The 54,584-nt window shown below is 67.1% G+C and carries 52 protein-coding genes (2 of these 52 cut by a window edge); 30 read left to right on the top strand and 22 right to left on the bottom strand.

Going from position 1 to position 54,584, the window contains the following annotated elements; translation table 11 throughout:
- Together sufB and AC5P9W_RS04345 are read right to left on the bottom strand one after the other, a co-directional pair.
- On the bottom strand, window positions 1–1,145 hold the 5' portion of the coding sequence (gene sufB, locus AC5P9W_RS04340; protein WP_019659402.1) for a Fe-S cluster assembly protein SufB. It extends 331 nt beyond the left edge of the window; only the first 1,145 of its 1,476 coding nucleotides appear in the window; it begins with the start codon at window positions 1,143–1,145; its stop codon lies beyond the left edge, outside the window.
- A gap of 18 nt (window positions 1,146–1,163) precedes the next feature.
- Window positions 1,164–1,619, bottom strand: a complete 456-nt coding sequence (locus AC5P9W_RS04345; protein ID WP_005408436.1) for an SUF system Fe-S cluster assembly regulator — start codon at window positions 1,617–1,619, stop codon at window positions 1,164–1,166.
- A gap of 206 nt (window positions 1,620–1,825) precedes the next feature.
- Here AC5P9W_RS04345 and AC5P9W_RS04350 point away from each other — a divergent pair, with 206 nt between their 5' ends.
- Together AC5P9W_RS04350 and AC5P9W_RS04355 are read left to right on the top strand one after the other, a co-directional pair.
- Window positions 1,826–2,293: an SET domain-containing protein gene (locus AC5P9W_RS04350; RefSeq protein ID WP_026346957.1), complete on the top strand. Its 468-nt coding sequence runs from the start codon at window positions 1,826–1,828 to the stop codon at window positions 2,291–2,293.
- 161 nt (window positions 2,294–2,454) lie between these two features.
- A complete protein-coding gene (locus AC5P9W_RS04355; RefSeq protein WP_329867054.1) occupies window positions 2,455–2,997 on the top strand; it encodes a type 1 glutamine amidotransferase domain-containing protein in 543 nt (180 codons plus the stop codon).
- 72 nt (window positions 2,998–3,069) lie between these two features.
- Here the strand turns inward: AC5P9W_RS04355 and AC5P9W_RS04360 are convergent, their stop codons facing one another.
- The 4 genes from AC5P9W_RS04360 to AC5P9W_RS04375 all read right to left on the bottom strand — a co-directional run bounded on the left by AC5P9W_RS04360 (window position 3,070) and on the right by AC5P9W_RS04375 (window position 5,353).
- Window positions 3,070–3,666 (bottom strand): YceB family lipoprotein, encoded by a 597-nt coding sequence (locus AC5P9W_RS04360; RefSeq protein WP_019659399.1) that lies wholly within the window; start codon window positions 3,664–3,666, stop codon window positions 3,070–3,072.
- Window positions 3,667–3,748: 82 nt separating this feature from the next.
- The gene (locus AC5P9W_RS04365) at window positions 3,749–4,297 is read right to left on the bottom strand and encodes a hypothetical protein (RefSeq protein ID WP_021203134.1); all 549 of its coding nucleotides are present in this window, start codon (window positions 4,295–4,297) and stop codon (window positions 3,749–3,751) included.
- 55 nt (window positions 4,298–4,352) lie between these two features.
- Window positions 4,353–4,661 carry a DUF3861 family protein gene (locus AC5P9W_RS04370; RefSeq protein ID WP_019659397.1) on the bottom strand — a complete coding sequence of 103 codons (309 nt, stop codon included), beginning with the start codon at window positions 4,659–4,661 and terminating at the stop codon, window positions 4,353–4,355.
- Window positions 4,662–4,954: 293 nt separating this feature from the next.
- On the bottom strand, window positions 4,955–5,353 hold the full coding sequence (locus tag AC5P9W_RS04375; RefSeq protein ID WP_005408442.1) for an HU family DNA-binding protein: 399 nt from the start codon (window positions 5,351–5,353) through the stop codon (window positions 4,955–4,957).
- A 372-nt stretch (window positions 5,354–5,725) separates the two neighbouring features.
- On the opposite strand from AC5P9W_RS04375, the gene AC5P9W_RS04380 reads away from it, so the two are divergent.
- A complete protein-coding gene (locus AC5P9W_RS04380) occupies window positions 5,726–6,157 on the top strand; it encodes an OsmC family protein (protein WP_019659396.1) in 432 nt (143 codons plus the stop codon).
- A 99-nt stretch (window positions 6,158–6,256) separates the two neighbouring features.
- On the opposite strand, the gene AC5P9W_RS04385 is transcribed toward AC5P9W_RS04380, so the two are convergent.
- The gene (locus AC5P9W_RS04385; protein ID WP_111101865.1) at window positions 6,257–7,135 is read right to left on the bottom strand and encodes a PhzF family phenazine biosynthesis protein; all 879 of its coding nucleotides are present in this window, start codon (window positions 7,133–7,135) and stop codon (window positions 6,257–6,259) included.
- A gap of 113 nt (window positions 7,136–7,248) precedes the next feature.
- Window positions 7,249–8,124, bottom strand: a complete 876-nt coding sequence (locus AC5P9W_RS04390) for a PhzF family phenazine biosynthesis protein (RefSeq protein ID WP_021203040.1) — start codon at window positions 8,122–8,124, stop codon at window positions 7,249–7,251.
- A 75-nt stretch (window positions 8,125–8,199) separates the two neighbouring features.
- On the opposite strand from AC5P9W_RS04390, the gene AC5P9W_RS04395 reads away from it, so the two are divergent.
- The 4 genes from AC5P9W_RS04395 (at window position 8,200) to AC5P9W_RS04410 (ending at window position 14,242) form a co-directional block, all read left to right on the top strand.
- The gene (locus tag AC5P9W_RS04395) at window positions 8,200–10,794 is read left to right on the top strand and encodes a bifunctional aspartate kinase/diaminopimelate decarboxylase (RefSeq protein WP_206621309.1); all 2,595 of its coding nucleotides are present in this window, start codon (window positions 8,200–8,202) and stop codon (window positions 10,792–10,794) included.
- A 76-nt stretch (window positions 10,795–10,870) separates the two neighbouring features.
- Window positions 10,871–12,223 carry a UDP-N-acetyl-alpha-D-muramoyl-L-alanyl-L-glutamate epimerase gene (gene murL, locus AC5P9W_RS04400; protein WP_111101863.1) on the top strand — a complete coding sequence of 451 codons (1,353 nt, stop codon included), beginning with the start codon at window positions 10,871–10,873 and terminating at the stop codon, window positions 12,221–12,223.
- Window positions 12,204–13,613 (top strand): UDP-N-acetylmuramoyl-L-alanine--D-glutamate ligase, encoded by a 1,410-nt coding sequence (gene murD / locus AC5P9W_RS04405; protein WP_111098232.1) that lies wholly within the window; start codon window positions 12,204–12,206, stop codon window positions 13,611–13,613. The genes murL and murD overlap by 20 nt, the downstream gene beginning before the upstream one ends.
- Before the next feature lie 95 nt (window positions 13,614–13,708).
- Entirely contained in the window at window positions 13,709–14,242 is a 534-nt protein-coding gene (locus AC5P9W_RS04410) for a hypothetical protein (protein WP_111101861.1), read from the top strand.
- A gap of 60 nt (window positions 14,243–14,302) precedes the next feature.
- On the opposite strand, the gene AC5P9W_RS04415 is transcribed toward AC5P9W_RS04410, so the two are convergent.
- The gene (locus AC5P9W_RS04415) at window positions 14,303–14,896 is read right to left on the bottom strand and encodes an SMI1/KNR4 family protein (protein WP_111101860.1); all 594 of its coding nucleotides are present in this window, start codon (window positions 14,894–14,896) and stop codon (window positions 14,303–14,305) included.
- Between the two features lie 132 nt (window positions 14,897–15,028).
- On the opposite strand from AC5P9W_RS04415, the gene AC5P9W_RS04420 reads away from it, so the two are divergent.
- On the top strand, window positions 15,029–15,820 hold the full coding sequence (locus tag AC5P9W_RS04420) for a dienelactone hydrolase family protein (RefSeq protein ID WP_021203046.1): 792 nt from the start codon (window positions 15,029–15,031) through the stop codon (window positions 15,818–15,820).
- 288 nt (window positions 15,821–16,108) lie between these two features.
- Here AC5P9W_RS04420 and AC5P9W_RS04425 read toward each other — a convergent pair whose 3' ends face one another.
- Window positions 16,109–17,107, bottom strand: a complete 999-nt coding sequence (locus AC5P9W_RS04425; RefSeq protein ID WP_111101859.1) for a polyprenyl synthetase family protein — start codon at window positions 17,105–17,107, stop codon at window positions 16,109–16,111.
- 214 nt (window positions 17,108–17,321) lie between these two features.
- Here AC5P9W_RS04425 and AC5P9W_RS04430 point away from each other — a divergent pair, with 214 nt between their 5' ends.
- Complete coding sequence (locus AC5P9W_RS04430) at window positions 17,322–18,935, top strand: alpha-glucosidase family protein (protein WP_111101858.1); 1,614 nt, start codon at window positions 17,322–17,324, stop codon at window positions 18,933–18,935.
- A 281-nt stretch (window positions 18,936–19,216) separates the two neighbouring features.
- Here AC5P9W_RS04430 and AC5P9W_RS04435 read toward each other — a convergent pair whose 3' ends face one another.
- Together AC5P9W_RS04435 and AC5P9W_RS04440 are read right to left on the bottom strand one after the other, a co-directional pair.
- The gene (locus AC5P9W_RS04435) at window positions 19,217–21,973 is read right to left on the bottom strand and encodes a TonB-dependent receptor (RefSeq protein ID WP_031270010.1); all 2,757 of its coding nucleotides are present in this window, start codon (window positions 21,971–21,973) and stop codon (window positions 19,217–19,219) included.
- Between the two features lie 275 nt (window positions 21,974–22,248).
- A complete protein-coding gene (locus AC5P9W_RS04440) occupies window positions 22,249–24,303 on the bottom strand; it encodes a glycoside hydrolase family 97 protein (protein WP_111101857.1) in 2,055 nt (684 codons plus the stop codon).
- Window positions 24,304–24,540: 237 nt separating this feature from the next.
- Between AC5P9W_RS04440 and AC5P9W_RS04445 the strand changes: the two genes are divergently transcribed.
- From AC5P9W_RS04445 to AC5P9W_RS04465, 5 genes are all read left to right on the top strand, one after another.
- Complete coding sequence (locus AC5P9W_RS04445; RefSeq protein ID WP_111101856.1) at window positions 24,541–26,733, top strand: glucosidase family protein; 2,193 nt, start codon at window positions 24,541–24,543, stop codon at window positions 26,731–26,733.
- The gene (locus AC5P9W_RS04450) at window positions 26,730–28,217 is read left to right on the top strand and encodes an MFS transporter (RefSeq protein WP_021203052.1); all 1,488 of its coding nucleotides are present in this window, start codon (window positions 26,730–26,732) and stop codon (window positions 28,215–28,217) included. Before AC5P9W_RS04445 ends, AC5P9W_RS04450 begins: the two co-directional genes overlap by 4 nt.
- Window positions 28,217–29,932 carry an alpha-amylase family glycosyl hydrolase gene (locus AC5P9W_RS04455; protein WP_111098237.1) on the top strand — a complete coding sequence of 572 codons (1,716 nt, stop codon included), beginning with the start codon at window positions 28,217–28,219 and terminating at the stop codon, window positions 29,930–29,932. The genes AC5P9W_RS04450 and AC5P9W_RS04455 overlap by 1 nt, the downstream gene beginning before the upstream one ends.
- Window positions 29,933–30,058: 126 nt before the next feature.
- A complete protein-coding gene (locus AC5P9W_RS04460) occupies window positions 30,059–30,445 on the top strand; it encodes an SseB family protein (protein ID WP_021203054.1) in 387 nt (128 codons plus the stop codon).
- 141 nt (window positions 30,446–30,586) lie between these two features.
- Window positions 30,587–30,904, top strand: coding sequence for a hypothetical protein (locus AC5P9W_RS04465; RefSeq protein WP_111201188.1), 318 nt, complete (start codon window positions 30,587–30,589; stop codon window positions 30,902–30,904).
- A 163-nt stretch (window positions 30,905–31,067) separates the two neighbouring features.
- Here AC5P9W_RS04465 and AC5P9W_RS04470 read toward each other — a convergent pair whose 3' ends face one another.
- Window positions 31,068–32,099 (bottom strand): LacI family DNA-binding transcriptional regulator, encoded by a 1,032-nt coding sequence (locus tag AC5P9W_RS04470; RefSeq protein ID WP_021203058.1) that lies wholly within the window; start codon window positions 32,097–32,099, stop codon window positions 31,068–31,070.
- A gap of 139 nt (window positions 32,100–32,238) precedes the next feature.
- Here AC5P9W_RS04470 and AC5P9W_RS04475 point away from each other — a divergent pair, with 139 nt between their 5' ends.
- The 6 genes from AC5P9W_RS04475 (at window position 32,239) to AC5P9W_RS04500 (ending at window position 37,514) form a co-directional block, all read left to right on the top strand.
- A complete protein-coding gene (locus AC5P9W_RS04475) occupies window positions 32,239–32,634 on the top strand; it encodes a hypothetical protein (RefSeq protein ID WP_058980790.1) in 396 nt (131 codons plus the stop codon).
- A 171-nt stretch (window positions 32,635–32,805) separates the two neighbouring features.
- Complete coding sequence (locus tag AC5P9W_RS04480) at window positions 32,806–33,369, top strand: single-stranded DNA-binding protein (protein ID WP_111098242.1); 564 nt, start codon at window positions 32,806–32,808, stop codon at window positions 33,367–33,369.
- Between the two features lie 202 nt (window positions 33,370–33,571).
- Entirely contained in the window at window positions 33,572–34,468 is an 897-nt protein-coding gene (locus AC5P9W_RS04485) for a hydroxypyruvate isomerase family protein (RefSeq protein WP_021203061.1), read from the top strand.
- Window positions 34,469–34,495: 27 nt separating this feature from the next.
- Entirely contained in the window at window positions 34,496–36,181 is a 1,686-nt protein-coding gene (locus tag AC5P9W_RS04490) for a GMC oxidoreductase (RefSeq protein WP_206621307.1), read from the top strand.
- Window positions 36,181–36,756, top strand: coding sequence for a gluconate 2-dehydrogenase subunit 3 family protein (locus tag AC5P9W_RS04495; RefSeq protein WP_021203063.1), 576 nt, complete (start codon window positions 36,181–36,183; stop codon window positions 36,754–36,756). Before AC5P9W_RS04490 ends, AC5P9W_RS04495 begins: the two co-directional genes overlap by 1 nt.
- Window positions 36,741–37,514, top strand: coding sequence for a 3-keto-disaccharide hydrolase (locus AC5P9W_RS04500; protein ID WP_346714663.1), 774 nt, complete (start codon window positions 36,741–36,743; stop codon window positions 37,512–37,514). The genes AC5P9W_RS04495 and AC5P9W_RS04500 overlap by 16 nt, the downstream gene beginning before the upstream one ends.
- Window positions 37,515–37,544: 30 nt before the next feature.
- Here AC5P9W_RS04500 and AC5P9W_RS04505 read toward each other — a convergent pair whose 3' ends face one another.
- Genes AC5P9W_RS04505 through AC5P9W_RS04525 form a run of 5 tightly spaced genes read right to left on the bottom strand, consistent with a single transcriptional unit; the run spans window position 37,545 to window position 42,174 of the window.
- Complete coding sequence (locus AC5P9W_RS04505; RefSeq protein ID WP_065198060.1) at window positions 37,545–37,841, bottom strand: c-type cytochrome; 297 nt, start codon at window positions 37,839–37,841, stop codon at window positions 37,545–37,547.
- A gap of 18 nt (window positions 37,842–37,859) precedes the next feature.
- The gene (locus tag AC5P9W_RS04510) at window positions 37,860–38,720 is read right to left on the bottom strand and encodes a sugar phosphate isomerase/epimerase family protein (protein ID WP_206621306.1); all 861 of its coding nucleotides are present in this window, start codon (window positions 38,718–38,720) and stop codon (window positions 37,860–37,862) included.
- Between the two features lie 19 nt (window positions 38,721–38,739).
- Entirely contained in the window at window positions 38,740–39,864 is a 1,125-nt protein-coding gene (locus AC5P9W_RS04515) for a Gfo/Idh/MocA family protein (protein WP_058980803.1), read from the bottom strand.
- A 12-nt stretch (window positions 39,865–39,876) separates the two neighbouring features.
- On the bottom strand, window positions 39,877–41,094 hold the full coding sequence (locus AC5P9W_RS04520; protein WP_111098244.1) for a nucleoside permease: 1,218 nt from the start codon (window positions 41,092–41,094) through the stop codon (window positions 39,877–39,879).
- Window positions 41,095–41,121: 27 nt separating this feature from the next.
- The gene (locus AC5P9W_RS04525) at window positions 41,122–42,174 is read right to left on the bottom strand and encodes a sugar phosphate isomerase/epimerase family protein (RefSeq protein WP_206621305.1); all 1,053 of its coding nucleotides are present in this window, start codon (window positions 42,172–42,174) and stop codon (window positions 41,122–41,124) included.
- Between the two features lie 95 nt (window positions 42,175–42,269).
- On the opposite strand from AC5P9W_RS04525, the gene AC5P9W_RS04530 reads away from it, so the two are divergent.
- The 3 genes from AC5P9W_RS04530 to AC5P9W_RS04540 all read left to right on the top strand — a co-directional run bounded on the left by AC5P9W_RS04530 (window position 42,270) and on the right by AC5P9W_RS04540 (window position 45,586).
- Entirely contained in the window at window positions 42,270–43,277 is a 1,008-nt protein-coding gene (locus AC5P9W_RS04530; RefSeq protein WP_021203069.1) for a LacI family DNA-binding transcriptional regulator, read from the top strand.
- Between the two features lie 114 nt (window positions 43,278–43,391).
- Window positions 43,392–44,444 carry a sensor domain-containing diguanylate cyclase gene (locus tag AC5P9W_RS04535; RefSeq protein ID WP_019659361.1) on the top strand — a complete coding sequence of 351 codons (1,053 nt, stop codon included), beginning with the start codon at window positions 43,392–43,394 and terminating at the stop codon, window positions 44,442–44,444.
- 116 nt (window positions 44,445–44,560) lie between these two features.
- On the top strand, window positions 44,561–45,586 hold the full coding sequence (locus tag AC5P9W_RS04540) for an AI-2E family transporter (protein ID WP_021203071.1): 1,026 nt from the start codon (window positions 44,561–44,563) through the stop codon (window positions 45,584–45,586).
- A gap of 74 nt (window positions 45,587–45,660) precedes the next feature.
- Here the strand turns inward: AC5P9W_RS04540 and AC5P9W_RS04545 are convergent, their stop codons facing one another.
- The gene (locus tag AC5P9W_RS04545; protein ID WP_227851995.1) at window positions 45,661–45,840 is read right to left on the bottom strand and encodes a hypothetical protein; all 180 of its coding nucleotides are present in this window, start codon (window positions 45,838–45,840) and stop codon (window positions 45,661–45,663) included.
- Here AC5P9W_RS04545 and AC5P9W_RS04550 point away from each other — a divergent pair.
- From AC5P9W_RS04550 to AC5P9W_RS04580, 7 genes are all read left to right on the top strand, one after another.
- Window positions 45,833–47,491, top strand: a complete 1,659-nt coding sequence (locus AC5P9W_RS04550) for a GGDEF domain-containing protein (RefSeq protein ID WP_495218909.1) — start codon at window positions 45,833–45,835, stop codon at window positions 47,489–47,491. The two genes, AC5P9W_RS04545 and AC5P9W_RS04550, sit on opposite strands and share 8 nt — an antisense overlap.
- Window positions 47,492–47,720: 229 nt before the next feature.
- Window positions 47,721–48,152 carry a pyridoxamine 5'-phosphate oxidase family protein gene (locus tag AC5P9W_RS04555; protein ID WP_026346954.1) on the top strand — a complete coding sequence of 144 codons (432 nt, stop codon included), beginning with the start codon at window positions 47,721–47,723 and terminating at the stop codon, window positions 48,150–48,152.
- A 94-nt stretch (window positions 48,153–48,246) separates the two neighbouring features.
- Window positions 48,247–48,831: an NMCC_0638 family (lipo)protein gene (locus AC5P9W_RS04560; RefSeq protein WP_329867039.1), complete on the top strand. Its 585-nt coding sequence runs from the start codon at window positions 48,247–48,249 to the stop codon at window positions 48,829–48,831.
- Window positions 48,832–49,015: 184 nt separating this feature from the next.
- On the top strand, window positions 49,016–49,483 hold the full coding sequence (locus AC5P9W_RS04565; protein WP_031270018.1) for a DUF2975 domain-containing protein: 468 nt from the start codon (window positions 49,016–49,018) through the stop codon (window positions 49,481–49,483).
- Complete coding sequence (locus AC5P9W_RS04570) at window positions 49,483–49,707, top strand: helix-turn-helix domain-containing protein (protein ID WP_005408494.1); 225 nt, start codon at window positions 49,483–49,485, stop codon at window positions 49,705–49,707. Before AC5P9W_RS04565 ends, AC5P9W_RS04570 begins: the two co-directional genes overlap by 1 nt.
- Before the next feature lie 43 nt (window positions 49,708–49,750).
- Window positions 49,751–51,292: a TerC family protein gene (locus tag AC5P9W_RS04575; protein ID WP_206621304.1), complete on the top strand. Its 1,542-nt coding sequence runs from the start codon at window positions 49,751–49,753 to the stop codon at window positions 51,290–51,292.
- Window positions 51,293–51,414: 122 nt separating this feature from the next.
- Window positions 51,415–52,551, top strand: a complete 1,137-nt coding sequence (locus tag AC5P9W_RS04580; protein WP_021203077.1) for a metallophosphoesterase — start codon at window positions 51,415–51,417, stop codon at window positions 52,549–52,551.
- Between the two features lie 135 nt (window positions 52,552–52,686).
- Here AC5P9W_RS04580 and AC5P9W_RS04585 read toward each other — a convergent pair whose 3' ends face one another.
- The 3 genes in view from AC5P9W_RS04585 to AC5P9W_RS04595 are tightly spaced (at most 14 nt apart) and all read right to left on the bottom strand, a layout consistent with a single transcriptional unit that may run on beyond the window.
- Window positions 52,687–53,325, bottom strand: coding sequence for a ferric reductase-like transmembrane domain-containing protein (locus AC5P9W_RS04585; RefSeq protein ID WP_111098249.1), 639 nt, complete (start codon window positions 53,323–53,325; stop codon window positions 52,687–52,689).
- A 14-nt stretch (window positions 53,326–53,339) separates the two neighbouring features.
- Window positions 53,340–54,110, bottom strand: a complete 771-nt coding sequence (locus AC5P9W_RS04590) for an HvfC family RiPP maturation protein (protein WP_111101836.1) — start codon at window positions 54,108–54,110, stop codon at window positions 53,340–53,342.
- Window positions 54,103–54,584: the 3' portion of an HvfB family MNIO-type RiPP peptide maturase gene (locus tag AC5P9W_RS04595; protein WP_206621303.1), read on the bottom strand. It continues 364 nt past the right edge of the window; the window shows 482 of its 846 coding nt (coding positions 365–846); its start codon lies beyond the right edge, outside the window; the stop codon is at window positions 54,103–54,105. The genes AC5P9W_RS04590 and AC5P9W_RS04595 overlap by 8 nt, the downstream gene beginning before the upstream one ends.

The raw sequence follows: 54,584 nt of genomic DNA on the forward strand, positions 1-54,584 counted from the left end.
TAGGTGTTCTGGCCGCGGCCGGCGCTGATGCCCTTGCTGACGATCTTGCTCTTGGTGCGCTTGCCGACGTGGATCATCTTGGTGCCGGTGTCGGCCTGCTGGCGGTGATGGGTCAGCGCCACGGAGTGGAACTCACCCACCGAGTCGTCGCCCAGCAGCACGCAGGACGGGTACTTCCAGGTGATCGCCGAGCCGGTCTCGACCTGGGTCCAGGTGACCTTGCTGCGCGCGCCACGGCATTCGGCACGCTTGGTGACGAAGTTGTAGATGCCGCCGACGCCGTTCTCGTCGCCCGGGTACCAGTTCTGCACGGTGGAGTACTTGATCTCCGCGTCTTCCAGCGCGACCAGCTCGACCACGGCGGCGTGCAGCTGGTTCTCGTCGCGCATCGGCGCGGTGCAGCCTTCCAGGTAGGACACGTAGGCCTTGTCCTCACACACGATCAGGGTGCGCTCGAACTGGCCGGTGTGGCCGGCGTTGATGCGGAAGTAGGTGCTCAGTTCCATCGGGCAGCGTACGCCCTTGGGGATGAACACGAAGCTGCCATCGGAGAACACCGCCGAGTTGAGCGCGGCGAAGTAGTTGTCGCCGACCGGCACCACGGTGCCCAGGTACTGGCGCACCAGCTCCGGGTGCTCCTTGATGGCCTCGGACATCGAGCAGAAGATGATGCCCTTCTCGGCGAGTTCCTTGCGGAAGGTGGTACCGACCGACACCGAGTCGAACACCGCATCCACCGCCACGCCGGCCAGCTTGGCGCGCTCGTGCAGCGGCACGCCCAGCTTGTCGTAGGTGTCCAGAAGCTCCTTGGGCACGTCATCCAGCGAGGCGTACTTCGGGCCCTTGGGCGCGGAGTAGTAGCTGAGCGCCTGCAGGTCGATCGGGGCGATCTCCAGCTTGGCCCAGTCCGGCATCGGCAGGGTCAGGAAGTGGCGGTAGGCGTCCAGGCGCCACTGCGTCATCCACTCCGGCTCGTCCTTCTTGGCCGACAGGGCACGGATGGTGTCCTCGTCCAGGCCCGGCGGCAGGGAGTCCGACTCGATCTCGGTGATGAAGCCGGCCGAATACTTGCGGCCGAGCTGCTCGTGGATCTCGCGGTTGGGGGTGTCGTCGTGGGCGACGTTTTCGATGGTTTCGGTGGCCATGGGGGGGCTGCCTGTGGATCAGGAGACGACGTCGACAGCGATGGTGCGGCGCTGTTCGTCATCGGCAAGGGGAAGAGGGGGCAGGATCTGGGCGAGGGTGACATCGCGCAGGGCCTCGGAGACCACGTCGTTGATCAGCCGCCAACTGCTGCGCGCGCCGCACTTGGGCGCCATGCCGCACTGGTGGTGGTCGTGGCTGCATTCGGTCAGGGCCAGCGGCCCTTCCATCGCTTCGACCACTTCGAACAGCGAGATCTCGATGGCCGGGCGGGTCAGGCGGTAGCCGCCACGGACACCGCGCAGGCCTTCGACCAGGCCGGCCTGGGCCAGTGGCTTGAGCACCTTGCTGACGGTGGGCGGCTCCAGGCCGGTGAATTCGGCCAGCTCGGTGGCACTGAGCACCTCGCCCGGACGGGCGGCAAGCACGGTCAGTACCACGGTGGCGTAATCGGTGAGCTTGGTGACACGCAACATGGGGATGCGAGTGGTTCTTAAAGCGGACTGAAATTGTACGCTTTTATTCGCCGCCATCCAACCCGGGCATTCAGCCGGCGCTGGGCCGGGCGGGAGGACGCGCCGGGCCGTTGCCGGGGCGCCATGCTGCGCTACCGGGGTGATTTTCGCAATCACCCGGAATGGGCGAGAATCCAGGTTCCATCCGCTGCAAACAGCCCGTGCCGATGCCGAAGAAGATCCAAGCCCGCAAGTCCGCCATCCATGGCAACGGCGTGTTCGCCGTGGCCCCGATCAAGCAGGGCGAGCGCGTGATCCAGTACAAGGGCCTGCTGCGCAGCCACGGCGATGTTGATGCCGATGACAGCGGCGACGTCGAAAGCGGCCACACCTTCCTGTTCACCCTGAACGACGACTGGGTGATCGATGCCAACTACAAAGGCAATGACGCGCGCTGGATCAACCACAGCTGCGAGCCGAACTGCGAGGCCGTGATCGAGGAAGACGAGGACGGCGACAGCCGCGGTGACAAGGTGTTCATCGAGGCGCTGCGTGACATCACGCCCGGCGAGGAACTGACCTACAACTACGGCATCACTCTGGCCGAGCGTCACACTGCCAAGCTGAAGAAGATCTGGGAGTGCCGCTGCGGCTCGCCCAAGTGCACCGGCACCATGCTGCAGCCCAAGCGCTGACCGGTACCGGGTAGGGCCGGCCGCTGGCCGGCATGGCGCGATGCAGGTGTCGGCCAGCGGCCGGCACCACCTGGAGCTCTCCACCTGCCGTGCACGGCAGGGTCACTGCCCTGCAAGGGCCGTTCTTCCATTCTGTCGGCACCCCCAACCGGAGTGCACCCATGGCAGAACGATTGAAGGGCAAGCAGATTGCCATCCTTGCCACCCACGGCTTTGAACAGTCCGAACTGACCGAACCCAAGCGGCTGCTGGAAGCCGAAGGCGCGCGCGTCAGCGTCGTGTCGCCTGCAAAGGAGGCGACGATCAAGGGCTGGAAAGAGAAGAACTGGGGCGACGCCGTTGCAGTGGATATTCCGCTGGATGAGGCCGATCCGGCCAGCTTCGATGCCCTGGTGCTGCCGGGAGGGGTCATCAATCCGGACACGCTGCGTACCGACGAGGCTGTACTCGGCTTTGTCCGCGCAGTAGACGAAGCAGGCAAGCCTGTGGCGGCGATCTGCCATGGCCCGTGGCTGCTGGTCAACAGTGGCCTCGCCGATGGCCGCGCGCTGACGTCCTGGCCGTCCCTGCAGCAGGATCTGACCAATGCGGGGGCGAACTGGCGCGATGCCGAGGTGGTGGTCGACGGTAACGTGATCACCAGCCGCAAGCCGGATGACATTCCGGCCTTCAGCGAGGCGGTGGTAAAAGCACTTGCCGCGTGATGCCTTGCCGGTAGTGCCGGCCCCTGGCCGGCACGCAAGTGAGACGCGTGCCGGCCAGCGGCCGGCACTACCTTATTTGCCCAGCAGGCCCGCTGGCACCAGGTTGCCCAGGTTCTGGTTGAAGGTGACCACCAGCTTGCCGTTCTTCACCTGTGCCGACTGCACCTGCAGGGCGCCGAGCATGCCGGCCACGGCCGGGTCCAGCTTGTAGATCGGCTCCCGCTGGGCGTAGTCGCTCAGCCAGGCGTTGAGCAGGCCGCGGGTACGGGAGTCGAGACGACCGCCCTGGTTGGCCGGGGTGAAGTCATCCACGCTCGGCTGCTGCAGGTGGAACCCCTGGGTCTGCGCGTCGTAGCGCAGGCCGCTGCTCAGCTTCACCGTACCAAGTTTGGCCGGGCTACCACCGGCGGTGGCCAGCGCCACATCCATGCCCAGGTTCAAGCGCTCGCCGGCCGGAAGGCTCAGCTGCGGGTGGCTCATCGTCAGGGCGATCAGGCCGCCGAGCGCGTCCTGCGTGCGCGGGAAGCTGCCATCAAGGTACTGCTGTACGTCGCTGGCACCGACCGACAGTTCCCGGCCGGAAATGGAAGGCGCAGCCTGGGCGCCGATTGCAGCGGCGATCAGCACGGTGGAGGCCGCGAGGCGGGTCATCAGGGAACGCAGGCGCATGGCAGAGACCGATGGATGCGGAATGGATGGTTCAAAGAGTAGCCTTGCCGGCTGAATCGCGCGTGCATGCCGCCGCAACGGTTCAGTCCAGCGATGGCCGCAGTTGTGCCGACTGGATCTGCCAGGCGCTGCCGTCGGCGCTGGGTTGCACCCGGTACCAGCCGCCGAAGCGGAAGGTGCCCTCAGGAGTCACCGCGCGGATCCGCACCGGAACCTCCAGCAGCTGCGGCGGCTGGTGGCCGTCGCGCGCGATCGGCAGCTCGCTGGTCAGGCGCAGGCTGCGTACGTCCGTCAGCTGGCGCAATGCGGCATCGTCAGCGCGCCGGGCATCGCTGGGCGGGAAAGTCCACGCGGCATCGGCGGCCTTGCGATCGCGATTGAGCAGGGCCATGACATACGCGTTGAGCATGGCCGCGGGCAGCTCGGCGTCGGCCGCGACGGCGGCAAACAGGGGATCGACATCGATGGCCCGCGCAGCCGCTGCATCGCTTGCTGCGGCGGTCTGCGGCTTCGTGCTGGCAGTCGTGCTGGCCGCTACCGGCGGTGCGGCATCCGCTGCGTCGGATTGCGATGGCGGCCTGGAGCAGGCCAGCAGCACCAGTGGTGCGATCAGTATCAGGAACCTGCGCATGCCAGCCTCCTCCCCGAGGCGAACGGAAGGAGGCAGTGTATCGGCTGTGCGGCGATCAGCGGGAGGAGGGCAGCTGTTCCAGTGCATCCAGCGCCGGCAGCACCTGCGCGGCGATGGCGGCCAGGGCATGGCCTTCTGTTTCGGCGTGGCGCTGCACGATGTCGCGCAGCAGCTGGGTGGCGATCACCAGGGTCGCGCGCTCGTCGCCGCTGACGCCAGCGGTGCGCGGCGCCGCTTCCAGCAGGCGCATGAGGTCTCGGCTGGCGCGATGTTCCAGTTCGATGGTGCAGCGCCCGGTGCACTGCAACCCGTCCTTTTCGATGGGGGTCACCGAGATCCGGTAGCGGGTGGAGGGGCTGGCCATGGGGGTGCTCGCCGTAGCTGTGGAGGATGTGCCCACCATAGGCAAGGCCACGGCCGGCGGCGACGGCCACCGCTGCACGCAGTGTTCCACCCGGTACGTGCCAGCGCCTGCCGGGCGGCGCCCGGCCAATGGCGACGGGCTTGAACGGGGATCGCCCAGCGTGCGGCAACGCTGTGTTGCGGATTGCTCCGGGGCGACGTCCCGCGCATGGCGCGGATCCCCGCAGGGCGCGCGCAAAAAAAAAAACGGGACGGCCAGAGCCGTCCCGTTGCAATCCGCGTTGGGGCGCGCGCTTACAGCGCGGCGTCCTTCAGCTTCTTCAGCGGACGCACCTTCAGCTTGGTGGTGGCCGGCTTGGCAGCGAACCACTGCTCTTCCTTGGTGAACGGGTTGATGCCCTTGCGCTTCGGCTTGGCCGGCACATTGACGGTGGTGATCTTCAGCAGGCCCGGCAGGGTGAACGAGCCAGCGCCCTTCTTGTGCACCGAGGAGGCGACGGCGCTTTCCAGCGAGGCCAGCACAGCGCGGACGTCCTTGGCGACGACGCCGGAGGCTTCAGCGATGTGTGCAACCAGGCCGGACTTGGTCAGCACTTCCTTGATCGGCTTCGGAGCGGCCGGCTTGGCGGCTGCCTTCGTCGCGACTTTCTTCACTGCCTTCTTCGGGGCAGCCTTCTTAGCGGTCTTTGCCATGGTTTCCTGTTCCGTGAACGGTTGGTTGTTTGGTCGGCGCCGAACCCCGTCGGCAAGCGCAATGTAGGGCAACTCTTGGGCGCCGCCAATAGCCCGAAGCGCGGAAAGTGCATGTTTTTTCATATCCAGGCCGATTCAGTACATGGCCGGCGGTGGGGGCTGGGGGCGTGTCAGCGTGCTCGAAGCCCGCCGCCTGCCCATTGGTGCACTGCGCGAAACCACTGAAAACAAGAGGAAAATGCGTTGCGCGCTGGCGAGGAAGTGTCCATCTTCCGGGGGCGGGGGCGACGTGGGGCGTGCGGCGGAGCGACGCAGGGCTAACGCGTGGCATGCGAGGGTGGCCGTTCATCACCGCCACGCAGGAGCAGCACAATGGGAATCTCGCGACACGCCACCGCGCACTGGGAAGGCGATCTGAAGTCGGGCAAGGGGCAGCTGAGCACGCCGCAGAGTGGACTGCTGGACAAGACCCGCTACGGCTTCAACAGCCGCTTCGGCGACGAAAAGGGCACCAATCCGGAAGAGCTGATTGCCGCCGCACATGCCGGCTGTTTCACCATGGCGCTGTCGGCCAAGCTCGGCGAGGCTGGCTTTACCCCGACCTCGCTGGACACCGAAGCCAAGGTCGACCTGTCGATGGAAGGCGGCCCGCAGCTGTCGCAGATCCGGCTGAAGGTAAAGGCGGTGGTGCCTGGCATCGACGCGACGCAGTTCCGCGCCATTGCCGATGACGCCAAGCAGAACTGCCCGGTGTCCAAGGCGCTCAGTGCGGTGCCGATCAGCCTGGAAGCCGAACTGGGCTGAGCCGACGCATCTGTAGAGCCGAGCCCATGCTCGGCTTCTGCAGCTCCCGTGATCTGGCCGGAGAGCAACCGAGCGCGGGCTCGGCTCTACAGTGTCCCTTTACCAATCGATGGTGCCGGTGATGACGGTCTGCACCTGGCCGCCCGACCAGACCTCGCCGTCCTCGTCGACCCGCAGGGTCAGGCGCGCATCGTGGCCGACTTCGCGGCCCTGGCTGACTTCGAACGGCGCACGGCCACGTGGCAGCGCGTCGCGCAGGTCCAGCCACGCGGCCAGCACTGCATTGGCGGCCCCCGAGGCGGCGTCCTCGAAGCGCCGACCATTGCCGACGAAAGCGCGCGCGGCCAGATCGAATCCCTCACTGCCATCGCTGAAGGCATAGGCGAACACGCCCATGCTGTCGGTGGACTCGGCCAGCGCAGCCACCGCGTCCCAGTCAGGGCGCAGCGCGCGTAGTGCTGCTTCATCGGCCACCTGCACCACCCACCAGCTGCGTCCGCCCTGCATGCGCGCCGGCGGCAGCGAGCCCAGTGGCCAGTCCTTCAGTGCTGCCCGCAGGCGTGGATCGGTGGCTTCAGCGGTCTCCGCCAACTGCGCGCGCGGGGTGCGGATGGCGATGCGCTGCTGCGCGCCCTCACCGCTGACGCGCAGCGGCAGCGCGCCGGCAATGCCGTCCTGCACCAGCACGCCATCGATCGGTGTGGCCAGGCCTGCCTGCAGTACCGCATGCGCCGTGCCGACGCTGGGGTGGCCGGCGAACGGCACTTCCTTCTGCGGGCTGAACATGCGCAGCCGGTAGCTGGCACCGGCGGCCTGGGGCGGGAACACGAAGGTGGTCTCGGGCAGCCGCGTCCAGCGTGCGATGGCCTGCATGCTGGCGTCGTCCAGGCCTTCGGCATCGAGTACCACGGCCAGCGGGTTGCCAGCGCCGGCGCGCGGGGAGAACACATCCAGCTGCAGGAAACGGCGGGTGGTCATCGGGGCGAAACTCCAGAATCGGTTGGCGCGCAGCTTAACGCGCGGTTGTAGAGCCGAGCCCATGCTCGGCTGTGTCGGGGTGTGAGAAGAAGCAGCCGAGCGTGGGCTCGGCTCTACAGCCAACGGATCTGGCCGTCGATGACCGGCTGCACCTGACCGCCGATCCACACCGTGCCCTGCGCGTCGACCTGCACCTGCACGCGGCCATCGCGGCCCACTTCGCGGCCCTGGCTGGCCACGTAGCGGCCCTCGCGGCCGGGCAGAGCATTCCGCTGCCGCAGCCAGGCGCCTATCAGCGCATTGGCACTGCCGGTCACTGGATCCTCGGGCACGGCGGGCGCATCAGCGGGGCAGAAGGCACGCACCACGCGGGTGTGGCCGGTGCCGGCTTCATCGGCGAAGACGGCCAGGCCTGTAGCGTCGGTGGCGAGGCTCCAGTCGGCCAGCGCGGCCATGTCCGGTGCCAGCCCGCGTACGGCGGCGGCGTCGCGTAGCGGCAACAGCCACCAGCGCGCGCCGTTGTCCCAGAGTTCGGGCACGTGCCCGTTGGCGGCGAGGGCCAGCAGTGTTTCGGGTGCTCCGTCCGCGGCCGTGTCCAGTTGCCGTGCCGGCGGGCTGGCCAGCTGGATCTGCAGTGCCTCGACCGGGCCGCTCACCCGTACCGGCAGCAACCCCGCCGCGCATTGCTGCAGCAGGGCACCGTCGCGCGGTTGCGCCAGGCCGCAGCTCACCGCCGCCCAGGCGGCACCGACGCTGGGGTGGCCGGCGAAGGCCAGCTCGCGGGTCGGGGTGAAGATGCGGATGTGGTAATCGGCGCCGGGCGCGGTGGGGCGCAGGAAGAACACCGTCTCGGAGAGGTTCAGCCAGGTAGCCAGGGCCTGCATCTGGCGGCTGGAGAGCCCGTCGGCGTCCAGGATGGCGCCCAGCGGGTTGCCGGTGCCGGGGCGGGCGGGGAAGACATCGAGCTGCAGGTAACGGAGGACGGCCATCTACGGGGATATTGCGCTTAGAATCAAAGGTTCCGCCCCCGAGGGCGGCTTCCCCACATTCTACATAGCCAATCCATGTCAGCTTCCCCCCTTGTCGATCGTTGGATCGTACTGAAGTTCGGCGGCACTTCGGTGTCGCGTCGTCACCGCTGGGACACGATCGGGAAGCTGGCGAAAAAACGCGCGGAAGAGACCGGCTCGCGCGTGCTGGTGGTGGTATCGGCGCTGTCCGGGGTCACCAACGAACTGACCGCGATTGCCGACGGCGCGCCCGATAGCCGGGACCGCGTGGCAGCGCTGGTCGAACGCCATGAAGGCTTCCTGGCCGAACTCGGCCTGGGTCGCGAGGTGCTGGCCGAACGGCTGGCCGCGCTGCAGGGCCTGCTCGACGATGCGCGTGCAGCCACCCGTCCGCTCGACTGGCAGGCCGAAGTGCTGGGCCAGGGCGAGCTGCTGTCCTCCACCCTGGGCGCGGCCTACCTGCGCGCCTCGGGCCTGGACATGGGCTGGATGGATGCCCGCCAGTGGCTGGACGCGATGCCGCCGCAGCCGAACCAGAGCGACTGGTCGCAGCGGCTGTCGGTGAACTGCCAGTGGCGCGCAGACGCGGAGTGGATGCAGCGCTTCCGCGCGCAGCCGACCCGCCTGCTGATCACCCAGGGCTTCATTTCGCGGCATGCCGATGGCGGTACCGCCATCCTTGGCCGTGGTGGCTCGGATACCTCGGCGGCGTACTTCGGTGCGCTGCTCGGCGCCAGCCGGGTGGAGATCTGGACCGATGTGCCGGGCATGTTCAGCGCCAATCCGAAGGACGTGCCGGACGCGCGTCTGCTGACCCGCCTGGACTATTACGAGGCGCAGGAAATCGCCACCACCGGCGCCAAGGTGCTGCACCCGCGCTCGATCAAGCCGTGCCGCGATGCCGGCGTGCCGATGGCCATCCTCGATACCGAGCGCCCGGAACTGCCGGGCACCAGCATCGATGGCAGCGCCGCACCGGTGCCGGGGGTGAAGGCGATCAGCCGCCGCAATGGCATCGTGCTGGTGTCGATGGAAGGCATCGGCATGTGGCAGCAGGTCGGCTTCCTGGCCGATGTGTTCAACCTGTTCAAGAAGCACGGCCTGTCGGTGGACCTGATCGGTTCGGCCGAGACCAACGTCACCGTGTCGCTGGACCCGTCCGAGAACCTGGTCAACACCGATGTGCTGGCCGCGCTGTCGGCCGACCTGTCGCAGATCTGCAAGGTGAAGGTGATCGTGCCGTGCGCGGCGATCACCCTGGTGGGCCGCGGCATGCGCTCGCTGCTGCACAAGCTGTCGGACGTGTGGGCCACCTTCGGCCGCGAGCGCGTGCACATGATCTCGCAGTCGTCCAACGACCTGAACCTGACCTTCGTCATCGACGAGGCCGATGCCGATGGCCTGCTGCCGATCCTGCACGCCGAGCTGATCGACAGCGGCGCGATGCCGGTGGAGGAGACCGAAGTGTTCGGCCCGCGCTGGCGCGAGATTGCCGGCACCGTGCGCCCGCGCGGCACGCCGTGGTGGCGCGGCCAGCGTGCGCACCTGCTGCAGCTGGCCGATGCCGGTACGCCGCGCTACGTCTATCACCTGCCGACGGTGCGCGCCCGCGCCCGTGCACTGGCCGCAATCAAGCCGATCGACCAGCGCTACTACGCGATCAAGGCCAACAGCCACCCGGCCATCCTGCAGCTGCTGGAAGCCGAAGGCTTCGGCCTGGAGTGCGTGTCGCACGGCGAGCTGAAGCATGTGTTCCAGCACCTGCCGGAACTGTCGCCCAGGCGCGTGCTGTTCACCCCCAGCTTCTGCCCGCGCAGCGAGTACGAGGCGGCGTTCGCGCTGGGCGTGACCGTGACCGTCGACAACGTGGAAGCGCTGCAGCGCTGGCCGGACCTGTTCCGCAACCGCGAGCTGTGGCTGCGCGTCGATCTGGGCCGGGGCGAGGGCCACCACGCCAAGGTCCGTACCGGTGGCAAGGAGTCCAAGTTCGGCCTGCCGATCGCCCGCGTCGACGAGTTCGTGCGCGCGGCCACCGAACTGGGCAGCCGCGTGGTGGGCCTGCATGCGCACCTGGGCAGCGGCGTGGAAACCGCGCAGCACTGGCGCCTGATGTGCGATGAGCTGGCCGGTTTCGCCCGCCGCATCGGCAGCGTGCAGACCATCGATATCGGTGGCGGCCTGCCAATTCCGTACAGCGACGAAGACGAACCCTTCGACCTGGACGCCTGGGCCGAGGGCCTGACCGAGGTCAAGGCGCTGCACCCGGCATTCCGCCTGGCGATCGAGCCGGGCCGCTACCTGGTGGCCGAATCGGGCGTGCTGCTGACCCATGCCACCCAGGTGGTGGAAAAGGACGGCGTGCGCCGTGTCGGCCTGGACGCCGGCATGAACGCACTGATGCGCCCGGCGCTGTACGACGCTTGGCATGACATCGAGAACCTCAGCCGCCAGGGCGGTTATGCCGAAGCGGCGTTCGATGTGGTCGGCCCGATCTGCGAATCCAGCGATGTGTTCGGCAAGCGCCGCAAGCTGCCGGTGTCCACCGCGCCGGACGACGTGATGCTGATCGCAGATGCCGGTGCCTACGGCTATGTGATGGCCAACACCTACAACCAGCGGATGTTGCCGCGCGAAGACGTGATCGAATGATCACCATGCTCGCCCTGCACCCGCCCACCGACACGCCCCGCGCCCTCGCGCGGGCCCGTGCCTGACCGGATACACCATGACTGCTTTCGACAAACACCAGGTTTCCCGCTTCCGCTTCGTCCGCTGCGACTTCGCAGCGGATACGGGCGTGGCCCGGCTGGTCTACGCCTTCGACGACGGCCCGGAGATGGTGGAAACCATCACCGTGCCCGGTGCCCCGTTCGCGCTGGACGAGGCGCGCGCCGCCGCCGTGCAGCGTGCGCTGCAGCTGCTGCACCTGATTGCCGGCGTCAGCTACTACAAGGCCGGCGTACCGGATACGGTCAGCATCGACAGTTACAGCATCGATGCCGATACCGCCGCACTGGTGGAGACCATTTACCTCAATGGCCTGGGCGAATTCGCCTACCGCAACGGCCTGAACCTGCGCGGCCGCTTCCGGTTGCCGGTGCAGGGCGAGGCCGTGCAGGCGCCGGCGCTGGGTCTGCGGCCGCACGCGCTGGTGGCCATCGGCGGCGGCAAGGATTCGCTGGTGAGCATCGAAGCGCTGCGCCGTGCCGGCGTGGACGAGACCGTGACCTGGATCGGTGGCTCGCAGCTGATCCGTGCGTGCGCCGAGCGCACCGGCCTGCCGACATTGAACCTGGGCCGCACGCTGGCGCCGGAACTGTTCGAGTTGAACCGCCAGGGCGCTTGGAACGGCCATATCCCGGTGACGGTGGTGAACTCGGCAATCATGGTGCTGGCCGCGTTGCTGCACGGCGTGGACCAGGTCGTGTTCTCCAACGAGCGTTCGGCCAGCTATGGCAGCCAGATTCCGGGCACCGGCGAAGTGAATCACCAGTGGTCCAAGGGCTGGGCCTGCGAGCAGGCGTTCGGCAGCCATGTGCGCAAGTACGTGGCGGCGGACCTGCAGTACTACTCGCTGCTGCGCCCGATGTCCGAGCTGGCGGTGGCCCGCCAGTTCGCCAAGACCGATTTCTACGACGCGCACTTCTCCAGCTGCAACCGCAATTTCCACATCCTCGGCGAGCGCCCGGTGAACCGCTGGTGCGGCGTCTGCCCGAAGTGCCATTTCGTCTTCCTGGCGCTGGCCCCGTTCATGCCCAAGACGCGCCTGGTGCGCATCTTTGGCCGCAACCTGCTGGACGATGCCGAACAGGCCGGTGGCTTCGACGCGCTGCTGGAATTCCAGGACCACAAGCCGTTCGAGTGCGTGGGCGAAGGCCGCGAATCGCGTGCGGCGATGGCGACCTTGGCGCAGCGCCCGGAATGGAAGGAAGACCTGTTGGTGAAGCGCTTCTGCAACGAGATCCAGCCGCAGCTGGATGCCGCCGAACTGGAACTGGTACCTCTGCTGCAGTTGCAGGGCGAGCACCGCGTTCCGGCTGCGCTGTGGGAACGGGTGCGTGAAGATTTCGAAGCTTGAAGGAAAGCGCGTCGCGCTGTGGGGCTGGGGCCGTGAGGGCCGCGCCGCGTTTGCGGTGCTGCGTGAGCGCCTGCCAACGCTTGGCCTGAGCCTGTTCTGCCCGGCCGCTGAAGCCGAAGCCGCGCGTGCGGAAACGCAGGGCGCGCTGCAGGTACTTGGCGAACCCTCGGCCGAAGCGCTGGCCGCGTTCGATGTGGTGATCAAGTCGCCCGGCATCAGCCCTTACCAGCCGATCGCGCTGGCGGCGGCAGAGCAGGGCACCACCTTCATCGGCGGCACCGCGCTGTGGTTTGCGGAGCACGCGGCTGACGATGGCATCGTGCACGACACCGTGTGCGTGACCGGCACCAAGGGCAAGAGCACCACCACCGCGCTGGTCGCGCACCTGCTGCGGGCCGCCGGGCATCGCACCGGACTGGTCGGCAACATCGGCCTGCCGCTGCTTGAAGTGCTGGATCCGCAGCCCGCGCCCGAGTACTGGGCGGTGGAACTGTCCAGTTACCAGACCGGTGAAGTGGCGCGCAGTGGCGCTCATCCGCAGGTGGCGGTGGTACTGAACCTGTTCCCGGAACACCTGGACTGGCACGGCAGCGAACAGCGTTACATCGAGGACAAGCTGCGGCTGGTGACTGAAGCTGCGCCGCGCATCGCCGTGCTCAATGCCGCAGATCCGCACCTGGCGGCACTGTCGCTGCCCGAGAGTGAGGTGGTCTGGTTCAACCAGCCGCAGGGCTGGCACATGCGGGGCGACATCGTGCATCGCGGTGAGCAGGCCGTGTTCGATACCCGTATCACGCCGCTGCCGGGCCGTCACAATCGCGGCAACCTGTGCGCGGTGCTGGCCGCGCTGGAAGCACTGGGCCTGGACGCGGTGGCGCTGGCACCGGCGGTGCAGGATTTCCGCCCGCTGCCGAACCGCCTGCAGCGCATCGGCGTGGCCGATGGCCTGACCTACGTCAACGATTCGATCAGCACCACGCCGCACGCCAGCCTGGCCGCGCTGGAGTGCTTCGCCGGGCAGCGCATCGCGCTGCTGGTGGGCGGGCACGACCGTGGCCTGGACTGGACCGATTTCATGCAGCACATGGCCCACGACGTGCCACCGGTGGAGATCGTGACCATGGGCAGCAACGGCCCGCGCATCCATGCCATGCTGCAGCCGCTGGCCGATGCCGGCCGCTTCGGTCTGCACGCGGCGTCGGATCTGCCCGAGGCGATGGCCTTGGCGCGCGCCGCGCTGGGGGCGCAGGGCGGTGTGGTTCTGCTGTCGCCGGGCGCGCCAAGCTTTGGTGCCTACCGCGATTACGTGGCGCGTGGCCGCCATTTCGCCGAGCTGGCCGGGTTCGATCCGGACAGCATCAGCGCGATTCCGGGGTTGGGCATCGCCTGATCCGCCGGATCGGGGTCGGATCCCTTTCCTCAGGAAAGGGCTCTGACCCCGGCGAGTTACCATGGGCGTATCCCCGGACGGACCCGGATAGCCGCATGTGCACCTTCGTCACCCTGTTCCTGCCCACCTCGTGTGCGAACGTGAAAGCCGCCACGATCATGGAGCGGAGCGGCCGGCGCCTGTTCGTACAGGATTCGCCCAGCCTGCAGGCCGCGGTCGGGCCCGGCTGGCAGCCGTGGCTGAGCGCCGCGCACTGCGATTGCGGTACTGCGCTGGCCTCGTCGCGGGCCGAGCGGGAGTGGAAGGGCGATGCCGAGCGCTGGCGGAAGAAGGGCTGGAGCGAAGCCAAGATCGCCCGCGCGCTGGCCGAGCAGCGAGCGCGCCATGAACAGGATCAGCAGGTACGTCGCGATGAAGCTCTGGGGGATGCCGGCCAGTGGTTGCAGCGCATCGATGCCCTGCTGGCCGCAGGCGCGGCACGCGTCGGACTGCTGGTACGCGACTACGACGGTTCGGTCGGTGCCCGGCAGCCGAAGCCGCCGGAACGTCACTGGCCGCGGGGCCAGCTGGCCGCAGCGGATCTGCTGGCGTTCGAGCCGGGCACATTGAATTGGATCGAAGGCGGGTGAGGCCGTTATCCACGCATGGCGTGGATCTACTGTAGAGCCGAGCCCATGCTCGGCTGGATTTCAGTCCTCGTGCCGGATGAACGCGTAATCGCGATCAATCAGCTGCTGCAGGTACGCATCGAAGCTGGGTGCGATGATTATGTAGCTGTCCGGATCGTGCAGATAGCGCACCACCTGGCCGACGGTGCCGCCCGGTGCCGGATCGAAATCCAGATACAGCATCGAGGTGCCACCGTTGTTCATGCAGTGCGAGAAACACAGCCGGCGGCTCATCGGCAGATCCGCATCGATGCCCTCGCCGAGAATCTCCGGCTCGTCATCCAGCCACTCTTCGTAGATGGAACGGATGCTGTCGTCCCACCGCTGCTGGTCCTCGAAGATCTGCGCGACCGATCGCAGGTAGTACGGATAGCCGCCGTCCTCGACATCCGAGCCGAGCATCAGCACGCAGACCTTGCCCGCGGGGTACTCCCGGTAGTGGGTGCCATCCACGCGCGACAGCAGCTCCACCAGGCTGCCCGGCACCTGCGGCCACTGCACACGCAGGCGCTGCAGGTCTTCGGCGCTGGCGCCCTGGACATGTACCCACTGCGGGGCATCCTCGGCAGGCAAACGCGGGATCAGGCCAGACAGAAAGCGATCAACAAGATTCATGCGAAAAAAGGGACGGAGGGGATTAAGTCGTATCCAACCACACCTGCGTCACGCCGCCAATGCAGAATGCGACGCGGGAGGGGCGATTACGGCTTAATCCCCTCCGTCCCCTTTTTCTTGCGGAGCAGGCGCATGAATCGTTGGCGATGTGGTGTGGCGGTGATCCTGGGGCTGGCGGCGATGCCGGCGTGGGCGGCGATGAAGACGCAGCCGGTGGAGTGGAAGCATCAGGGCACGACCTTCAGTGGCGTGCTGGTCTATGACGACGGCGAGCATGACAAGCGCCCTGGCCTGGTGATGGTGCCGAACTGGAAGGGCGTGAACGAATCGGCCATCGAGAAGGCCAAGCAGCTGGCCGGTGACGACTACGTGGTGCTGGTGGCCGATGTCTACGGAAAGGGCGTGCGGCCGAAGACCGATGCCGAGGCCGGGCCGGTGGCGACCAAGCTGCGCAACGACAGGCCGCTGCTGCGCGCGCGTGCACTGGAAGCGGTGAACGTGCTCAAGGCGCAGGCCGGCAAGGTACCGCTGGATGCCAGCCGGATCGGTGCGGTCGGTTTCTGTTTCGGTGGCACCACGGTGCTGGAGCTGGCTCGCGCCGGTGCGCCGCTGGCCGCTGTGGTCAGCCTGCACGGCGGGCTGGGTTCACCGCTGCCGGCGCAGGCCGGTGGCAGCCATCCGTCCGTGCTGGTGCTCAATGGGGCCGATGACAAGAGCGTGACCGCCGAGGACATCGCCGCTTTCCAGAAGGAAATGGACGCGGCCAAGGTCGATTGGGAGTTCACCAACTACAGCGGTGCCGTGCACTGCTTCGCCGAGCGCGACGCCAACAGCCCGCCGGGGTGCCAGTACAACGAGCGGGCGGCCAAGCGCGCGTGGAAGGCGCTGGATGAGTTCTTCGAGGAGCGCTTCGAGAAACGTTGATTCGTGCAGCGGTAGTGCCGGCCGCTGGCCGGCAACCTCATGATGCTGCGGATGTCATCGGGAATGCCGGCCAGCGGCCGGCACTACCGATGCTTCAGTGCCGACCAACGGTCGGCACCTACCGATGCTTCAATGCCGGCCAGCGGCCGGCACCTACCGAGGCTTCAATGCCGGCCAGCGGCCGGCACTACCAGATGCGGTCAATGCGACCGTTTCAGTGCCGACCAACGGTCGGCACCCACCGGAATGCCGGTTTGGTACGTGCCGACCGTTGGTCGGCACTACCGGTCAATGCGAGCGCTGCACCGCGTAGCGGGCCAGGCCACGCAGGGCGGCCACGGCATCGTTGTCGCCCAGGCCATCGAGCGCGCGCTCGGCGGCTTCGGCATATTCCTCGGCACGCGCGCGGCTGTACTCCAGGCCGCCGGTGGCACGGATCGCGGCCAGTACTTCCGGCATCGCCGAGGCGTCGCCGTCCTGCACGATGGTGCGCAGGCGTTCGCGGGTAGCGTCGTCGGAGTGGGCCATCGCGTGGATCAGCGGCAGCGTGGCCTTGCCCTCGGCGAGGTCGTCGCCCAGGTTCTTGCCCAGCTCCTCGGCGTTGGCCGAGTAGTCCAGCACGTCGTCGGCAATCTGGAACGCGTAGCCCAGGTGCATGCCGTAGTCGAACAGGGCCTGTTGCTTGGCTTCGTCTACGCCACTGGCCAGCGCGCCCAGGCGGGTGCCGGCGGCGAACAGCACCGCGGTCTTGCGCTCGATCACGCGCAGGTAGGCGGCTTCATCGGTGTCCGGGTTGTGCACATGCAGCAGCTGCAGCACTTCACCCTCGGCGATGCGGTTGGTGGCATCGGCCAGGATCTGCATCACCGGCATGCGCTCCAGCTCGACCATCAGCTGGAAGCTGCGCGAGTACAGGAAGTCGCCTACCAGCACGCTGGGCGCGTTGCCCCACAGTGCGTTGGCGGTGCTGCGGCCACGGCGCAGGCTGGATTCGTCCACCACGTCGTCGTGCAGCAGGGTGGAGGTGTGGATGAACTCGATGATCGCCGCCAGCTGGTGGTGCTCCGGGCCGGCCTGGCCGACCGCGTGGCCGGCCAGCATCACCAGCATCGGGCGCAGGCGCTTGCCGCCGGCGGAAATGATGTGGTCGGCGATCTGGTTGATCAGCACGACGTCCGAAGACAGCCGGCGCCGGATCAGGGCGTCGACGGCGGCCATGTCGGCCGCGGCAAGCGACTGGATCTGGGGCAGGCCCAGGGCGGGACGGGTGTCTTCGGTGATGGTCATGCGATCAGGCTTTCAGGCTCACCATCGATTATAGGCGCTGGCCGTGAATTCGGGCGCAAACCGGTCCGAGCGGCAATTCCAGCCCGGCCTGCGCGGCCCTTCGCGTGAATACGTATGCAGGTTGCGCCATGCCCGCGAGGCCACCGCTAAGCTTGCCGGATCAGGATTTCGGCCCGCTGCCGGCGGGTCCCGCATGCCCGGAGGGGGGCTGTCGATGTCGCACTATCCATGGTGGCGCGGAGCCGTCATCTACCAGATCTACCCGCGCAGTTTCCTCGATGCCAACGGCGATGGGGTGGGCGACCTGCCGGGCATCATCGAGCGCCTGGACCACATTGCCGCGCTGGGCGTGGATGCGATCTGGATCTCGCCGTTCTTCAAGTCCCCCATGGCCGACTTCGGCTACGACATCGCCGACTACCGCGACGTCGACCCGCTGTTCGGCAGCCTGGACGACTTCGACCGCCTGCTGGCCAAGGCCCACGGCCTGGGCCTGAAGGTGATGATCGACCAGGTGCTGAGCCATACCTCGATCGAGCATGCCTGGTTCCGCGAGAGCCGCCAGGACCGCAGCAATCCGAAGGCGGACTGGTACGTCTGGGCCGACCCGCGCGAGGACGGCACCCCGCCCAACAACTGGCTGTCACTGTTCGGCGGCTGTGCCTGGCAATGGGAGCCGCGCCGCGAGCAGTACTACCTGCACAACTTCCTGGTCGACCAGCCGGACCTGAACTTCCATCACCCGGACGTGCAGCAGGCCACCCTGGACAATGTCCGCTTCTGGCTCGATCGCGGCGTGGATGGCTTCCGCCTGGATGCGATCAACTTCTGCTTCCACGATGCGCAGCTGCGTGACAACCCGCCCAAGCCGGCGGAGAAGCGGGTGGGGCGCGGCTTCAGCCCGGACAACCCGTACGCTTACCAGTACCACTACTACAACAATACCCAGCCGGAGAACCTGCCGTTCCTGGAGCGCCTGCGCGCGCTGCTGGACGAATACCCGGGGGCGGTCAGCCTGGGCGAGATCTCTTCGGAAGACTCGCTGGCCACCACGGCCGAGTACACCCGCGATGGCCGCCTGCACATGGGCTACAGCTTCGAGCTGCTGGTGGACGACTACAGTGCGGCCTACATCCGCGATACGGTCTCGCGGCTGGAAGCGGCGATGACCGAAGGCTGGCCGTGCTGGGCGGTGTCCAATCACGACGTGGAGCGTGCGGTCAGCCGCTGGGGCGGTCACCCGGCCGATCCGCGCCTGGCGCGGATGCTGGTGGCGATGCTGTGCTCGCTGCGCGGTTCGGTCTGCCTGTACCAGGGCGAGGAGCTGGGCCTGGCCGAGGCCGAGGTGCCGTTCGAGGCCCTGCAGGACCCGTATGGCATCACCTTCTGGCCGAATTTCAAGGGCCGCGACGGCTGCCGTACCCCGCTGCCATGGACCGATGCGCCGTTAGCGGGTTTCACCACCGGGCAGCCCTGGCTGCCGATCCCGGCCGAGCACCGCGCGGCGGCGGTGGCCGTGCAGGAGCGCGACCCGCATTCGGTGCTGGCGGCGTTCCGCGCGTTCCTGGCCTGGCGGCATACCCAGCCGGCCCTCCTGCACGGCAGCATCAGATTCCTTGAAAGTGCCGAGCCTGTGCTGCTGTTCGAGCGTATGCTTGCAGATGAAACCCTCCTGCTGGCCTTCAACCTGTCGGCCGAGGCGGTGACCCATCCGCTGCCGCCGGGGAACTGGCAGCAGGTGGCGGTACCGGGCCCGGATGCGGGCACGATGCAGGGCAACGAACTCCAGCTGCCGCCGCGCGCGGTGTATTGCGCCCGACGCAGCTGACCGTTTTCTCCGGTGGCGGTACTTGCGGGGACGGGGCCGAAGCGCCCCGTCCCTTTTTTGTGGGTGGAGTTCCAGAGAACGGCATCCACGCATGGCGTGGATCTACGGGTTGGAGCGTCGCTGCATGGGCCTTGCCGATCCGCTGCCGGCATTCGCGCAGAAGAAAACCCGCTGCCTGCGCAGCGGGTTTCCGGTCCTGCTCCTGGCTTCCGTCGCCGGGCATGGCCCGGCGCTACCGATGGGGTGGTTGCCGGCCAGCGGCCGGCACTACCCGGCTGTGGTCAGAACTTGTAGTTCACGCCCAGCATGTAGGTGCGGCCCCATTCGATGTACTCCAGCGGGCGGTCCTTGCTGCCGGCGTAGGTGCGGTACGGCTCGTTGGTCAGGTTGCTGCCCTGCAGCAGAAGGGTCAGGCCACGCAGGGCGCTGCTGTCGCTGAAGGTGTAGCTGACCTGCGCATCGGTCACGTTTTCGCCGACGACATAGCGCAGGCTGCGGTTGCCGTTGAAGTTGCCGATCTCACCGATGAAGTCCGATCGGCGGCGCTGGCTGACGCGTGCTTCAAAACCGCTGCGCTCGTAATAGGCAGTGAAGTTGTACACGCGCTTGGACAGGCCCGGCAGGCTGATCGGGTCACTGCCCACGCTGGAGGCGCTCTCCGGATCCAGGATGGTGATGTCGCTCTTGTTGAAGGTCGCGCTGGCCTGCACGCCGAAGCCACGCAGGCTGTCGGTCAGCATCTCCAGCGGGAACGATGCGGTCAGCTCCAGGCCCTTCAGCGTGCCGCCCTTGCCGTTCTGCGGCGCGGAGAAGGTGCCGGTGGTCAGCACCGGTGCGGTCATGCCCGGCGGCGGCACGTAGCTGCCCAGCAGCGCGGTGAAGTCGTAGTTATCGACCGACTGGGTGTAGACGTAGCTCTTCAGGTCCTTGTAGAAGATCGCGGCGGCCACGTAGGCCTTCTCGCCGAAGTACTTCTCATAGGACAGGTCCAGCGCGGTGGCACGCCATGGGTCCAGCAGCGGATTGCCGCCGCTGCCGCCGGGGCGGCCGGTGCCGGTGTCCACGCCGAACTCCAGGCCGGCGCGCATCTGGTCCACACGTGGGCGTGCGACCTGCTTGGCGACGGCGAAGCGCAGCGTCTGCTGGTGCGGGAACAGGAAGGCCAGGTTCAGGCTCGGCAGCCAATCGTTGTAGGTGCGGCCGTTCGAGTACGGCTGCACGTTGTTGCCGGCCGACTGCGAGCTGTCCCAGTAGCGCGAATCCGAGCTCTGGTCGGTGTGCTGCATCTGCACGCCGATGTTGCCGCGCACGCCGACGTCGCCGATGTCGGCGTTGATGTTCAGGCGCGCCCAGGCGGTGGTGATCTTCTCCTGCACCGTCCACGACTTGGGAATCAGGTAGTCCAGGTTGTCGACCGGGTTGAAGGTCATGTAGCGGCCGACCGCGGCCGGGACGTTCCAGGCCGGGATGGTGCCGAGGCCGGCGAAGCCGAGGTTGACCGGGCGATACTGCAGGTCCGAGGCGATGTTGGCATCGCCCTGCGCACCCAGCAGGATGTTGCCTTCGGACTGGGTCTTCACCTTGCGGCGGTCGGCGTAGTTCACGCCGATGTCGATGTCCGGCGCCCACGACGCGATGGCATCGGGCAGCGCGATGGTGGCGGCCAGCTTGCCACCCTTCAGGCGGTCTTCCACCTGCGGCACCTTGCCGTAGCCGGAGCCGTAGATGGTGTTGGTCAGGAACAGCGCATCGGGATTGGAGTAGTTCAGGCCCGGGCTGATCTGCGAGAAGCCGTTCTGGCGGATCGACACGCCGACCGTATCCAGCTGTGGCATCGGGGTCAGCTGCAGGTTGTTTTCCAGGTTCAGCTCATCGCGCGTGGCCTTGGAGTAGTTCAGGTCGGCGACCAGCTTGACGCCGCTGAAGTTGAACTCGTTGTTCCAGCCGAACGCATCGATCTTGTCCTTGCGCTTGTTGTACATGCCGCGCACCAGCGGGTACACGCCGCTGGCGGTGCCGCCGGTGAACGAACCATTGGCGTTGACCTGCGGGTTGCTGACCAGCAGGCCCGGGGTGTAGTTGCCGTTGTAGTTGCTGAGGTTCAGCTCGAACTGGTTGGCGGTGTCGATCTGCTCGGCTTCGGTGTGGAACGCATCGAAGGTGCTGGTCCAGCTGTTGTTCGGCCGGAACTGGATCGTCGCCATCACGCCGTCGCGCTTGTTGTTGCCGGTGCGGCGCAGCGCCTTGATGCCATCGGAGAAGTAGGTGCCGACGCCCACGCCCGGACGGTCGCCCTTGTCGGTGTGCTCGGTGGTCCACGGCTCGTACAGGCCGACCTGGTTCTCCTGGATCGGCATGTCGCTGTGCGCGTAGCCGATGGCGATGCCCAGGGTCTTGTCCAGGAACTGGTCGATGTAGCTGGCGCTGAAGCGGTTGCCGTATGGATCGACGTTGGCGGCGCGGCCCAGCGAACTCTTCTGGTAGCGGCCACTGACCGCGATCACGCGCTCGCCGAAGCTGAGCGGGCGCGCGGTCTGCATGTCGATGGTGCCCGACAGGCCCTGGCCGACCAGCGCCGCGTCCGGGGTCTTGTACACCGTCACGCCGTTGACCAGCTCGGACGGGTACTGGTCGAACTCGACGCCGCGGTTGTCGCCGGTGCTGACCACTTCGCGGCCGTTGAGCAGGGTGGTGGCGAAGTCCGGCGACAGGCCGCGCACGCTGATCACTTGCGCACGGCCCGCCACGCGCTGCGCGGCCAGGCCGGGCAGGCGCGAGATGGACTCGGCGATGCTGACGTCGGGCAGCTTGCCGATGTCTTCGGCGGAGATCGCTTCGACCACCGAGGTAGCGTCCTGCTTGACCGCGATCGCGCTCTCGATGCCGCGGCGGATGCCGGTGACCTGCACCGTATCGAGGTTGGTGGCGGCGGTGCCGGCCGGCGTGGTGGTGCTCTGCGTGGACTGTGCCGACGCCAGCGTCGGCGCCAGGACAACGGCCAGCGCGATGCTGAGCGCGCTGCGCTTGTGGTTCAACATTTTCCCCTCCCAGGCAATGTTGCAGATCGATTTGTGAGCGTTCCGGCGGGGCCGTGAACGTGCGACGCGGTGGCCGCTGTCGTCGCCGCTATGGTAGGCAGCGCGTTCTTCGCGGGAATCACCCTGCATACGTATTCAATGGCGTTTGCAGGGATGTAATCGCTTTCAAGTGTCTCGTTCTGTAGAGCCGAGCCCATGCTCGGCTGCATTTCGGTGCTACGCACCGCCGCCCGAGCGTGGGCTCGGGCGCTACGGGGGCGCAGGCAGGAAAACGTTCAGCGGATCGGCGTGAAGCGAATGGCCTGCCCACCGCCCGGTGCCAGCACCAGCGTCAGTGCATCGGCGCTGGTCACTTCGCGGGTTTCGCTTGCGAACGCGAATGGATTGCTGCGGAAATCCGCGCCCTCGCCATCGCGGTAGATCTCGGCGCGATAACGCACGCCCGGCTCCAGGAAGCCCAGCGATACCGGCAGCACGCGGCCGTGCTCATCGGTGATGCTGCCGAGGAACCAGTCGCGGCTGTTGCGGTCGCGGCGCACGATCGTCACGTAGTCGCCCACTTCGCCATCGAGCACGCGGCTCTGCTCCCAGTCCACCGCCACGTCCTCGATGAAACGGAACGCCTCGCGATGCTGCAGGTAGTGTTCGGGCAGGTCCGCGGCCATCTGGATCGGGCTGTACAGCACCACGTACAGGGCCAGTTGGCGCGCCAACGTACTGGGGATGGCCTGGCCGTGGCGGCCCTTCAGGCTGAGGATGCCGGGGGTGTAATCCATCGGCCCGGCCAGCATGCGGGTGAACACCAGGTTGACCTCGTGCTCCGGCGGGTTCGGCGGCTGGCCCCAGGCGTTGTACTCCATGCCGCGTGCGCCTTCGCGCGAGACCCAGTTGGGGTAGGTGCGGCGCAGGCCGGTGTCCTTGATCGGCTCATGCGGGTTCACCGACAGGTGCCGGCGCGCGGCTTCCTGCACCACCTTCAGATGGTGGCGGGCCATGAACTGCCCGTCGTGCCACTCGCGCCACAGCGGTCCCCCTGCCGGATTGCGACGATCGACCTGACCGTCGTCGCACACATAGCCGGTCTTGAACTGGTCCACGCCCAGCCTTGCATACAGGTCCAGCGCGGCACCCAACTGGTCCTCGTAGTGCTCGATGGCGCAGCCGGTTTCATGGTGGCCGATCAGGTGTACGCCCTTCTTCAGGCCATATGCCGACAGCGCTTCAATGTCGAAATCGGGCGTGGCCCGGGTGAAATCGAAGTCATAACCATTGCCCACCCACATGCCGTCCCAGCCCGGGTTCCAACCCTCCACCAGCACGCCACGGAAGCCGTGCGCAGCGGCAAAGTCGATCACCTTCTTCGTCTTGGCGGTGGTGGCCGCGTGCTTCGGCCCGGTCGCCCAGCTCTCGTTGTCCAGGTGCATCGACCACCACACGCCCAGATACTTGGCTGGCTTCACCCAGCTCACATCGCCCAGCGCGTTGGGTTCGTTGAGGTTGAGGATCAGGTCCGATTCGACCAGGCCACCGGCGCGGTCGGCGATCTGCAGCGTGCGCCACGGCGTGGCGAAGGGCAGGGCGCGGCGTACCTTCCAGCCTTCGGCCGAGGGCGAGAGCTGCGCGCGCAGGTGCTGGCCCTCGGTGCGCCGCAGCCACATGCCGGCGTAGTCCACCAGCGCCGCCTCGTGGATCGCCAGATGCAGGCCATCGCGGCTGCGCAGGGTCATCGGCGTATGCGCCAGCGGCACCTCGCGCAGCCGCGTGCGCTGGTAGAGGTATTCGTAGTGGATCGGTTCACCCGCGGGGATCCACCAGGCGGTGGATTCAGGCGCGATGGCGAACTCGGTCAGTTCGTCATCGATGATCGCTTCGCGCAGGTTCGGCTGTTCAGGGAACACATAGCGGAAGCCGAGACCATCGTCGTAGACGCGGAACACCACATCCAGCCGTCGCTTGCTGCCGGTGGTTTCGGCCAGCTGCACGGTCAGCTCGTTGAAGTGGTTGCGGGTGAGCCGGCGCTCGCCCCACGGCTGCTCCCAAGTGTCATCGACGCTGCGCCGCTGCTGGCCAAGCAGGGCGAAATCGCGGTCCAGGCGGCCGTCGCGCAGGGCAAAGCCAAGCTTCGAATCCTCCACCACGGGTTCGCCGAAACGCTCGACGCGGTAGCGCGCGGTGCCGCCGTCCAGCACGAGGCTGACCTTCAATATCTTGCCCGGCGATTCGACGCTGGCCACCTGCGGCGTGGCCTGTACCAGCGTCGCCCACCCGATCAGGGCCAGGCCGAGCATGTGCGCGAACACCGCGCGTACAGCAGTGGATGACATCGGCAATTCCCCTCCCAAGGCGCCGTTGGCAGACCCGGACCATAAGCCAGCGCGGCGGGCGCGCTACCGCGTGACGCCATGAATACGTATGCAACTGGACGCAGTCGACAGCCCCGCGTCTACCATGGGGCCCAGGCACCTTGAGGGAGGGGCCGCGCCCGCCCGCCTGCAACGACGGTGCGGACCTACAACGCGTGCAGAGAGGGAGGGAGGCCGACGGGCGCAAGCCGGTCCGCCGCTTCGATGCTGAAGATCATTTGCCTGACCGCTGCCCTGGGGGCAGCGCTGGGGACGACCGCGCAGGCGGCCGACCTGCAATTCGACGGCCGCCATGCGCGCGCCGAAGCCGCTGCCAATGGCAGCTTCGTGCTGCATGCGCCGAAGGGCGCAGTGCAGATCGCAGCCGCACCGATGCGCAGCCAGACCGGCAGCGTGATGTTCGATGCACTGTTCGCGCTGGCCCAGCAGGAGATGGACCAGGACCGTGTGGACGCGATTCGCGATCCCGCGTTCGACGAAGGCCGGCCGGTGCCGTGCGAGTGCTTCCAGACCGGCGCGCGCTGGCCCTATGTGTGGACCCGCGATGTCAGCTTCGCCGCCGATCTGGCGTTGGCGCGGCTGGACCCGCAGCGCACCCGGCAGTCGCTGCAGTTCAAGCTGTCGGCGGCGCGCGACGGGCACACGCCCGGCCTGTTCGTGGCGCAGGACACCGGGTCCGGCGGCAGCTGGCCGATCAGCAGCGACCGCGTGGTGTGGTTCCTGGCCGCGCGCCACCTGCTGGATGATCCGGCGTTTGCCGATCAGGTCTGGCAGGCGCTGCAGGGCACGCTGGCACAGGACCGCGCGATGGTGTTCGATGCGCAGGTGGGCCTGTACCGCGGCGAGACCTCGTTCCTGGACTGGCGCGAGCAGACCTATCCGGACTGGACCCGCGAGGACGTGCGCTTCATCGGTGATTCCTACGCGCTGTCCACCAACGTGCTGCACTACCAGGCACTGCGCCTGGCCGAACGCCTGGCCGGGCAGCACGGCGATGCCCGCGCGGCCGAGTACAAGGCGTGGGCCGATGCGTTGGCGCAGCAGATCGATACGCGCTTCTGGCGCGAAGACATCGGCCAGTACATGAGTTACATCGGTGAAGCCGCGCACCCGGTGCCGTACGCCAAGGTGGATCTGCTCGGCCTTTCGCTGGGCATCCTGGCCGGGGTGCTGCCGCCGGAGCGCGCGCGGCGTGCGCTGGCGGCGTATCCGATGGGCCCGGCCGGCAGCCCGGTGGTGTGGCCGCAGGAGGCGCAGCAGCCGATCTACCACAATCGCGCGATCTGGCCGTTCGTCAGTGCGTACTCGCTGCGCGCGGCGCGGCAGCTGGATGATGCGCCGCGCATCGCCGCCGAAATCCGCTCGTTGATGCAGGGCGCCGCGCTGGCCGGCTCCAACATGGAAAACTACGAGCTGGTCAGCCAGGCCGTGCATGTCGAGGAAGGCGCAATGAGCGGCCCGGTGGTCAATTCCGAACGCCAGCTGTGGTCGGTGGCCGGCTATCTGTCGATGGTGGTCGAAGGCGTATTCGGCGTGCAGGACGATGGCCGCGTGCAGCCCAAGCTGCCGGCCGTGCTGGTGCCCGAACTGTTCGGCAAGCAACGCCGCATCTCCCTGGAGGCCAACGGCAAGCGTTATGTGCTGGAGCGGCCGAAGCAGCTGGCCGATGGATTGCTGGTAGCGGGCAAGGTGAAGATGCGTGGTGCCACCACCACCGTGCAGCTGGTCCCCGCAGCAGCGGCGCCGCGCAGCGTAGCAATGACGGCCGACGCCAATGCGCGCGCACCGGCCACGCCGGCCGCACCGCAGGCGCGGCGCAAGGGCAGGGGCTGGAACGTCGAGGTCGCTGCCGGCCAGGTGCTGTGGCAGGACGGTCGCGCGCTCACCGCCAGCAACGGCCAGGCGCACATCAGTGACGATGGCCTGCAGCATTGCCTCAGCCTGACCCGGCGCGACAACGCATTGGAATCGCTGCACAGCCCGACGGTCTGCGTCGGTCCGCAGCAGGTGCTGAAGGGCGAGGATCGCTGGCAGTTCACCTCGGCCAAGGCCGGGCAGGTGCGTCTTCGCCTGCAGTACCGCAATCCGAACGGGCCGATCAACACCGGCGTCACCGCTGCGGTGAAGCAGCTGGTGCTGCAGTGCCCGGGCCAGCCGTTGCAGCGGCACACGGTTACGCTGCCGCACAGCGTGGCGGTGCAGGACTCGACTTCGGCAACGTTCGTTGTGGCCAAGGGGCAGTGCACCGTCGCGCTCGAAGAAGGCTTCAACATGAGCGCGCTTGAACATTTCGCGCACTACACCGGGGGCAAGGGTGGCCGCGAAGGCGTGCTCAACCAGGCCCAGGTGCAGGCGCTGACGGTGGCGCCGGTGGCGATGGAAGAGGGTGCACGATGAATCGCACGGCAAAACCGCAGCTGTCGTTCTGGCAGATCTGGAACATGTGTTTCGGCTTCCTCGGCATCCAGTTCGGATTCGCCCTGCAGAACGCCAATGCCAGCCGCATCTTCGAGACGCTGGGCGCGGATATCGACGCGGTGCCAGGGCTGTGGATTGCCGCGCCGCTGACCGGCCTGCTGGTGCAGCCGGTAATCGGCTACCTGTCCGACCGCACCTGGACGCGCTGGGGGCGCCGTCGTCCGTACTTCATGATCGGTGCGGTGTTGACCACGCTGGCGCTGCTGGTGATGCCGAACTCGCCGACGCTGTGGATTGCGGCCGGCACGCTGTGGGTACTGGATGCCTCGATCAACGTATCGATGGAGCCGTTCCGTGCCTTCGTCGGTGACCAGCTGGCGCCACGCCAGCGTCCGGCCGGCTATGCCATGCAGAGCTTCTTCATCGGCGTGGGTGCCATCGTCGCCAGCTTTCTGCCGTTCATCCTGGCCCACTTCGGCGTTGCCAACACCGCGTCCGCCGGGGAAGTGCCCGACACTGTGCGCTATGCGTTCTACTTCGGCGCGGTGGTGCTGCTGGCGGCGATCACCTGGACGGTGGTCAGCACCCGCGAATATTCACCGGCGGAGCTGGCCGGGTTCGATGATGCCGAGCCACCGGAACATCACGCGGCGGCCGCGATCAACGGCCCGGCTCCATGGACGCGGGTGACCCTGTGGCTTGGGCTGGGTGTGCTGTTGGCGCTGCTGATCGCCTGGCGGCAAGGCGACCGGATGCTGTACGTGCTGGCCGGCCTGTGCGCCGGCTACGGCCTGCTGCTGGCGGCCGCGCGCGCGCTGCCGGCCACGCATATGCTGGCCGCCATCGTCGGCGACCTGCGCGCGATGCCGGTCACCATGCGCCGCCTGGCGTGGGTGCAGTTCTTCTCGTGGTTCGCGCTGTTCGCCATGTGGATCTACACCACCGCTGCGGTGGCCGGTACCCACTTCGGTTCGACCGATCCACAGTCTGCCGCCTACAACGAAGGTGCCAACTGGGTGGGCGTGCTGTTTGGCGCCTACAACGGCTTCGCTGCGCTGGCGGCGGTGCTGATTCCGCCGATGGTGCGTGCGATCGGCCTGCGCTGGAGCCACCTGGTCAACCTGTGGCTGGGCGGCGCCGGCTTGGTCTCGCTGATGTTCATCCGCGACCCGCACTGGCTGCTGCTGTCGATGGTCGGCGTCGGCTTTGCCTGGGCCTCGATCCTGTCGTTGCCGTATGCACTGCTGTCCGACAGCGTGCCGGCGTCGAAGATGGGCGTGTACATGGGCATCTTCAATTTCTTCATCGTGATCCCGCAGCTGGTGGCGGCCAGTGCGCTCGGCTTTGCCCTGCGCGCATGGCTGGGTGGCCAGCCGATGCATGTGCTGGTGCTGGGCGGCTGCAGCCTGTTCCTGGCCGGCCTGTGCGTGCTGCGGGTTCCGTCCCGTCCGGAGGTAGTGTGATGCGTGCTGCGTTGGCTGTTGCTGTTTCCCTTGCCCTGTTCGCCGGCCAGGCCGTGGCCACGCCGCGCCCGGACTACGTCGGCACCACCGAGCCGTTCGCCAGCGATGCGGTGTACTTCGTGGTCACCGACCGCTTCGTCAACGGTGACCCGGCCAATGACCATCGTGACCAGGGTGGCGCGCACCGCACCTTCGACATCCCAGTGCCGTGCCCGGACAAGGTGGACGGCAACATCGGCTACCTCGGTGGTGATTTCCGCGGTGTGCTCGACAACGCGCAGTACATCCGCAACCTCGGTTTCGGCGCGGTATGGATCACGCCGATCGTGGACAATCCGGACGAGGCGTTCACCGGCAGCAGGCCGATCAGCTGCACCAGCACGCTGACCGACCGCGGCAAGACCGGCTACCACGGGTACTGGGGCATCAACTTCTACAAGCTCGATGAGCACCTGCCCAGCAAGAACCTGGATTTCGCCGGGCTGACCAAGGGCCTGCACGGTGCTGGCTTGAAGGTGGTGCTGGATATCGTGGGCAACCACGGCTCGCCGGCCTGGACCATGCCGACGCGACAGCCGCAGTTCGGCCAGATCTTCGACAAGGACGGAAAACTGATCGCCGACCACCAGAACCTGCCGCCGCAGAAACTGGATCCGAAGCACAACCCGCTGCACGCGTTCTACAACAACATTGGACCGGTCGACAGCAAGGATGGCTCGATCTTCGATGGCAACCTGGCTGAGCTGTCCGACTTCAACCAGGACAATCCGGCGGTGATGGACTACCTGGTCGGCGCCTACCTGCAATGGACCGCGCAGGGCGTGGACGCGTTGCGCATCGACACCATCGGCTGGCTGCCGCACCCGTGGTGGCATGCCTTCGTCAAGCGCATCCGTGCCGAGCACCCGGGCATGTTCATGTTTGGCGAAGCCTTCGACTACAACGCGGCGACCATTGCCGAGCACACCTGGCCATCCAATGCCAACGTGAGCGTGCTCGATTTCCCGTTGCGCGGCGCACTGGAGCAGACCTTCGGCACCGCCAACAAGGGCTTCGAGACCCTGGCTGAGCCACTGCACCTGAGCGGTGGCCCGTATGCCAATCCGTACGAGCTGATGAGCTTCTACGACAACCACGACATGCCGCGCCTTCAGGCCAGCGACACCGGCTTCATCGACGCGCACAACTGGCTGTTCACCGCGCGCGGCATTCCGGTGGTTTATTACGGTTCGGAAACCGGCTTCATGCGCGGCCGCGCCGAGCATGCAGGCAACCGTGCCTACTTCGGCCAGCCGCGCGTGGACGCTGCACCGCAGAGCCCGATCTTCGCGCCGCTGCAGCGCATTGCCAAGCTGCGCGAGGTCACCCCGGCCCTGCAGCGCGGCCTGCAGGTGAACGAACGCCTGCAGGGCGATGAGGCGGTGTTCTTCCGCGTGCTGCAGCACGGTGACGTGGCGCAGACCGCGCTGGTGCTGCTGAACAAGGGCGACCAGGCCAGGACGCTCACCGTGGCGCGTTACGTCCAGTCCGGCCGCTGGCGCGATGCACTGGACGGCGGTTCGTTGCAGGTGGATGCCTCCCTGGAGGCCGAAGTGCCCGCACACGGCGTGAAGGTGTATGTGCTGGATGCCGCCGTGCAGCAGCCAGCGCTGCAGGCCGAGCTGGACAAGGCGATGACCGACCAGAAGGCTCGGGACCAGCGTCTGGGACGGTGAGGGCGCCGCCGGGCATGGCCCGGCGCTACCGCTCTGGTGGGTGCCAACCTCGGTTGGCACGCTCTTCGAGCAGTCGAGCAGGCTCGACCCTACAATAGGCCCCCCCTCACGCCCCGCCGTACCGCCATGACCGACCTCGCCCCGCAGACCCCGATCGAAACCCTGCTGAAGGCGGCGATGGACGGGGCGGTGCCGATCCGCGCCTTCATGGAGGCCTTCGTCGCTTCCGAGGTGGTACTGCTGACCGGCAGCCTGGTGACCCCCGATGGCAGCGGCTTCGACCCGCTGCTGTTCGACAAGCAGGGCACCCTGCACGTGGCCGTGTTCACCGATCCGTCGCGGGTGGGCATCTACAGCCAGCAGGCCGAACACCAGATCCGCTGGCGGATGCTGGACGTGCTGCGCCGCGTGCCGGGTGGCTACGGCGTGGTGATCAACCCGGGCACTTCGCTGGGCTTCGAGATCTCGCCCAGCGGCGTCGGCGAGATCCTGAAGGACTTCGCCCAGGGTTGATTGTCATGTAGAGCCGAGCCCATGCTCGGCTGCCGTTCGCGCCATGCCGGATCAGTCGAGCACGGCCCGACCCTACAGAACGCTTCCCTTCGGGTGCAGTACGTGGTTCCTTTTGGATAACATCAGGATCGAGGCTCTGCTGTGGAATTGAAGGAATTACCTGTCGGCTCACCGGCACGATCACGCCATTCCCGCTCCGCACTGATCTTCCTGATCGCGGCGATCGTTGCCGCGCTGGTGTCCGTGCCCCTGCTGCGCGCGGTGGGCATCGTGCAGTGGCCGGCATTCGCCATTGCCTGGCTGATCAACCTGGGTTCGGCCTGGTATCTGGCCCAGTGGGCACGCCAGCAGGGCCGTTCGGCGTGGGCCTACGGATTGCCGGCGGTGCTCGGTACCGTCGCTTCGATCGTGGTCTATGTGCTGTTGGCGTTGCTGGGGCCGAAGGCCGGGGCACGCTGAAGTGGTCTATGTGCTGTTGGCGTTGCTGGGGCCGAAGGCCGGGGCACGCTGAACCTGCGCGCCTGTCGCGGGTAGTTTGCCGAGCACGGCTCGGCACTGGCACTAGGGTAAGACCAAGCCAAACAACAAGGGCGAGGCCAAGAGCGATCCCGCCCTGCGGCGCCTACCGGCGCAGCGACGATTCCCGCACCACCAGCTTCACCGGGATGCTCTGGCTCTGCACCGGCTGTCGGCCGATCAACGCCAGCAGGCGCTCCACCAGCAGCTGGCCGGCCTGCTTGGTGTCCTGCTGGACCGTGGTCAGCGCCGGGGACACCGAGGCCGCCAGCGGGATGTCGTCGAAGCCGGTCACCGCCACGTCCTGCGGCACCCGTAGCCCGGCCTCGCGCAGGGCGCGCATCGCACCGATGGCGATCAGGTCGCTGGCGGCGCAGATCGCATCGATCGGCTCGTCACGCGCCAGCAGCGCCTGGCAGGCCTCCTGGCCGGAAGCCTCGGTGGTGATCGCATCGTGCTGCAGCGCCGGTTCGGCGGCCAGGCCGTGGTCCTGCAGGGCCGCGACGTGGCCGCGGTAGCGTTCCTGGAATTCGGGGTAATGGCTGGAGGCATGGCCGAGGAAGGCGATGCGGCGGCAGCCCTGCTGCAGCAGGTGGGTGGTGATGTCATGCCCGCCCTGGAAGTTGTCGCTGCCGATCGACACGCCCGGCTGGCCGGGCAGGGCGGCGCCCCAGCGCACGAAGTGCGTGCCCTGTTCGACCAGCCGCTGCAGGCGGTCGCGCGATTCGTGGTAGTCGCCGTAGCCGAGCAGGATGATGCCGTCGGCCTTGTTGCTGTCCTCGTAATCGGCCTGCCAGTCGGTGGACAGCTGCTGGAACGAGACCAGCAGGTCCTGCCCGTGCAGCGCGCAGGCGCGGGTGATCGAGCCCAGCATCGAATGGAAGAACGGATTGATCAGCGAATCGTCGTTGGTCGGGTCTTCGAAGAACAGCAGGGCCAGCGTGCCGGCGTTGCGCAGGCGCAGGCTGGAGGCGTTCTTGTCGACCTTGTAGTTCAGCTCGCGGGCGATGCGCAGGATGCGCTCGCGGGTCTCGGCGTTGACCATCGGGCTGCCGCGCAGGGCCCGCGACACGGTTGGCTGGGAGACCCCGGCCAGATGGGCGATGTCCAGGGAGGTGGCTTTGCCTTTGATCGTCATGGGAACGCGGGAGGGGGCAGGGGGAAGGGTGCCCGGGCATGATGCCATGGGGTGGCTGCCGGCCGTCCTGGCCGTCACTGCTTGTGGCCACGGTCGCGGTCGTGCGACGGTCAACACCATAGCCTGATGGAGCCAAGCGGTGACCTTTCGCCTGTACCCGGGTGTCCCCGACGATTTCGAGGCGCGGATCCGCATCCTTGCGCCAGAGGAGGGTGGGCGTCGCAGCCCGGCCCGGAACGGTATCCGCTGGGACTTCGCCTACGCCGATGACGCCGGGGCGCCAGAGCTGTTCATGATCTGGCCCGACTTCCGTCACGCCGAGGGCGACAGCTGGGCGACCGAGCTGCCGCTGCCGGTGGGCGAGCCCCTGTTGGCCGGCCTGACCGTGGTCAATGAGGTGCTCAGGGCGGGGCTGCACCGGGAGCGTATCCGGCCCGGCGTGCGCTTCCACTGCCATGAAGGGCCCAGGGTGGTGGCGGTGGGGGAGGTCACACGGGTCACCGGCTTGCTGCTGGATCGCCCCCTGCTTCGTTGAGGTCGGTTCCGACCCGGATCGGCCGGATTCCCGACGGGCCGGGGGCGAAGGGAATGGTAAGATGCCTCGTTCCGATATCCCCCCATTCGCAACCGCGGGAGGTCCAGCGTATCGGCACCCCGTCGGGTGTGCTATCACTGGTCCAGCCCCGGACAACGGAAGAATCCATCTATGGCGCGCGGCATCAACAAAGTCATCCTGGTCGGCAATCTCGGCAACGACCCGGACGTGAAGTACACCCAGAGCGGCATGGCGATCACCCGCATCAGCCTGGCCACCACCAGCGTCCGCAAGGACAAGGATGGCAACCAGCAGGAGCGCACCGAATGGCACCGCGTGGTGTTCTTCGGCAAGCTCGGCGAGATCGCCGGCGAGTACCTGCGCAAGGGCAGCTCGGTCTACGTCGAAGGCAGCCTGCGCTACGACAAGTACACCGGCCAGGACGGCGTGGAGAAGTACTCCACGGACATCATCGCCGATGAAATGCAGATGCTGGGCGGCCGCGGTGAAGGTGGCGGTGGTGGCAACTACGGCGGCGATCGTCCGCAGCGCCAGCAGGCGCCGCGCCAGGAGTACGGTGGCGGCGGTGGCCAGCGTGGCGGCCAGGGCGGTGGCTATGGCAACCAGGGCGGCAACCAGGGCGGCGGTTACGGCAACCAGGGCGGCAACCAGCGCCCGCAGCCGCAGCAGGCGCCGCCGATGGACGACTTCGCTGACGACGATATTCCGTTCTGATCGGACGCTCGCCTGCAGCAGAAAAGAAAGCCCCGCTCATGCGGGGCTTTTCTTTGTCCGCGATTGCTACGGAGTTGTGCCCCGCAGCATTGAATTTTCGTGCACCGCAACTTGCAAGCATCCAATTTCCTCCCCTATGGTGCAATCGATTGCATTGCTGTGAATCGTTGCGTTTGATACCGGTTGGGAGGCCGGAAGGTGGATGTCCATCCATTCGATCAGACCGGCTCCTTCGAGGGGGCTCACGCGGCGCGATGCGCTGCGCATGGCGGTTGCTGGAGGCGTAGCTCTGGGTACTGCGGGAGCGTTGCCTGCATTCGCCACCACTGCACCGCTGAAGGGCAACCTGAAGCAGGCCGTGGCCCGCTGGACCTTCCCGCAGCTGTCAGTTGCCCAGCTCTGCGCGACGGTGAAGGACATCGGCTTTGCCGCGATCGACCTGGTCGGCCCCGAAGACTGGCCCACGCTGAAGGCCCATGGCGTCTACAGCTCGATGTGCAACGGCGCGGAGCTGGGCCTTACCAAGGGCTTTGCCGGCCGTGAGTTCCACGACCAGCTGGTAGAGCGCTACACGCGGCACATCGATCTGGTGGCCGATGCCGGTTACCGGAATCTCATCTGCTTCTCCGGCAACCGCAACGGTATGGACCCGCATGACGGCATGGCCAATGCCGAGGCTGGCCTCAAGCGCATCCTCGGGCATGCCGAGAAGCGCGGTGTGGTGCTGGTGATGGAGCTGCTCAACTCCAAGGTCGATCACCGCGACTACCTGTGCGACCACTCGGCCTGGGGCGTGGAGCTGTGCCAGCGGCTCGGCTCGGACAACTTCGGCCTGCTGTACGACATCTACCACATGCAGATCATGGAGGGCGACATCATCGCCACCATCGGCAAGCATCACGCCTGCTTCAAGCACTACCACACCGCAGGCGTGCCTGGCCGGCATGAGATCGGAGACCAGCAGGAGCTGAACTATGCAGCGATCTGCCGCGCGATCCGCGACACCGGTTTCAAGGGGTATCTGGCGCAGGAGTTCACGCCTGCCGCGCCCGATCCCGTTGCCTCATTGCGCGAGGCGATCCGCCTCTGCGACGTCTGAAACGATATCCACCCAGGTGAGAGACCCATGGCAGATAATCACTACGACGCCATTGTTGTTGGCTCGGGAATCAGTGGCGGCTGGGCAGCGAAGGAGCTGACCGAGAAGGGCCTGAAGGTCCTGATGCTGGAACGCGGGCGCAACATCGAGCACGTCAAGGACTACGTCAACGCGATGAAGGAGGCGTGGGATTTCCCGCACCGCAACCGGCCAACGCAGGCAATGAAGGCCGCGTTCCCGGTGCTGATGCGCGACTACGGGCTGGCTGAGAACCTGGAAGGGATGTGGGCCAACGAGCAGGACTCGCCCTACATCGAGACCAAGCGCTTCGACTGGTTCCGTGGCTACCACGTCGGTGGTCGTTCCTTGATGTGGGGGCGGCAGAGCTATCGCTTCTCCGATCTGGATTTCGAGGCCAACCTCAAGGACGGCATCGCCACCGATTGGCCAATCCGCTATGCCGACATCGCGCCGTGGTACGACCATGTAGAGAGGTTCGCCGGCATTGCCGGCACGCGCGAAGGACTGGACGTGTTGCCGGACGGCGAATTCCTGCCGCCGATTCCCTTGAACATCGTCGAGAAGGATGTGGCCGCGCGGATCAAGAAGGCCTTCGGCGGAACACGGCATATGATCCACTCGCGCACTGCCAACATCACCCAGCCGATGCCCGAGCAGGGCCGCGTGAACTGCCAGTACCGCAACAAGTGCATCCTGGGCTGTCCCTTCGGTGCCTATTTCTCGACCCAGTCGGCGACGCTGCCGGCGGCGATGAAGACCGGCAACCTGACCTTGCGGCCGTTCTCGATCGTCAAGGAAGTGCTCTACGACAAGGACCGCAAGCGTGCGCGCGGCGTGGAGGTCATCGACGCCGAAACAGGCCAGACCTACCAGTACACGGCCAAGGTCATCTTCCTCAATGCATCGTCGTTCAACTCGACCTGGCTGCTGATGAATTCGGCGACCGACGTCTGGGACGGGGGGCTGGGCTCTTCGTCGGGTGAGCTCGGGCACAACGTGATGGACCATCATTTCGGTGCGGGCGCCTCGGGCCGGGTCGAGGGCTACGAAGACAAGTACTACTTCGGTCGTCGTCCCTGCGGTTTCTACATTCCGCGGTTCCGCAACGTGGCCGCCGACAAGCGCGGCTACCTGCGCGGGTTCGGTTACCAGGGCGGTGCCAGCCGCACCGGCTGGTCGCGCGAGATCGCCGAGCTGAACATCGGTGCCGACCTGAAGGAGGCGCTGACCGTGCCGGGCGACTGGCGCATCGGCATGACCGGGTTCGGTGAAATGCTGCCGTACCACGACAATGCGATCCGCCTGGACCGCAACCGCAAGGACAAGTGGGGGCTGCCGGTGCTGGCGATGGATGTGTCCATGCGTGCCAACGAACTGGCGATGCGCAAGGACATGGCCGCCGATGCCGCCGAGATGCTGGAGGCGGCCGGGGTCAAGGACGTGAAGATGCACGACAACGACTATGCCCCGGGCAAGGGCATCCATGAGATGGGGACCGCGCGCATGGGACGTGACCGCAAGAGCTCCGTACTGAACGCACACAACCAGGTCTGGGATGCGCCCAACGTCTATGTGACCGATGGTGCCTGCATGACCTCCAGCGCCTGCGTGAATCCCTCGCTGACCTACATGGCATTGACGGCCCGCGCCGCCGACCATGCGGTGCGCGAACTGAAAGCGGGGAACTTCTGATGGATCGCCGCGAACTGCTGAAGATGATCGTCGCCGCCACCGGTGCGGCCATGGTTGGCCTGCCGGCGCTGGTGCAAGGGCAGGCGCCGGCCGCGGGGGCAATGCCCGCGTTCACCGATGCCGATATCGGCACGCTGGACGAGATCGCCGAGACCATCCTGCCGCGGACCCGGACACCCGGGGCGAAGGACGCGGGCGCCGGTGCGTTCATGGCGACGTTCGTCAGCGACTGCTACACCGCTCGCCAGCAGGCGGTGTTCCGTGCCGGCCTGGCCGACATCGACAAGCGTGCCGGTGGCCGCTTCCTGTCGCTCACGCCGGAGGCACGCACCGGGTTGCTGCGTACCCTGGATGCCGAAGCCAAGGCGCGCAATGCCGATGTGACCGAGACCGGTACGCCAGAAGAAGGCGAGGCGATGCCGCATTACTTCACGATGATCAAGCAACTGGCCATCTTTGGCTTCTTCACCTCCAAGGTCGGTGCGACCGGGGTGCTGCAATACGTCGCCGTGCCGGGACGTTACGACGGCGACCTTGCCTACGTTCCCGGTACGCCTGCATGGGGGACCAGCTGATGGGCGACACCCGGATGATCCGCGCTCTGCTGGGCACCGCCGGCCTGCTTGCCGCTGCGACGGCATTCGCACAGGACGGTGCCGATGCTGCGCGTGACCCGAAGAAGACCGAGGTGTGGACGCCGGTGCCTGCGGTGGTGGCCACGCCACCGGGCAAGGCGCCGTCGGACGCCATCGTGCTGTTCGATGGCAAGGATGTCTCGGCCTGGGAGGCGGAGCAGGGAGGGCGTGTACCCTGGAAGGTTGCCGATGGCGCCATGACCGTCGTTCCGGGCAGCAAGGGCATCCGCACCAGGCAGCGCTTCTGCGATATCCAGCTGCATGTCGAATGGCGTACCCCCACCGAGACGAAAGGCTTCGACGGCCAGAACCGGGGCAACAGCGGCATCTTCCTGCAGGAACTGTATGAGTTGCAGGTGCTCGACAGCTACCACAACCCGACGTATGCCAACGGCCAGGCGGGTTCGATCTACAAGCAGGCGATGCCGTTGGTGAACGCCTCGCGCGCACCGGGGCAGTGGCAGGCCTACGACATCATCTGGAAGGGACCGCGCTTCTCTCCGGGCGGTGGGCTGCTCTCGCCGGCGCGCATCACGGTGCTGCACAACGGTGTTCTGGTGCAGGACGATACGGCTGTGGCGGGCAGGACCGAGTACATCGGTCCTCCCTCCTACTCACCGCACGGATGTGCGCCGCTCTATCTGCAGGAGCATGACTCCAGGGTCAGCTACCGCAACATCTGGGTGCGCGAACTGTAGCGGCACGCGGCCGGCGTGGTCGCCGGCCGCCTACTTCGCCAGATAGCTGGCGAGGTCGTCGATCTCCTGCTGCGACAGCTGGGCAAAGGGCGGCATCAATCCTCCGCCCTTCCTGATCTTGTCCTTGACCTGGGCGGGCTGAAGCCGCTTGCCGACGTCGGTAAGCGCCGGGAAGGTCGGCGGTACGCCGGCGCGTTCAGCACCGTGGCAGGCAGTGCAGTGCTGGGCGTAGAGCTTCGCGCCGGCGGCGGGATCGTCCTTGGCCCAGGCTGCGGCTGCATGGCTCACGCCGCCCAGGGCTACGGCCACTGCCAGGATCATTTTCATGGGGAACTCCTTCATGCGTCAGTGCCGTGCACGGGCGGGCACGTTGGGCAGGTGTTCACGCAGGTAGTCCGCGCCGGCCTGGATGACCTTGGCCGGATCGCGTGGCTGGTCGTGTTCGACGATGTACCACTGCACGCCAGCGGTGGCGGCGGCCGGCAGGATCGCGTTCCAGTCCAGCACGCCCTGGCCGACCGCAGCGAAACCACCTTCGTCTTCGGCCTGGCCCTTGGGTGCATTGTCCTTGGCGTGTACCGCAAAAACGTGACCGCGGAACTTGCCAAGCATCACCGCCGGGTCCAGTCCCGCTCGCGCGACCCAGGCCAGGTCCAGTTCGGTCTTCAGATCGGGTCCGGCCGCTGCGAACAGCAGCTCCAGCCCGGTCTGACCGTCGAAGTCGGCCAGCTCGAAATCGTGGTTGTGATAGGCCAGCTGCATGCCCTTGCCGCGCACCTGCCTGGCGATCCGGCCCAGCTCCTGGCCCAATGCGGTCCAGCCGGCGGCATCGCGCGGACGGTCCTTCTGGTCCAGGTAGGGCACCACCAGTGTGGTGTTGCCGATCGAGCGGTTGAAGGCCACCACGCCATCGAGGTTGTCGCGCAGCTCGGCCAGCTGCACGTGCGACGAAACCGCCCTGATCGAGTACCGGTCCAGCAGTCGCTTCAGTTCCGGAGCGCTGACGTTCTGCGTTCCGACGGTCTCCACCGCGCGCACGCCCGCGTCGTGGACGATTTTCAGCTGCTGGTCGAGCGAGCCTGCATTGCGCAGGGTGTACATCTGCACCGCGATCGGCTTCTGCGTGGTGGCCGCTTCGTCTGCGAAGGCGGGCAGGGCAGCGAGCAGCAGGATGAGACCTGCACTTCTACGGAAAAGAGCTTTCATCAACAGATCCTCCCGGGATTCAACCGATGGCGGTCCAGGCGCGTGACCTGGCCGATGCAATGACGCGATCGACGATCCGCGCCGAGCGCAGGCCGTCTTCGAAGGTGGGCAGGCCTTCGAAGCGCTCGCCGTCAACGGCACGATAGGTGTCAGCGACGAACGCTTCGAAGCAGTGGCCGTAGCCCTGGGCATGCCCCGCTGGCAGCGGCGACAACCGGCGTTGTTCGGCACTGCCGGCACCCGGGCCGCGCACGAAGATTTCCTCGCGCTGCTCGGGCCGGCCGATCCACAACCGCTCGGCATCCTCCTGGTTGAACGCCACGCTCGCATTGGCGCCATCGATCTCGAACCAGAGCCGGTTGTGGCGTCCGGCCGAGACCTGGCTGACCGTCAATGACGCCAGCGTGCCGGCGCCGGTCCTGAACATCGCTGCGGCCACGTCCTCGCTCTCGACCGCCTGCCTTGCGCCGCCTGTCGCCGGCGTGCTGAAGCTCTGGCCAGTGGTGGCGCTGCGCTCGGCGATGACCGTGGCGAACGCCGCGCTCGCTTCGGTGAAGCGTTCGCCACTGACCCATTCCACCAGGTCACACCAGTGCGAGCCGATGTCGGCGAACACGCGCGACGCGCCGCCCAGCGCCGGGTCAACCCGCCAGTTGTTGCTGGCCGGGTCCAGCAGCCAGTCCTGCAGGTAGCTGCCATGGATCAGGTGCAACGGCCCAAGTTCACCCTGCGCGATGCGTGCACGCGCCTCGCGGACCACCGGGTGGTAGCGGTAGACGAAGGGGACGGTGGCAACCAATCCGGTCGAGGCAGCCAGCGCCGCGAGCGCCCGTGCATCGTCCAGCGTCGTCGCCAGAGGTTTCTCGCAGATCACGTGCTTGCCGGCTTCCAGCGCGGCCTGCGCCATCGCGCGGTGCAGGTGGTTGGGCGTGCAGATGTGCACGACCTGTACCTGGGGGTCAGCGACGACGTCATTGATATCGCGATAGGCGTGCGGGACATTCCACGCGTGTGCCACCTCGCTCGCGCGCTGCGGCGACGAGGCCAGTACGCCGCGTACCGCGGCGCCCGCCAGCAGTGCCGCGCGGCGATGCACCGCGCCGATCATGCCGGTACCAACGATGGCGATTCCAAGGTGGGGCATCGGCCGGTCTCCTCAGGGTGTGTACGGCGCTGCAGCAGCTGCCGGGCGGTCGCGGAACAGCAGCAGGAAGGCGATCAGCACCACCAGTGCAACACCGGCCGGGAACAACCAGATCCGTTGCCAGTCCGGGCCTGCTGCGGTGGTGAAGTGCTCCACAACGGCACCGGACAGGAAGGTGCCGATCAGCATGCCCACGCCGTAGGTGGCCAGGGTGATGAAGCCCTGTGCGCTGCTGCGCGCGGCGGGGCCGGCATGGGCGTCGGTGTAGATCTGGCCGGTGACGAAGAAGAAGTCATAGCAGATGCCGTGCAGCACGATGCCGATCACCAGCAGCGGGAAACCGCCACCGGCATCGCCGAAGGCGAACAGGGCGTAGCGCACCACCCAGGCGGCCATGCCGACCGCCAGCATGGTCTTCACCCCCAGCCGCACGAACAGGAAGGGCATGGCCAGCATCAGCAGCACTTCGGACACCTGGCCCAGCGACTGCAGGCCGGCGGCGCCCTGCACGCCCAGATCGTTGAGATACGGATTGGTGAAGTTGTAGTAGAACGACAGCGGAATGCAGATGGCGATGGAAGCCAGGAAGAACACCAGGTAGGCACGCGATTTCAGCAGCCGCAACGAATCCAGCCCCAGGATCTGTCCCAGCCCGGCCTCGCGCTGCTGCGCCAGTGGTGGCGTGTGCGGCAGGGTGAACGCATACAGGCCCAGCACCAGCGATGCTGCAGCCGCCATCCGGAACGTCAGTTCAAGCCGATGCGCCTGTTCCCAGCCCAGCCAGCCGATCAGCACGCCTGCGACGATCCAGCCGACGCTGCCGGCCACGCGTACCAGCGGGAACTGCTTCTCCGGCGATTGCATGTGCCGCATCGCCACGCTGTTGGCCAGGGCCAGCGTCGGCATGAACAGCAGCATGTAGCCCATGACGCACGCGGAAAACACGCTGAAACTGGTGGCGGTGGAAGCCAGCCACATCAGCACCGCGCCAGCCAGGTGCAGTACTGCCAGGATGCGCTGCGCCGCGAAATAGCGGTCCGCGATCAGGCCGACCAGGAAGGGTGCCACGATGGCGCCGATGGACTGGCTGAGGAACGCGGTTGCCACTTGGCTCGCGCTGGCCTGCAAGGGGCCCTGCACAAGGTACGTCCCCAGGGTGACGAACCACGCCCCCCAGATGAAGAACTGCAGAAACATCATCGCGCCCAGGCGCGACATCGCGTGCGTCATGGCTTGCCCTCCCGGGGCGGAAATGGTTCAGATTCCCAGCATGCGGTGAAGTGATTCCAGATCCGTGCCGCTCCCGGCAAAATCGTCGAAGGCGCGTTCGGTTACATGGATGATGTGATCGCGGATGAAGGCGGCGCCCTCGCGTGCACCGTCTTCCGGGTGCTTCAGGCAGCACTCCCATTCCAGTACCGCCCAGCCCGGGAAGTCGTACTGCGCGAATCTGGAGAAGATCGCCTTGAAGTCGATCTGGCCATCACCGAGTGAACGGAACCGGCCCGGGCGATCGATCCAGTCCTGGTAGCCGCCATACACGCCGCTGCGCGCGCTGGGCCGGTACTCCGCGTCCTTCACGTGGAAGACGCCGATGCGCGCGTGGTAGCGATCGATGAAACCGAGGTAGTCCATCTGCTGCAGCAGCAGGTGGCTGGGGTCGTACAGGATCTTCGCGCGCGGGTGGTGATCGACCACGTCAAGGAAGCGCTCGAAGGTTGCGCCATCGTGCAGGTCCTCGCCCGGGTGGAGCTCGAAGCACAGGTCCACACCACAGGTGTCGAAGACATCCAGGATCGGTCGCCAGCGGCGGCCGAGTTCGGCGAAGGCTTCTTCCACCAGGCCCGGCGGGCGCTGCGGCCACGGATAGAAATAGGGCCAGGCCAGTGCGCCGGAGAAGGTGGCATGCGCGGCCAGCCCCAGGCGCTGGCTGGCCTGAGCCGCCAGCCGCAGCTGCTCCACCGCCCACGCCTGGCGCGCCGGCGGGTTGCCGCGCACGTTCGCCGGGGCGAATCCGTCGAACAGGCTGTCGTAGGCAGGATGGACCGCGACCAGCTGCCCCTGTAGATGGGTAGACAATTCGGTGATCTGAAGGCCGTAACCGGCCAGCATGCCGGCAGTATCGTCGCAGTACGCCTGGCTGCGTGCCGCCTCCGCCAGATCGAACAGGCGGGGCGCGGAGGTGGGAACTTGTACGCCAGAATAGCCCAGACCCGCGGCCCATCCGGCCAGCGTGTCCAGCCGATCAAAAGGAGCTGTGTCGCCGATGAACTGCGCCAGGAACAGCGCTGGACCCTTGAGCGTCTTCAACGTGATTCGCCCTCGATGCAATCGATTGCATTATCCTAGCAGGGGCGCACGCAGGACCTGTTGTGCACTGCACAGCGGACGGGAGAACTAACGCCATGGCCACCATCTACGACATCGCAAAGCACGTCGGCGTCTCCGCCGGCACGGTGTCGCGGGCACTGTCCCGGCCGGACAAGGTCCTGCCGGCCACCCGTGCGCGCATCGAGCAGGCGGCCGCCGCGCTGGGCTATGTGCCCAACACGGTGGCCCGCACGCTCAAGACCCACCGCAGCGGCAAGATCCTGGTCACCGTCCCGGACATTGCCAATCCGTTCTTCGCCCAGATCCTGCAGGGCGCGGAGGACGCAGCGCAGGCGGTCGGCTACGCGGTCCTGCTGGGGGATACCCAGCATCAACCGGACCGCGAGGAGCGCTACGCGCAGATGCTCCGGCGCAACGAGGCCGACGGCATGATCGTGCTGGGGCATCGCCTGCCACCTACGGCGCGTGACATCGTTGAGCAACGCGGTTCCGCCGCACCGGTGGTCAACGGCTGTGAATTCGATCCCGCACTGGGGATTCCCAGCGTCCACATCGACAATGCCGCCGCCGCGCGCACGGTGATGGAACACCTGTATGGACTGGGACACGAACGGATCGCGGTGGTGGGAGGCCCCCCCGACAATCCGCTGCACCAGCAACGGATGGAAGGGGTCCGGGCGGCGGGCAAGGCGCGTGGGCGCCTGCGCCAGCTGAACATCATGCCGGGTGACTTTTCGGTGGAGTCCGGCCATGCAGCTGCGATATCGATGTTGGCCGTCGCGCCGGTGCCGACTGCGGTCTTCTGTTTCAGCGACCAGATGGCGCTGGGCACTCTCGCTGCCTGCCGGGAGCTGGGCATCCGCGTGCCGGAGGACCTGTCCATCGTCGGCTTTGACGACCTGGCCTCCTCGCGCTACCTGACGCCGCCGCTGACGACGATCAGGCAGCCGATGCGGCAGATTGGCGAGCGCGCGGTCAACCTGCTGCTCGCCATCATCGAACAGGTCGATGTGCCGCTGCAGCAGACGCTGGAGTTCAGCTTCATGCTGCGCGGTTCCACGGCGGCCCCAAGGGGCGGGTGAACACCGCGCCACGGGGCGCCGCCTTGATCCCGAATTGACGCGAACCTGTCAGACTCACCGGCAGCCAGCCCGGCAAGGGCCGTAGCAGCAGGTGCGATCGCGCAGGAGGGGGCAATGCCATTCTTCACCGATTCGGCGGAAGGCGCGGTCGAAGGCATTGGCGCGGCACGTCGCATCGGCTGGATGCGTTTTGTCGGCAATGGACTGGGGGCGATCCCCATCGCGTCGATCATCCTCGAACGGCAGAATGGCGGATGGGCGTGGGTCCTGCTGCTGCTCAACGCGCTGGCGTGGCCCGCGCTGGCGCTGCTGCTGACCCGGCGCTCCCGCCAGCCGGCGCGCGTCCAGTTCCGCTGCATGGTGGCCGATTCCCTGTTCGGCGGCGGCTGGATCGCATTCATGGCGCTCAGTGCCGTGCCCAGCGCGCTGTTTGCCGCGCTGCTGGTGGCCGACAAGATCGCAGCCGGTGGCGTGCGCCTGGCGACGCGCGCCACGTTGGCGCTGCTGCTGGGCTTCGCACTCACCTGGTGGGCGCTCGGCTTCCCATTCCAGCCGGTGACCTCGCAACGCACGATCATGCTGAGCATCCCGTTCCTGTTCGTGTATGGCATCGGGCTGAGCATTCTCAGCTGGCAGCTGGCCCGTCGGGTGAAATCGCAGAACCGCCAGTTGAAGCGGCTGAGCCGGATGGACCCGCTGGTGGAGCTGGCCAACCGCGGCTTCCTGATCGTCCGCGCGCAGCAGGCACTGGACAAGGCGCAGGGTCAGGGTGGTTTCGCCTGCCTGCTGATGCTTGATGTGGATGACTTCAAGCGCATCAATGACTCGCATGGTCATCGTGCCGGGGATGAAGTGCTGCGCCATATCGCGTCCACCTTGCGCGCCTTCGCCCGGCCCGGTGATACCCCTGCGCGGCTGGGAGGCGACGAGTTCGTGGTGCTGCTGCACGACTGTGCGCCCATCGATGCGATGCAGGTGGCCGAGCGGGTCCGCCTGCACCTGCTGGAAGCAGCACGGCAGGCAACACCGGGCATCGAGTTCAGCGTCAGCATCGGCATCGCGGCAACGCCGCGCGGTGGCAGCGTCGAGGACTGGCTGGCACTGGCCGACCGTGCGCTCTACCACGCCAAGCGCCAGGGCAAGAACAACGCCAGCTATGGCGAATGAGCGGGCCGGGGCGGTGGGCATACCGCAGAACGAGGGCATAGCGCTCGTTCATGCTGTACCCGGAATCGTCGCCACCAATCCTCTACCATGGGCCACCCCGCCCGGACGCACCGCCCATGCAAGACGCCCTCGTTGCACCGCCCAAGCCCCCCGTTGCGCGGATCGCGGCGTGGTTGATGATGCTGCTGGGCATGTGGCTGGCGTTGAAGCTGGGCCTGGTGGTGACCCTGCTGTCGGGGTTGCTGGTGTTCCAGCTGACCCACGTGCTGGCCTCCACCGTGGAAGGCAAGCTGCCGCCGGGACGAGCGCGGGCGATCGCGGTGATCGTATTGTCGGCCATCATCATCAGCGCGCTGGTATTGGCCGGCATCGGCGTGGCCTCGTTCTTCCGCAATGAGACCGGCGGCCCGGACGCGCTGCTGGCGCGCCTGATGGAGATCCTCAATACCTCGCGGCACCAGGTGCCGGCGCTGCTGCAACCCTACATTCCCGAAGACATGCCGGCGCTGCGCGCGGCGCTGAACGACTGGGCCGCCGAGCACCAGCGCCAGCTGGGCGTGGCCGGTACCTCGGTGGTGCAGGTGGGCGTGCGCGTGCTGATCGGCATGGTGCTGGGGGCGATGATCGCGCTGTACGACGAACTTCCCGTGCCCAAGATGGGGCCGTTGGCGCAGGAGCTGATCGGGCGCACCAGCCGCCTGGCCACCGCATTCCGCCAGGTGGTGTTCGCACAGGTGAAGATCTCGCTGCTCAACACCGTGTTCACCGCGATCTTCCTGCTGGGCGTGCTGCCGCTGTTCGGTGTGCACCTGCCGCTGTCCAAGACCCTGGTGTTGATCACCTTCGTCGCCGGCCTGCTGCCGGTGGTGGGCAACATCATTTCCAACACGATCATCACCATCGTTGCGCTGTCTGTCTCGTTCTACGTGGCAGTGGCGGCGCTGCTGTACCTGATCGTGATCCACAAGCTGGAGTACTTCCTCAATGCGCGCATCGTCGGCGGTGAAATCCAGGCCCGCGCCTGGGAGCTGCTGCTGGCCATGCTGGTGATGGAGGCGGCGTTCGGCCTGCCCGGCCTGGTGGCGGCGCCGGTGTTCTATGCCTACGTGAAGCGCGAACTGGTCGACCAGCGCTGGATCTGACCCGGCGTAACCTGTCGCATCTGATCGGCTGGCGTCGGGGCGCCGGCATTGTCGGCGCGTTCGCGCGCGCCGCGCTATATCCCCCCTCGCGGATCGGGCGGCACTGGCTTGGCGCCGCCGGAGCCGGTCGCTACAGTGAGCCGCACTTCAGGGGAATTCTGCATGGCCGGCAAGGTATCGCCCATCAGGTTGCGGACCTGGGTCTGGATCCTGGCTGGGCTGTTTGTCGTGTGCACGTTGCCGTTGATGGCCATCGCCCTGGTCCAGGGAACACTGCGCTACACCGACGCCGAAGGCAACCTGGCCAGCCTGCGGCAGCTGCGGCAGACCTTCGATCTTGCCAACCTGGCTTCAGCCGAGCGAGGCCCGGCCAACAGCCTGCTGGGGGCTGACCCGGCCGATGCCGCCGAACAGGCACGGCTGGCTGCGCAGCTGGCGGCCGCACGCCAGCGGGTCGACACTGCCCTGCTGCAGCTGGAGACCGTGTTCAAGGATGACCCGGGCGTGTACGACGAGCATCGCCTGCTGGCCAGCGCGCAGCGTCGCCTGAAGTCGGCGCGGGCTGCGGTCGATCATGTCGCGGCGCAACCGCATGACGCACGCCGTGTGTTGGAGGTGGAGCGTGCGATCAGCGGCATGTTCGCGGTGGTTGATCGCCTGCATCTGCTGACCTCGGCGCAGATCAACGCGCTGGTCAGTGCCGACCGTGAGGCGGCGATTCCGGCAATGCAGGGCCAGCTGTTGTTCGATCTTCGCGAGCATGGTGGCCGCCTGGCCTCGAACGTGATGGCGCCGGTGGCGGTACCGGGGGCGTGGCGCGAGGAACAGGTGCGCGCTGCGCTGCAGACCGAGGGCCGCTTGCTGGAGCTGTGGCGGTTGGCGAGCAGCCACGAGTCGGTGTTCCGCAGCGACCCGGAATTGTCCTGGCACTGGGACATGGCGCGGCGGCAGCTCTTCGGTGAGTCACTGCCGATGATCGAGCAGCTGATCGAGGATGGCCGCCGTGGCGTGCCGCCGTCGTGGACCGCCGCCGCGTTCACCAAACGCTACGTGCCGACCCTGCAGTCGCTGGAGGCGCTGCGCGATGGCTACCTGAGCGTGTCCATCGCCCGCTTCGAACGCAGTCGCAACCGTGAGGCCATGCGTCTGGCCGTGCTGGTGGCGACCGCGCTGGGCACGCTGGTGGTGCTGGGCATGGCCCTGCGCATTGCCCACCTGCAGATCCTGCAGCCACTGCTGCAGGCGCAGCAGCAGGTGATCCAGCTTGCCTCGGATACCCCCGGTCCGGAGGAGAATGTCACCCACCCGCTGGCCGAGATGCAGCGCCTGTTCGATGCCATCGAAGTGCTGCGCGAGAAATCGCGCGAGCGTTCGGCGTTGACCAGCGAGCTGCGCCAGCTGGCCGGTACCGACCAACTGACCGGGCTGTTGAATCGGCGCGCGCTGGATGAGGTGGTGCAGCGGAGACATGCGGGGGGCGAGGCAAGCGCCGTGGTGATCCTGCTGGACGTGGATCGCTTCAAGGCCATCAACGATGGCCATGGCCATGAAGCCGGCGACGAAGTGCTGGTGCAGGTGGCGCAGTTGCTGCGGCACCACCTGCGGCGCAGCGACAACATCGCCCGCTATGGTGGCGAGGAGTTCCTGGTGCTGCTGGCCGACGGTGATCTGGCCGGCGGGCGCCAGCTGGCTGAAACATTGCGATTGGCGCTTCGGCAGATGGACATCGCGCTGGCCGGGGGCATCGTGCTGCGCGTGACCGCCAGTTTCGGGGTGGCCAAGGGCGGCACCGATGCGCTGGGCTGGCGCAGCCTGCTGCGTGCCGCCGATGCGGCCATGTACCAGGCCAAGGCACAGGGGCGTGACCGGGTACGGGTGGCGGGGGACGGTCGCATCACGCGCTGATGGCACGCGTCAGCCAATGCGTGCATGCACCCGTCGCAGCGTCTGCAGGATCGCCCGACGCGCGATGGGGCGTGCAGCTGCTGCAAGCGCAGGTGGTGTGGTGAGCATCGCGTCACGCACGCGCCACGCGCCCTATCTCGTTTTCTGTGAAGAAGTCGCCATGGACCTTCCACGCTTCGGTCACCGCTCTGGGCAGACGCTGGGATTCCACTTGATGAAGGACGACACCATGACCCAGCTCACCCTGCCCGAACTGGCCAGGAAGATGGCCGACATCGATTTCACCATGCTGCAGACCCGCGCCGGCGGAGAAATTGCCGGTCGTCCGATGAGCAACAACGGTGACGTGGACTACGACGGTGACAGCTGGTTCTTCACCACGGAAGACACCGACATGGTGCACGAGATTGAGGCTGACCCCGCCGTTGCGCTGGGTTTTTCCGGCAGCAAGTCGCTGCTGGGCAAGCCGCCGTTGTTCGTGCACGTGCAGGGAAGGGCGGCGCTGGTGCGCGATCGCGCTGTGATGCGCGAGCACTGGGTGAAGGATCTTGAGCGCTGGTTCGAGCAGGGCGTGGATACACCGGGGCTGGTGCTGATTCACGTGCGCGCCAGCCGCATCCACTATTGGGATGGCGAGGACCAGGGCGAAATGGCCGTCTGACCCGGCAGCGGGAGGCTGGCGGCCATCGCGGCCATTGCGCGGCGCGCCAGGCCTTTGCCATCCTCCCCGCTGTTTTCCGTAGCGTGGAATCCCGATGCGTCCTGCGTTCTTCTGGCTGGCTTTGGCCCTGCTGCCCACACTGGTGGTGGCGCAACCCGCGCGTGCGCCCAAGGCCAAGGCCCCGGCGCAGGATCCCTTCAGCGAGCTGTTCGATACCGCCTGCATGCAGCACATCGGGGCCCCGGCGCGGTTGCAGTCGCTGATGGAATCCAATGGGCTGTCGCCGCTGCAGCCGGCCGAAGCCGCCACGCTGTTGCAGGGGCAATCGGGCGTGGCGTGGATGGTGCCGCTGGCCAGTGGCCGCTATGCGGTGAGCTGGGCTGACGATGGAACGTGTACGGTCTACGCCGAGAAGGCCGACGCGGCGGTGGTGCAGAAGGGGTTTGCCCGGTTGGTGCAGGCCGCACCGAAGCCGTTGCAGGTACGGTCGCTGCCAGGGCGTGGGCCACTGTCGGCCGATCAGGTGGCCATCCAGTACGGCTGGGCTGCGCCGGGGCAGGGCAAACTGCAGGTGCGCTTCCGCCTGGTCACGCGGCAGGCGGCCGAAGCCGGGGTGCAGGCCATGGCCTCGGCCGCCCCTGGCGAAGCGATGCAGGCACAGGGCGCACTTGGGCCCTGACAGGGGCGACGCTCGCGATTCAGCCTTTCACGCGGCATGTGATATATCGTTTATCGATAAATCCACCCCGGGGCGGCGAGGCCACCCCAATGCCGGAGGCCGCTTGACCGCTCGTCCCGCCCGCGCCAGACCCGCGCGAGGCTTGTTCACCCTGGCCCTGGCGGCCGTACAGGCCGTCAGGGCGATGTGCTGGCTGGGCATCCTGGCCGCGCTGCTGGCCGTGCCGCTGGTCGCCCACGACCGCCGTTGGCTGCTCGACAGCGTGCATGACGCTGCGGCTGTCGCCGCGCATGGCAATGACCTGTTCCTGCATTTCTGCCTGGGCCTGGGCGCGATCGTCGCGCTGCTGGTGCTGTGCCTGATGTTCCTGCGCCACCTGCTGCGGCTGCTGAAGTCGGCGGCGCGCGAGCGGCCGTTCACCCACGCCAACGCACAGCGCCTGCAGCGCATGGCCTGGCTGATGCTGGCGATGGAGCTGCTGTCGATCCTGATCGGCGCCTACGCGGCCTGGATGGGCCCGGATTTCGCCTGGATGGAGGTCGGCGGTGGCATGTCGATCACTGGCTTGGTGGCCGTGCTGATGCTGTTCGTGCTGGCGCGCGTCTTCGCCGTGGGCGCAGCGATGCGCGATGACCTCGACGGTGTCATCTGATGGCAATCGTCATCACCCTGGACCGCATGCTGCAGGAAAGGGGCATGACCCTGTCCGAGCTGGCCGGGCGCATCGACATCACCCTGGCCAACCTGTCGATCCTGAAGACCGGCAAGGCGCGCGCCATCCGCTTTTCCACCCTTGATGCGATCTGCCGCGAGCTGCAGTGCACGCCCGGTGACCTGCTCGGGCACGACCCGGCGCAGGCACAGGACGCTGACTGAGCGGTCGCTCTTTTCCCTTGCCTACTGACGAAACGGACCTGAAATGGAATGGTTGGCTGACCCCTCGATCTGGATGGGCCTTGCAACCCTGGTCGTGCTGGAGATCGTTCTCGGCATCGACAACCTGGTGTTCATCGCGATCCTTGCCGACAAGCTACCGCCGCACCAGCGTGACCGCGCGCGGGTGATCGGCCTGGCGCTGGCCTTGCTGATGCGGCTGGTGCTGTTGGCCGCACTGGCCTGGATCATGAAACTGACCGCGCCGCTGCTGACGCTGTTCGACCACAGCTTTTCCGGGCGTGACCTGATCCTGCTTGGCGGTGGCCTGTTCCTGCTGTTCAAGGGCACCATGGAACTGCACGAACGGCTGGAAGGCCGCGAACACCACGAGGACGGCAAGAAGGTCTACGCCAGCTTCGCAATGGTGGTGGCGCAGATCGTGGTGCTCGACGCGGTGTTCTCGCTGGACTCGGTGATCACCGCGGTCGGCATGGTCGACAACCTCGGCGTGATGTATGCGGCCGTGACGATCGCCATGGCGCTGATGCTGCTGGCCAGCAAGCCGCTGACCCGCTTCGTCAACAAGCATCCTACCGTGGTGGTGCTGTGCCTGGGCTTCCTGCTGATGATCGGCTTCAGCCTGGTGGCCGAAGGACTGGGCTACAAGATCCCCAAGGGCTACCTGTACGCGGCGATCGCCTTCTCGATCCTGGTCGAGGCGTTCAACCAGTGGGTGCGTTTCAACCGCGAGCGCAACGAGCGCCGCCTGCCGTTCCGCCAGCGCACCGCCGATGCCGTGCTGCGCATGCTGGGCGCGCGCCCGGCCAATGGTCACGACGATGAAGGGGGGGACGGGCAGGTGGACACTGCAGAGCGCTTGCAGCCGGCCGAACACGAGATGATCCGCAGCGTGCTGGGCCTGGCCGATCGCCCGGTGTCGAGCGTGATGACGGTGCGTGCCGACGTGCAGTGGATCGACCTGGCGCGTGGGCAGGAGGATGTGGTGGCACGCCTGGTGGCGTCGCCGCACACCCGCCTGCTGGTGGGTGAGGGTGACCTGGACAGCCTGCGTGGCGTGGTGCAGAGCCGCGACCTGCTGGCCGACCTGCTGCAGGGCAGGCCGCTGCAGTTGGAGGGCAACCTGCGCGAGCCGCAGTACGTGCTGTCCAGTGCCAGCGCGCTGCAGGCGCTGGAACTGATCCGCCAGCACCCGGTGCCGTTGGCGGTGGCGGTGGACGAGTACGGCAGCGTGGAAGGCCTGGTGACCGCCAACGACCTGCTGGCGGCCATTGCCGGTGACCTGGTCGATACCCAGGACGAGCGCTATGGCGTGGTCGCGCAGGGCGAGGACCAATGGGAGGCCGACGGTGCGCTGACTCTGGACGACCTGCAGCGGCTGGCCGGCGTATCGCTGCCGCGCAGTGCCGACTACATGACCATCTCCGGGCTGGTGCTGGAGCAGTTGGGTCAGCTGCCGGACATCGGCGATGTGGTGGAGGTGGCGGGTGTGCGCATCACCGTGCTGGCGATGGAGAAGCGCCGCATCGCCCGCCTGCGGTTGGAGCGCCTCGACGGAATGGCCTGACCCACCTGTTGATGTAGAGCCGAGCCCATGCTCGGCTGCATGTTGAGCAGCCGAGCATGGGCTCGGCGCTACACAACGCCGCCCGCAGCCGTCACCATGGCGGCCCCCACTTTCCCTCCCGGATGGTTGCAGTGCTGAGTACGATCGGTTTGTTGATGGGCCTGTATGTGGCCTGGCGCCTGTTCTGGCCACTGCGCATGCCCCCCTGGCAGAAGGTCGTGCTGTCGCTGCTGCTGGTGGGCGTAGCCGTGCAGCTGCGTATCGTCGCCACGTTCTGGGGCACGATGGCCTCGCCCGAGATTCCGAAACTGGCCATTGCCACGCTGGCTACCGGCTCCACGGCGGTGTTGCTGTTGGCGTTGCTGATGCTGGCGATGGATGCGGGCCTGCTCGCGTCCCGCCTGCTGCGCTGGCCACGTGCGGTAGCCGCATTGCGCACGCGGCGCTTGCGGCCGGCAGCCGGCGTGCTGGCGCTGCTGGTCAGTGGTTATGGTGTCAGCCAGGGCATGGCGGTGCCTCATGCCCGGCAGATCGAGGTGAGCATTGCCGGGCTGCCAGCGGCGTTCGACGGCTATCGCGTGCTGCAGCTGACCGACATCCATGCCAGCCGTCTGCTGACCGGCGACTGGGTGCGTAGAGTGGTGGCCGAGAGCAACGCGCTGAAGCCGGACCTGATCGTGATCACCGGCGATCTGATCGATGGCAGCGTCGAGGCCCGTCGCGACGACGCGCGTCCGTTGGCCGATCTGCAGGCGCCGGACGGTGTCATCGCCATCACCGGCAACCACGAGTACTACGCGCAGTACCAGGCATGGATGCAGGCGTTCCGCGCGCTGCACATGCAGGTGCTGGAGAACAGCCACCTGCAGGTGCGACGCGGTGATGCGGCGCTGACCATCGCTGGTGTCACCGACCCGGTGGCGGCGCGTTATGGCCTGCCGCTGCCGGATCTGGACGCCGCCTTGGCCGGCGCCGATCCCACCGCGCCCGTGATCCTGCTCGATCACCGCCCGCGTAATGCACGCGCGGCAGCAGCGCGCGGCGTCAAACTGCAGCTGTCCGGGCATACCCACGGCGGGCAGATCATCGGCATGGACCAATTGGTGAAGCGGGCCAATGGTGGCTTCGTCTCCGGCCGCTACGACGTGGATGGGATGACCCTGTACGTGAGCAATGGCGCTGGCCTGTGGGCCGGATTCCCCGCGCGCATCGGGGTGTCCTCGGAAATCACCCTGATCACGCTGCGCCGCGCCCCGTGACCTGAAGTGGGGCATATCCCTTTCCGCAGGGAATTCGCTGCCTATCGTGCTGGGATCCCTCTGTAGAGCCGAGCCCATGCTCGGCTGAGCCAGGGGCAGCCGAGCATGGGCTCGGCTCTACAGGTAACCGCCTCCTCAAGAACTCCGCAGCGGTGGCCGCGCATGCGCATTGCGCCGCAGCGACTGCGCCCGCTTGGCGATCGCACGCACCACGACAGCGGTGAAGAGCAACGCGGAGGGCACCGCGTACCAGAAGTTGCCGGGCACGCGCTTGAAGTACGAATAGGTGAACACTGCGGCGATGATCCACATGCCGGTCACGTGCAGGCGACGCCACACGGTGGGGCCCATGCGGCGGGCGATGCCACGATGCGAGGTGATGGCCAGGGCGAGGATGGCTACATAGCCGATCGTGCCCGGCAGGTTGGCCAGGGCCGAGCGTGCCGGCCAGAACGCGGGGTTGAGGATGCCGAAGGCGGTGATCGCGACCGCATGCAGCAGGTGCGAGAACGCGAATGACAGGCCGATGATGCGCCGCTCGCGCAACATGTGCTGGGTGAACGGGCCGGGCAGCAGGCTGGCGAACGACGATGCGGTGAACGCGGCCAGGAACAGCAGGAACGATGTGCGTGCAGTGACCCGGATCGCCGCGCGGCTGCCCTCGACCACGTCGGGCTGCAGGGTGAACGCCGCCAGTGCGACGGCGATCAGGACCACAGCCATGGTCACGAAAAGGCGCCAGCCGTGCAGGAAGGAAGTGTTGGAAGCAGCCATGATCAAACCTCGAATCAGACAGGGGTAGTGCCGGCCGCTGGCCGGCAGTCGCAGAACCCGGCCAGCGTGACCAGCACGCCGGCCGCGCATAGTTCGCCCAGCAAGGGCATGGCCACCACGCGCAGTTCGTCGGCGGCCACGCCATGCGCATCGGCCAGTGCGTTCAGCGCGTCATCCACGTGGGTACCGTCATCAGCGAAGGCCGACAGCAGCGCATACGCCAGTGGTGCCAGTTCCTCGACCTGCAGCTGGTAGTCCGCCAGGCGGCGCAGCAGCAGAAGCGTCGGCTCGCTGGCGGCGGCATCGTCCAGCGCGGCGTCCTCATGCACCGGCCACCGGTAGCCCAATACCCGCACCAGCGGCGACAGCGCCAGCACATCGCTGCCCGCCGGCATGGACTGCAATGAATGCCCGGCATCACGTGCCTCGATGTGCAGCGTCTGCTGCGTGCTTTCGTAGTGCGCCAGTTCCGCCGCCCAGCCGGGCAGCGCGAACGCATACTGCACAGCCAGCCACGCAGCGAACTCGCTGGCGATCTGCGGGAACAACGGGGTATGGCAGACGTGATGTGCGTAGTAGTGCTCGACCAGACCGCGCCAGCGCGCTTCGCCCAGCTGTTCCAGCAGTTGCGGCAGGCTGCCTGCCAAAAGGGTGTCCAGGCTGTCGATGCACAGGCGGCGGTAGACCGCCATCCGCCGTGCCTCGACGCCATCGGGCGCAGGCATCGACGGGTCCCGTACATGATCGGCCCAGCGCCGTTGCACGATGGCCAGCGACTCAGCCATGGGCCACCTCCTGCCAACGTGCCTCAACCTGCGCCTGGCGGATGTGCGCAACCTCGGCCAGCAACTCCGCCAGCGGCGGAAAGTTGAAGTCGCGTTCGAGCAGCGTGGGGCGCACGCCCAACCGCGCATAGGCCTCGCGCAGGAGCGCCCAGACCACGCCTTTCACCGGCGCCCCGTGGGTATCGATCTTGAAGCCGTCGTCTTCATCGAAGTGGCCCGCTACGTGCAGCGAGGCGACACGGTGGGACGGCACGCGAGCCAGGAATTCGAAGGCGTCGTAACCGTTGTTGCAGGCATTGACGAAGACGTTGTTGACGTCCAGCAGGAGGTCGCAGTCGGCTTCGGCGAGCACGGCGTTGATGAAGTCGATCTCGCTCATGTCCGCGCCGGCAACGGCGTAGCAGGAAATGTTCTCCACGGCGATGCGTCGGCCCAGCATGTCCTGCACCTGGGCGATACGGCCGGCGACATGGT

The sequence above is a fragment of the Stenotrophomonas sp. YJH_SMC_33 genome, from assembly GCF_059372295.1.

Excerpts from the sequence above, each read along its gene's own strand:
- AC5P9W_RS04395 (WP_206621309.1), top strand. The coding sequence starts at position 8,200 with ATGTCAGCTTCCCCCCTTGTCGATCGTTGGATCGTACTGAAGTTCGGC.
- AC5P9W_RS04445 (WP_111101856.1), top strand. The coding sequence starts at position 24,541 with ATGCTGAAGATCATTTGCCTGACCGCTGCCCTGGGGGCAGCGCTGGGG.
- AC5P9W_RS04545 (WP_227851995.1), bottom strand. The coding sequence starts at position 45,840 with ATGGCCATCAACGGCAACGTGCACACGACAAACAGCCCAGCCAGGATC.
- AC5P9W_RS04515 (WP_058980803.1), bottom strand. The coding sequence starts at position 39,864 with ATGCCCCACCTTGGAATCGCCATCGTTGGTACCGGCATGATCGGCGCG.
- AC5P9W_RS04570 (WP_005408494.1), top strand. The coding sequence starts at position 49,483 with ATGGCAATCGTCATCACCCTGGACCGCATGCTGCAGGAAAGGGGCATG.
- AC5P9W_RS04490 (WP_206621307.1), top strand. The coding sequence starts at position 34,496 with ATGGCAGATAATCACTACGACGCCATTGTTGTTGGCTCGGGAATCAGT.
- AC5P9W_RS04455 (WP_111098237.1), top strand. The coding sequence starts at position 28,217 with ATGCGTGCTGCGTTGGCTGTTGCTGTTTCCCTTGCCCTGTTCGCCGGC.
- AC5P9W_RS04460 (WP_021203054.1), top strand. The coding sequence starts at position 30,059 with ATGACCGACCTCGCCCCGCAGACCCCGATCGAAACCCTGCTGAAGGCG.
- AC5P9W_RS04510 (WP_206621306.1), bottom strand. The coding sequence starts at position 38,720 with ATGAAAGCTCTTTTCCGTAGAAGTGCAGGTCTCATCCTGCTGCTCGCT.
- AC5P9W_RS04450 (WP_021203052.1), top strand. The coding sequence starts at position 26,730 with ATGAATCGCACGGCAAAACCGCAGCTGTCGTTCTGGCAGATCTGGAAC.
- AC5P9W_RS04365 (WP_021203134.1), bottom strand. The coding sequence starts at position 4,297 with ATGCGCAGGTTCCTGATACTGATCGCACCACTGGTGCTGCTGGCCTGC.
- AC5P9W_RS04485 (WP_021203061.1), top strand. The coding sequence starts at position 33,572 with ATGTCCATCCATTCGATCAGACCGGCTCCTTCGAGGGGGCTCACGCGG.
- AC5P9W_RS04345 (WP_005408436.1), bottom strand. The coding sequence starts at position 1,619 with ATGTTGCGTGTCACCAAGCTCACCGATTACGCCACCGTGGTACTGACC.
- AC5P9W_RS04435 (WP_031270010.1), bottom strand. The coding sequence starts at position 21,973 with ATGTTGAACCACAAGCGCAGCGCGCTCAGCATCGCGCTGGCCGTTGTC.
- AC5P9W_RS04380 (WP_019659396.1), top strand. The coding sequence starts at position 5,726 with ATGGGAATCTCGCGACACGCCACCGCGCACTGGGAAGGCGATCTGAAG.
- AC5P9W_RS04480 (WP_111098242.1), top strand. The coding sequence starts at position 32,806 with ATGGCGCGCGGCATCAACAAAGTCATCCTGGTCGGCAATCTCGGCAAC.
- AC5P9W_RS04370 (WP_019659397.1), bottom strand. The coding sequence starts at position 4,661 with ATGGCCAGCCCCTCCACCCGCTACCGGATCTCGGTGACCCCCATCGAA.
- AC5P9W_RS04555 (WP_026346954.1), top strand. The coding sequence starts at position 47,721 with ATGACCCAGCTCACCCTGCCCGAACTGGCCAGGAAGATGGCCGACATC.
- AC5P9W_RS04420 (WP_021203046.1), top strand. The coding sequence starts at position 15,029 with ATGAATCGTTGGCGATGTGGTGTGGCGGTGATCCTGGGGCTGGCGGCG.
- AC5P9W_RS04390 (WP_021203040.1), bottom strand. The coding sequence starts at position 8,124 with ATGGCCGTCCTCCGTTACCTGCAGCTCGATGTCTTCCCCGCCCGCCCC.
- AC5P9W_RS04540 (WP_021203071.1), top strand. The coding sequence starts at position 44,561 with ATGCAAGACGCCCTCGTTGCACCGCCCAAGCCCCCCGTTGCGCGGATC.
- AC5P9W_RS04530 (WP_021203069.1), top strand. The coding sequence starts at position 42,270 with ATGGCCACCATCTACGACATCGCAAAGCACGTCGGCGTCTCCGCCGGC.
- AC5P9W_RS04575 (WP_206621304.1), top strand. The coding sequence starts at position 49,751 with ATGGAATGGTTGGCTGACCCCTCGATCTGGATGGGCCTTGCAACCCTG.
- AC5P9W_RS04560 (WP_329867039.1), top strand. The coding sequence starts at position 48,247 with ATGCGTCCTGCGTTCTTCTGGCTGGCTTTGGCCCTGCTGCCCACACTG.
- AC5P9W_RS04430 (WP_111101858.1), top strand. The coding sequence starts at position 17,322 with ATGTCGCACTATCCATGGTGGCGCGGAGCCGTCATCTACCAGATCTAC.
- AC5P9W_RS04495 (WP_021203063.1), top strand. The coding sequence starts at position 36,181 with ATGGATCGCCGCGAACTGCTGAAGATGATCGTCGCCGCCACCGGTGCG.
- AC5P9W_RS04470 (WP_021203058.1), bottom strand. The coding sequence starts at position 32,099 with ATGACGATCAAAGGCAAAGCCACCTCCCTGGACATCGCCCATCTGGCC.
- AC5P9W_RS04535 (WP_019659361.1), top strand. The coding sequence starts at position 43,392 with ATGCCATTCTTCACCGATTCGGCGGAAGGCGCGGTCGAAGGCATTGGC.
- AC5P9W_RS04360 (WP_019659399.1), bottom strand. The coding sequence starts at position 3,666 with ATGCGCCTGCGTTCCCTGATGACCCGCCTCGCGGCCTCCACCGTGCTG.
- AC5P9W_RS04355 (WP_329867054.1), top strand. The coding sequence starts at position 2,455 with ATGGCAGAACGATTGAAGGGCAAGCAGATTGCCATCCTTGCCACCCAC.
- AC5P9W_RS04415 (WP_111101860.1), bottom strand. The coding sequence starts at position 14,896 with ATGAATCTTGTTGATCGCTTTCTGTCTGGCCTGATCCCGCGTTTGCCT.
- AC5P9W_RS04375 (WP_005408442.1), bottom strand. The coding sequence starts at position 5,353 with ATGGCAAAGACCGCTAAGAAGGCTGCCCCGAAGAAGGCAGTGAAGAAA.
- AC5P9W_RS04410 (WP_111101861.1), top strand. The coding sequence starts at position 13,709 with ATGTGCACCTTCGTCACCCTGTTCCTGCCCACCTCGTGTGCGAACGTG.
- AC5P9W_RS04425 (WP_111101859.1), bottom strand. The coding sequence starts at position 17,107 with ATGACCATCACCGAAGACACCCGTCCCGCCCTGGGCCTGCCCCAGATC.
- AC5P9W_RS04520 (WP_111098244.1), bottom strand. The coding sequence starts at position 41,094 with ATGACGCACGCGATGTCGCGCCTGGGCGCGATGATGTTTCTGCAGTTC.
- AC5P9W_RS04580 (WP_021203077.1), top strand. The coding sequence starts at position 51,415 with ATGGTTGCAGTGCTGAGTACGATCGGTTTGTTGATGGGCCTGTATGTG.
- murL (WP_111101863.1), top strand. The coding sequence starts at position 10,871 with ATGACTGCTTTCGACAAACACCAGGTTTCCCGCTTCCGCTTCGTCCGC.
- AC5P9W_RS04565 (WP_031270018.1), top strand. The coding sequence starts at position 49,016 with ATGTGCTGGCTGGGCATCCTGGCCGCGCTGCTGGCCGTGCCGCTGGTC.
- AC5P9W_RS04385 (WP_111101865.1), bottom strand. The coding sequence starts at position 7,135 with ATGACCACCCGCCGTTTCCTGCAGCTGGATGTGTTCTCCCCGCGCGCC.
- AC5P9W_RS04500 (WP_346714663.1), top strand. The coding sequence starts at position 36,741 with ATGGGGGACCAGCTGATGGGCGACACCCGGATGATCCGCGCTCTGCTG.
- AC5P9W_RS04590 (WP_111101836.1), bottom strand. The coding sequence starts at position 54,110 with ATGGCTGAGTCGCTGGCCATCGTGCAACGGCGCTGGGCCGATCATGTA.
- AC5P9W_RS04585 (WP_111098249.1), bottom strand. The coding sequence starts at position 53,325 with ATGGCTGCTTCCAACACTTCCTTCCTGCACGGCTGGCGCCTTTTCGTG.
- AC5P9W_RS04350 (WP_026346957.1), top strand. The coding sequence starts at position 1,826 with ATGCCGAAGAAGATCCAAGCCCGCAAGTCCGCCATCCATGGCAACGGC.
- AC5P9W_RS04550 (WP_495218909.1), top strand. The coding sequence starts at position 45,833 with ATGGCCATCGCCCTGGTCCAGGGAACACTGCGCTACACCGACGCCGAA.
- AC5P9W_RS04505 (WP_065198060.1), bottom strand. The coding sequence starts at position 37,841 with ATGAAAATGATCCTGGCAGTGGCCGTAGCCCTGGGCGGCGTGAGCCAT.